Source organism: Streptomyces sp. iso_384 (assembly GCF_056172905.1).
The window spans coordinates 5,785,993-5,843,663 of the sequence record NZ_JBWBTT010000001.1 but is presented as its reverse complement, the minus strand read 5'-3'; the positions used below and the strand labels follow the sequence as shown (position 1 = coordinate 5,843,663).

49 protein-coding genes (2 of these 49 only partly in view) are annotated in these 57,671 nt (G+C 71.7%); 34 read left to right on the top strand and 15 right to left on the bottom strand.

Annotated elements, in window-relative coordinates; all coding sequences use genetic code 11:
• Positions 1-696: the 3' portion of an ABC transporter ATP-binding protein gene (locus AC0VY3_RS26075; protein ID WP_103507110.1), read on the top strand. Its footprint begins 336 nt before the window's first position; the window shows 696 of its 1,032 coding nt (coding positions 337-1,032); the start codon falls outside the window, past its left edge; its stop codon occupies positions 694-696.
• A 108-nt stretch (positions 697-804) separates the two neighbouring features.
• Positions 805-1,260 carry an SRPBCC family protein gene (locus tag AC0VY3_RS26070; protein ID WP_103507109.1) on the top strand — a complete coding sequence of 152 codons (456 nt, stop codon included), beginning with the start codon at positions 805-807 and terminating at the stop codon, positions 1,258-1,260.
• A gap of 9 nt (positions 1,261-1,269) precedes the next feature.
• Here the strand turns inward: AC0VY3_RS26070 and AC0VY3_RS26065 are convergent, their stop codons facing one another.
• The 4 genes from AC0VY3_RS26065 to AC0VY3_RS26050 form a co-directional block, all read right to left on the bottom strand.
• The gene (locus tag AC0VY3_RS26065; RefSeq protein ID WP_103507108.1) at positions 1,270-2,427 is read right to left on the bottom strand and encodes a hypothetical protein; all 1,158 of its coding nucleotides are present in this window, start codon (positions 2,425-2,427) and stop codon (positions 1,270-1,272) included.
• Complete coding sequence (locus AC0VY3_RS26060; protein ID WP_103507107.1) at positions 2,409-3,146, bottom strand: ABC transporter ATP-binding protein; 738 nt, start codon at positions 3,144-3,146, stop codon at positions 2,409-2,411. Before AC0VY3_RS26060 ends, AC0VY3_RS26065 begins: the two co-directional genes overlap by 19 nt.
• Before the next feature lie 215 nt (positions 3,147-3,361).
• Positions 3,362-4,741, bottom strand: coding sequence for an aspartate aminotransferase family protein (locus tag AC0VY3_RS26055; protein ID WP_103507106.1), 1,380 nt, complete (start codon positions 4,739-4,741; stop codon positions 3,362-3,364).
• Positions 4,726-5,217, bottom strand: a complete 492-nt coding sequence (locus tag AC0VY3_RS26050; protein WP_030085164.1) for an Lrp/AsnC family transcriptional regulator — start codon at positions 5,215-5,217, stop codon at positions 4,726-4,728. The genes AC0VY3_RS26055 and AC0VY3_RS26050 overlap by 16 nt, the downstream gene beginning before the upstream one ends.
• 177 nt (positions 5,218-5,394) lie before the next feature.
• Between AC0VY3_RS26050 and AC0VY3_RS26045 the strand changes: the two genes are divergently transcribed.
• The 3 genes from AC0VY3_RS26045 (at position 5,395) to AC0VY3_RS26035 (ending at position 8,761) form a co-directional block, all read left to right on the top strand.
• Positions 5,395-6,834 carry a gamma-aminobutyraldehyde dehydrogenase gene (locus AC0VY3_RS26045; RefSeq protein WP_103507105.1) on the top strand — a complete coding sequence of 480 codons (1,440 nt, stop codon included), beginning with the start codon at positions 5,395-5,397 and terminating at the stop codon, positions 6,832-6,834.
• A gap of 166 nt (positions 6,835-7,000) precedes the next feature.
• Complete coding sequence (locus AC0VY3_RS26040) at positions 7,001-8,164, top strand: polyamine ABC transporter substrate-binding protein (RefSeq protein WP_475550723.1); 1,164 nt, start codon at positions 7,001-7,003, stop codon at positions 8,162-8,164.
• Positions 8,165-8,218: 54 nt separating this feature from the next.
• Entirely contained in the window at positions 8,219-8,761 is a 543-nt protein-coding gene (locus AC0VY3_RS26035; protein ID WP_103507103.1) for a hypothetical protein, read from the top strand.
• A 25-nt stretch (positions 8,762-8,786) separates the two neighbouring features.
• On the opposite strand, the gene AC0VY3_RS26030 is transcribed toward AC0VY3_RS26035, so the two are convergent.
• The 3 genes from AC0VY3_RS26030 to AC0VY3_RS26020 all read right to left on the bottom strand — a co-directional run bounded on the left by AC0VY3_RS26030 (position 8,787) and on the right by AC0VY3_RS26020 (position 11,446).
• A complete protein-coding gene (locus AC0VY3_RS26030) occupies positions 8,787-9,584 on the bottom strand; it encodes an SAM-dependent methyltransferase (protein WP_475550722.1) in 798 nt (265 codons plus the stop codon).
• A gap of 91 nt (positions 9,585-9,675) precedes the next feature.
• Positions 9,676-10,389: a glycerophosphodiester phosphodiesterase gene (locus tag AC0VY3_RS26025; RefSeq protein WP_103507101.1), complete on the bottom strand. Its 714-nt coding sequence runs from the start codon at positions 10,387-10,389 to the stop codon at positions 9,676-9,678.
• 22 nt (positions 10,390-10,411) lie between these two features.
• A complete protein-coding gene (locus AC0VY3_RS26020) occupies positions 10,412-11,446 on the bottom strand; it encodes an adenosine deaminase (RefSeq protein WP_103507100.1) in 1,035 nt (344 codons plus the stop codon).
• A gap of 122 nt (positions 11,447-11,568) precedes the next feature.
• On the opposite strand from AC0VY3_RS26020, the gene AC0VY3_RS26015 reads away from it, so the two are divergent.
• Entirely contained in the window at positions 11,569-12,288 is a 720-nt protein-coding gene (locus AC0VY3_RS26015; protein WP_242736964.1) for a DUF4190 domain-containing protein, read from the top strand.
• Here the strand turns inward: AC0VY3_RS26015 and AC0VY3_RS26010 are convergent.
• Entirely contained in the window at positions 12,285-13,238 is a 954-nt protein-coding gene (locus AC0VY3_RS26010) for an IS481 family transposase (protein ID WP_475549304.1), read from the bottom strand. The genes AC0VY3_RS26015 and AC0VY3_RS26010 overlap by 4 nt on opposite strands.
• Positions 13,239-13,532: 294 nt before the next feature.
• Positions 13,533-14,090: an NADAR family protein gene (locus AC0VY3_RS26005; RefSeq protein ID WP_103512776.1), complete on the bottom strand. Its 558-nt coding sequence runs from the start codon at positions 14,088-14,090 to the stop codon at positions 13,533-13,535.
• A 206-nt stretch (positions 14,091-14,296) separates the two neighbouring features.
• Between AC0VY3_RS26005 and AC0VY3_RS26000 the strand changes: the two genes are divergently transcribed.
• The 8 genes from AC0VY3_RS26000 to AC0VY3_RS25965 all read left to right on the top strand — a co-directional run bounded on the left by AC0VY3_RS26000 (position 14,297) and on the right by AC0VY3_RS25965 (position 24,061).
• A complete protein-coding gene (locus AC0VY3_RS26000; RefSeq protein WP_103512775.1) occupies positions 14,297-15,811 on the top strand; it encodes a gamma-aminobutyraldehyde dehydrogenase in 1,515 nt (504 codons plus the stop codon).
• Positions 15,812-15,884: 73 nt separating this feature from the next.
• Positions 15,885-17,132: an ABC transporter substrate-binding protein gene (locus tag AC0VY3_RS25995; RefSeq protein ID WP_475550721.1), complete on the top strand. Its 1,248-nt coding sequence runs from the start codon at positions 15,885-15,887 to the stop codon at positions 17,130-17,132.
• Positions 17,133-17,202: 70 nt separating this feature from the next.
• Entirely contained in the window at positions 17,203-18,354 is a 1,152-nt protein-coding gene (locus AC0VY3_RS25990) for an ABC transporter ATP-binding protein (RefSeq protein WP_103512773.1), read from the top strand.
• On the top strand, positions 18,351-19,292 hold the full coding sequence (locus AC0VY3_RS25985) for an ABC transporter permease (protein WP_475550720.1): 942 nt from the start codon (positions 18,351-18,353) through the stop codon (positions 19,290-19,292). Before AC0VY3_RS25990 ends, AC0VY3_RS25985 begins: the two co-directional genes overlap by 4 nt.
• Complete coding sequence (locus AC0VY3_RS25980; protein WP_475550719.1) at positions 19,292-20,095, top strand: ABC transporter permease; 804 nt, start codon at positions 19,292-19,294, stop codon at positions 20,093-20,095. Before AC0VY3_RS25985 ends, AC0VY3_RS25980 begins: the two co-directional genes overlap by 1 nt.
• A gap of 23 nt (positions 20,096-20,118) precedes the next feature.
• Entirely contained in the window at positions 20,119-21,534 is a 1,416-nt protein-coding gene (locus AC0VY3_RS25975) for an NAD(P)/FAD-dependent oxidoreductase (RefSeq protein WP_475550718.1), read from the top strand.
• Positions 21,535-21,672: 138 nt separating this feature from the next.
• A complete protein-coding gene (locus tag AC0VY3_RS25970) occupies positions 21,673-22,146 on the top strand; it encodes a bifunctional DNA primase/polymerase (protein WP_103512770.1) in 474 nt (157 codons plus the stop codon).
• Positions 22,147-22,237: 91 nt separating this feature from the next.
• Positions 22,238-24,061, top strand: coding sequence for a chitinase (locus AC0VY3_RS25965; protein ID WP_475550717.1), 1,824 nt, complete (start codon positions 22,238-22,240; stop codon positions 24,059-24,061).
• Here the strand turns inward: AC0VY3_RS25965 and AC0VY3_RS25960 are convergent.
• Together AC0VY3_RS25960 and gabT are read right to left on the bottom strand one after the other, a co-directional pair.
• Positions 24,027-24,860: a phosphatase PAP2 family protein gene (locus AC0VY3_RS25960; RefSeq protein ID WP_475550716.1), complete on the bottom strand. Its 834-nt coding sequence runs from the start codon at positions 24,858-24,860 to the stop codon at positions 24,027-24,029. The two genes, AC0VY3_RS25965 and AC0VY3_RS25960, sit on opposite strands and share 35 nt — an antisense overlap.
• Positions 24,861-25,019: 159 nt before the next feature.
• On the bottom strand, positions 25,020-26,360 hold the full coding sequence (gene gabT / locus AC0VY3_RS25955) for a 4-aminobutyrate--2-oxoglutarate transaminase (RefSeq protein WP_103512767.1): 1,341 nt from the start codon (positions 26,358-26,360) through the stop codon (positions 25,020-25,022).
• A 232-nt stretch (positions 26,361-26,592) separates the two neighbouring features.
• Here gabT and AC0VY3_RS25950 point away from each other — a divergent pair, with 232 nt between their 5' ends.
• From AC0VY3_RS25950 to AC0VY3_RS25940, 3 genes are all read left to right on the top strand, one after another.
• Entirely contained in the window at positions 26,593-28,989 is a 2,397-nt protein-coding gene (locus AC0VY3_RS25950) for an ATP/GTP-binding protein (RefSeq protein WP_103512766.1), read from the top strand.
• Between the two features lie 185 nt (positions 28,990-29,174).
• Positions 29,175-30,749: a PucR family transcriptional regulator gene (locus AC0VY3_RS25945; protein WP_475550715.1), complete on the top strand. Its 1,575-nt coding sequence runs from the start codon at positions 29,175-29,177 to the stop codon at positions 30,747-30,749.
• 422 nt (positions 30,750-31,171) lie between these two features.
• Positions 31,172-32,617 carry an aldehyde dehydrogenase family protein gene (locus tag AC0VY3_RS25940; protein WP_103512764.1) on the top strand — a complete coding sequence of 482 codons (1,446 nt, stop codon included), beginning with the start codon at positions 31,172-31,174 and terminating at the stop codon, positions 32,615-32,617.
• A 164-nt stretch (positions 32,618-32,781) separates the two neighbouring features.
• Here AC0VY3_RS25940 and AC0VY3_RS25935 read toward each other — a convergent pair whose 3' ends face one another.
• On the bottom strand, positions 32,782-33,072 hold the full coding sequence (locus AC0VY3_RS25935) for a hypothetical protein (protein WP_475550714.1): 291 nt from the start codon (positions 33,070-33,072) through the stop codon (positions 32,782-32,784).
• Between the two features lie 198 nt (positions 33,073-33,270).
• Here AC0VY3_RS25935 and AC0VY3_RS25930 point away from each other — a divergent pair, with 198 nt between their 5' ends.
• From AC0VY3_RS25930 to AC0VY3_RS25895, 8 genes are all read left to right on the top strand, one after another.
• Positions 33,271-35,226, top strand: coding sequence for an acyl-CoA dehydrogenase family protein (locus tag AC0VY3_RS25930; protein ID WP_242736992.1), 1,956 nt, complete (start codon positions 33,271-33,273; stop codon positions 35,224-35,226).
• A 96-nt stretch (positions 35,227-35,322) separates the two neighbouring features.
• On the top strand, positions 35,323-36,561 hold the full coding sequence (gene aroA, locus AC0VY3_RS25925) for a 3-phosphoshikimate 1-carboxyvinyltransferase (protein WP_475550713.1): 1,239 nt from the start codon (positions 35,323-35,325) through the stop codon (positions 36,559-36,561).
• Positions 36,562-36,668: 107 nt separating this feature from the next.
• Positions 36,669-37,922 carry a 1-deoxy-D-xylulose-5-phosphate reductoisomerase gene (dxr, locus tag AC0VY3_RS25920; RefSeq protein ID WP_103512777.1) on the top strand — a complete coding sequence of 418 codons (1,254 nt, stop codon included), beginning with the start codon at positions 36,669-36,671 and terminating at the stop codon, positions 37,920-37,922.
• Positions 37,919-39,229, top strand: a complete 1,311-nt coding sequence (locus AC0VY3_RS25915; RefSeq protein WP_475550712.1) for a M50 family metallopeptidase — start codon at positions 37,919-37,921, stop codon at positions 39,227-39,229. The genes dxr and AC0VY3_RS25915 overlap by 4 nt, the downstream gene beginning before the upstream one ends.
• A gap of 172 nt (positions 39,230-39,401) precedes the next feature.
• The gene (gene ispG / locus AC0VY3_RS25910) at positions 39,402-40,559 is read left to right on the top strand and encodes a flavodoxin-dependent (E)-4-hydroxy-3-methylbut-2-enyl-diphosphate synthase (protein WP_030629615.1); all 1,158 of its coding nucleotides are present in this window, start codon (positions 39,402-39,404) and stop codon (positions 40,557-40,559) included.
• A 164-nt stretch (positions 40,560-40,723) separates the two neighbouring features.
• A complete protein-coding gene (locus tag AC0VY3_RS25905) occupies positions 40,724-41,569 on the top strand; it encodes a GNAT family N-acetyltransferase (protein ID WP_181011120.1) in 846 nt (281 codons plus the stop codon).
• A gap of 47 nt (positions 41,570-41,616) precedes the next feature.
• The gene (locus AC0VY3_RS25900) at positions 41,617-42,183 is read left to right on the top strand and encodes a GNAT family N-acetyltransferase (protein WP_475550711.1); all 567 of its coding nucleotides are present in this window, start codon (positions 41,617-41,619) and stop codon (positions 42,181-42,183) included.
• Between the two features lie 69 nt (positions 42,184-42,252).
• On the top strand, positions 42,253-43,956 hold the full coding sequence (locus AC0VY3_RS25895) for a proline--tRNA ligase (protein ID WP_103512757.1): 1,704 nt from the start codon (positions 42,253-42,255) through the stop codon (positions 43,954-43,956).
• Between the two features lie 73 nt (positions 43,957-44,029).
• Here the strand turns inward: AC0VY3_RS25895 and AC0VY3_RS25890 are convergent, their stop codons facing one another.
• Genes AC0VY3_RS25890 through AC0VY3_RS25880 form a run of 3 tightly spaced genes read right to left on the bottom strand, consistent with a single transcriptional unit; the run spans position 44,030 to position 46,036 of the window.
• Entirely contained in the window at positions 44,030-44,944 is a 915-nt protein-coding gene (locus AC0VY3_RS25890) for an aminoglycoside phosphotransferase family protein (protein ID WP_475550710.1), read from the bottom strand.
• 31 nt (positions 44,945-44,975) lie between these two features.
• Positions 44,976-45,500, bottom strand: a complete 525-nt coding sequence (locus tag AC0VY3_RS25885) for a ferritin-like domain-containing protein (protein WP_242737000.1) — start codon at positions 45,498-45,500, stop codon at positions 44,976-44,978.
• On the bottom strand, positions 45,497-46,036 hold the full coding sequence (locus AC0VY3_RS25880; protein ID WP_475550709.1) for a hypothetical protein: 540 nt from the start codon (positions 46,034-46,036) through the stop codon (positions 45,497-45,499). The genes AC0VY3_RS25885 and AC0VY3_RS25880 overlap by 4 nt, the downstream gene beginning before the upstream one ends.
• Before the next feature lie 176 nt (positions 46,037-46,212).
• Between AC0VY3_RS25880 and rimP the strand changes: the two genes are divergently transcribed.
• From rimP to AC0VY3_RS25835, 9 genes are all read left to right on the top strand, one after another.
• Positions 46,213-46,716 (top strand): ribosome maturation factor RimP, encoded by a 504-nt coding sequence (rimP, locus tag AC0VY3_RS25875; RefSeq protein WP_103507495.1) that lies wholly within the window; start codon positions 46,213-46,215, stop codon positions 46,714-46,716.
• A 2-nt stretch (positions 46,717-46,718) separates the two neighbouring features.
• Positions 46,719-47,759, top strand: coding sequence for a transcription termination factor NusA (gene nusA, locus AC0VY3_RS25870; protein WP_030629635.1), 1,041 nt, complete (start codon positions 46,719-46,721; stop codon positions 47,757-47,759).
• Between the two features lie 113 nt (positions 47,760-47,872).
• Positions 47,873-48,151, top strand: a complete 279-nt coding sequence (locus tag AC0VY3_RS25865) for a YlxR family protein (RefSeq protein WP_475550708.1) — start codon at positions 47,873-47,875, stop codon at positions 48,149-48,151.
• Positions 48,152-48,300: 149 nt separating this feature from the next.
• Entirely contained in the window at positions 48,301-51,435 is a 3,135-nt protein-coding gene (infB, locus tag AC0VY3_RS25860) for a translation initiation factor IF-2 (protein WP_475550707.1), read from the top strand.
• A gap of 177 nt (positions 51,436-51,612) precedes the next feature.
• Positions 51,613-51,906, top strand: coding sequence for a DUF503 domain-containing protein (locus tag AC0VY3_RS25855; protein WP_030085244.1), 294 nt, complete (start codon positions 51,613-51,615; stop codon positions 51,904-51,906).
• A gap of 36 nt (positions 51,907-51,942) precedes the next feature.
• Entirely contained in the window at positions 51,943-52,425 is a 483-nt protein-coding gene (gene rbfA, locus AC0VY3_RS25850; RefSeq protein WP_103507995.1) for a 30S ribosome-binding factor RbfA, read from the top strand.
• Positions 52,422-53,321 (top strand): tRNA pseudouridine(55) synthase TruB, encoded by a 900-nt coding sequence (gene truB / locus AC0VY3_RS25845; protein ID WP_103507994.1) that lies wholly within the window; start codon positions 52,422-52,424, stop codon positions 53,319-53,321. The genes rbfA and truB overlap by 4 nt, the downstream gene beginning before the upstream one ends.
• A gap of 224 nt (positions 53,322-53,545) precedes the next feature.
• Positions 53,546-57,091 carry a trypsin-like peptidase domain-containing protein gene (locus tag AC0VY3_RS25840; protein ID WP_475550706.1) on the top strand — a complete coding sequence of 1,182 codons (3,546 nt, stop codon included), beginning with the start codon at positions 53,546-53,548 and terminating at the stop codon, positions 57,089-57,091.
• A gap of 43 nt (positions 57,092-57,134) precedes the next feature.
• A protein-coding gene (locus AC0VY3_RS25835; RefSeq protein ID WP_242737012.1) for a bifunctional riboflavin kinase/FAD synthetase crosses the window boundary here: on the top strand, positions 57,135-57,671 show its 5' portion. It continues 420 nt past the right edge of the window; the window shows 537 of its 957 coding nt (coding positions 1-537); it begins with the start codon at positions 57,135-57,137; its stop codon lies beyond the right edge, outside the window.

Genomic DNA, 57,671 nt, shown 5'->3' with positions numbered 1-57,671 from the left:
CGTGAACTGTTGGAGCTGGTCGGGCTGCCCGGGGCCGAACGCCGTGCGGTCGCCGCCCTCTCCGGCGGCGAACAGCAGCGCGTCGCCCTGGCCCGGGCGCTCGCCCCGCGCCCGAAGCTCCTGATGCTGGACGAGCCGCTCGGCCAGCTCGACCGGAGCCTGCGCGAACGGCTCGTCGTCGAACTGCGCACGCTCTTCCAGGAGTTGGGTACGACCGTGCTGGCCGTGACGCACGACCAGGGCGAGGCGTTCGCGCTCGCCGACCGGGTCGTCGTGATGCGGGACGGCCGGATCGCGCAGGAGGGCAGCCCGCTGGACGTCTGGCAGCGCCCCGCCTCCGCCTTCGTCGCCCGGTTCCTCGGCTTCGACAACGTCACGGCGGCGACGGTCACCGGACAGGCCGCCGCCACCGCCTGGGGCAAGGTCCCGGTGCCGGAAGGCTCCCCGCAGGGCGAGGTCGATCTGCTGGTCCGCCCCGCCGGGGTCCGGATCGGCGCCCCCGAGGACGGCCTGCGCTGCACGGTCGGCGTCCGCACCTTCCGGGGTAACCACGTGACCGTACGGCTGCTGCCTGAGAACGCGCCGGTGCTGGAGGCCGAGTGCGCCCTGCGGGACACCCCGGACGAGGGCGCGGTCGTGGGCGTCCGCTTCGACGCGGCGGAGACGGTGGTGCTGGCGGACCCCGGGCAGTCCTGAGCGCGGCGTGGCAAGCAGGCGGCGCTCCGGGCAAGCTGGAGGCGGACCATCCCGCGGCCGGCCGTCCGGGCGCCGTGGGGACGGCAGGATCGGACAAGGACCGTGATCATGACCGGTGGCACCCGCGAGGGCATCGACCTCACCCGCGTCCTCGACGCCCCGCAGCAGCGGGTCTTCGCCGCCTGGACATCACCCGAGGACTTCGCCGCCTGGTACGGGGGCGAGGCGGACGTGCCGCTGGACCGGGTGGCGATGGACGTACGGCCCGGCGGCTCATGGAGCCTGGTCATCGTGATGCCGGGCGTCGAGATGCCCTTCCACGGGGCCTACCGCGAGGTGAGCGAGCCCGACGGTCTCGTCTTCACGCTGAAGGACGGCTCCGCCCCCGAGGACGCCGAGGGCGAGACCGTGACCGTCACCTTCAGCGATCTCGGGGGCGGCCGGACCGAACTGGCCTTCCAGCAGCGCGGCGGCAACCTCACCCCCGAGCAGTACGCGGCGGCCGAGGACGGCTGGGAGGCGTTCTTCGACGCCCTGGCCGACCGCCTCGCCGCCCACCCCTGACGCGGTCCGCTACGCCAGCGGAAGCGCCGCCAGCTGGGCGATCACCCAGGTCAGCGGGGCGAACAGGGCCAGCAGCGCGCCCGCCCGCAGGGCCGTCGCCCTGCGCAGCGTCGCGGCCGGAGCGCCCATCCTGAGCAGCGCCTCGACGGTGTGGGCGCGGGCGTGCTTGGCCTCCAGCGCCGAGGTCAGCAGCGTCGCCGTCGTACAGCCGAGAACCAGCACCGCGCCGAGTGCGGTGAGCGGGCCGTACGGGCGCTCGTCGCCCCCGTACAGCGCCGAAGCGGCGATCGCCGCGGACAGCACCGCGCAGACGATCCCGAGCGGGCGGCCGATCCGGCGTGCCTCGTCCATCAGGACCCGCCCGGCGAGCAGCCGTACGGCCCCGGGGCGTACCGCCTGAAGCGCCCGCCCGCACAGATACGTCAGGCTCGGGCCCGCCATCGCCAGACCGATCGCCGTGAGCGTCCACCCGATCAGCACCGCCACCGGGGTGGCGTCGAACCGGCCGGGCAGCGGGAACGCACTCCCCGCCGCCTCCCGCGACGCGTACGCCTCCACCGCGAGCCCGGCCGCCGTCAGCGCCACGCCCCAGGGCAGCCCGGCCGGAGCCGGTGCGGGCTCGGGCAGCTCCTCGGATCCGAAGGTGTCCCGCACCGGGTCGGGCCGCGACCGCAGCGCCAGCGCGCTCGCCGTCGACGCGGCCACCGGCACGAGCGCCAGCAGCATCAGGGCGGCGGCCAGCGGCAGCGGCGTGCCCGCGCCGAGGAACTCCGCCGCGCCCCCGTCGAACGGCATCCCGGTCAGATCGCCGCGCAGATGCAGGAAGAAGAGCAGGGCCACCATGGAGCCCAGCGTGGTGGAGACGGCCGTGGAGACCGCTGCCAGCGCGGAGAGCCGGACCGGGCCGAGGCCTACGGACGAGAGACCCGGCCGGGGCCGGGTGCTCGGGTCGGTCCTGGCGACCGCCACGGCGAACTGCACGGTGGCGGCCAGCGGGACGAAGCACCACAGCAGCCGCAGCACCGAACCGGCGGAGGCGGGGTGCGCGGCGGCGTACCCGAGGGCGCACAGGAGGAGGAATCCGACGCCCGCCGACGCGGTGGCCACCAGTAGCCGCCGGACCAGGACGAGGGGATGGGAACCGCGGGCTAGACGGAGAGCGAGCACGCCGCGCGGCCCTCCGCTTCCGGTTCCGCGGGCAGGCCGACGGTGGCGACGCGGCGGCCGTCCAGCAGTGCCACGGCCCGGTCGGCGAGCGCGGCGACCTCGGCGTCGTGCGTGGCCAGCACCACGGTGATGCCGTGCGAGCGGGCCGCCGTGGTCAGGGTGCGCAGCACCTGGGTGCGGTCCGCGCGGTGCAGGGTCGCGGTCGGCTCGTCCGCGAAGATCACGGTCGGCTGTGCGGCCAGCGCGCGAGCCACCGAGATCCGCTGGCGCTGCGCCTGGAGCAGGGCGTGCGGCCGCTTCTTGGCGAAGGCGGCGATGTCCAGGCGCTCCAGCCACTCCGTGGCGGCCTTGCGGGCGGCCCGGTGCGAGACGCCGCGGAGCAGCAGGGGCAGCGCGGTGTTCTCCCAGACGGTCAGCTCCGGGACCAGCTCGGGATCGGAGGCGATCCAGCCGAAGCGCTCCCGGCGCAGCTGTTCGCGGACCCGGGGGGCCATGGTGTGGACGGGGACGCTGTTGAACCAGACCTCGCCCTGCTGGGGCACCAGCCGGCCCGAGAGACAGTGCAGCAGGGTGGTCTTCCCGCTGCCGCGCGGGCCGGTCACGGCGAGGATCTCGGCGTCCCGGACGCCGATGGAGACACCGCCGAGACCGGGCGATCCGTTGTGGGAGTGGTGCAGGGAGCGCGCCCAGATCACGTCGTTGTCCGGCGGGGCCACCATGGCGTACACCTCGGTTCAGGTCAGATTTCCCTTCCCCCGTACGGGGGAACGAAGACGCGGCCGATCGGTCACTGGGCACCGTAGATAGTCGGACCGGTGTGAGCGCACAGCACGCGGCCCGGATACCCCCCTTCTCACTCGAAGGGGGGTATCCGGGCCGGTGAACCGTATGAAATGACCGCCGGGCGGCGATCAGCCGGGGGACCTGGCGACGGTCAGAGCTTCGACCAGGCCTCCGTGAGGACGGTCCGCAGGATGCCCTCGATCTCGTCGAACGTCGACTGGTCGGAGATCAGCGGCGGGGCGAGCTGGACGACCGGGTCGCCGCGGTCGTCGGCCCGGCAGTACAGGCCGTTCTCGTACAGCGCCTTGGAGAGGAAGCCGTACAGGACGCGCTCGGTCTCCTCGTCGGTGAACGTCTCCTTGGTGGCCTTGTCCTTCACCAGCTCGATGCCGTAGAAGTACCCGTTGCCGCGGACGTCGCCGACGATCGGCAGGTCGTGCAGCTTCTGCAGCGTGGTGAGGAAGGCGTTCTCGTTGTCGAGGACGTGCTGGGTGAGGTTCTCGCGCTCGAAGATGTCGAGGTTGGCGAGGCCCACCGCGGCGGAGACCGGGTGGCCGCCGAAGGTGTAGCCGTGCAGGAAGGTGTTGCCGCCCTGGTAGAACGGCTCGGCGATCTTGTCCGAGACGATGCAGGCGCCGATCGGGGAGTAGCCCGAGGTCATGCCCTTCGCGCAGGTGATCATGTCCGGCACGTAGCCGAACTTGTCGCAGGCGAAGATCGTGCCGAGCCGGCCGAAGGCGCAGATGACCTCGTCGGAGACGAGCAGCACGTCGTACTTGTCGCAGATCTCGCGGACCCGCTGGAAGTAGCCGGGCGGCGGCGGGAAGCAGCCGCCCGCGTTCTGCACGGGCTCCAGGAAGACGGCCGCGACGGTCTCGGGGCCCTCGAAGAGGATCTCCTGCTCGATCTGGTCGGCGGCCCAGCGGCCGAAGGCCTCCGGGTCGTCGCCGAAGAGCGGGGCGCGGTAGATGTTGGTGTTCGGCACCTTGTGCGCGCCGGGGACCAGCGGCTCGAAGGGGGCCTTCAGAGCCGGGAGGCCGGTGATGGACAGCGCGCCCTGCGGGGTGCCGTGGTAGGCGACGGCACGCGAGATGACCTTGTACTTGGTCGGCTGGCCCTTGAGCTTGAAGTACTGCTTGGCCAGCTTCCAGGCGGTCTCGACGGCCTCGCCGCCACCGGTGGTGAAGAAGACCTTGTTGAGGTCGCCCGGGGCGTAGTCGGCGAGCCGCTCGGCCAGCTCGACGGCCTTCGGGTGGGCGTAGGACCACACCGGGAAGAAGGCGAGCTCCTGGGCCTGCTTGTACGCCGTCTCGGCGAGCTCGTGACGACCGTGACCGGCGTTGACCACGAACAGGCCGGAGAGACCGTCCAGGTAGCGCTTGCCCTTGTCGTCGAAGATGTACGTTCCCTCGCCACGCACGATGGTGGGAACGGGCGCGTTCTCGTAGTCCGACATGCGGGTGAAGTGCATCCACAGGTGGTCGTACGCGGTTCGGCTGAGGTCCTTGCTCACGGCTATCGGGTTCCCCACATATAGGTCTGCTTCTTGAGCTTGAGGTAGACGAAGCTCTCGGTGGAGCGCACGCCGGGAAGGGTCCGGATGCGTTTGTTGATCGTCTCCAGCAGGTGGTCGTCGTCCTCGCAGACGATCTCCACCATCAGGTCGAAGGAGCCCGCGGTCATGACCACGTACTCGCACTCGGCCATGGCCGACAGGGCTTCGGCCACCGGGTCGAGGTCGCCCTCGACATTGATGCCGACCATCGCCTGCCGCCGGAAGCCCACGGTGAGCGGGTCCGTGACGGCGACGATCTGCATCACGCCCTGGTCGAGCAGCTTCTGGACGCGCTGGCGCACCGCCGCTTCGGAGAGGCCGACGGCCTTGCCGATCGCGGCGTACGGACGCCGTCCGTCCTCCTGGAGCTGCTCGATGATTGCGAGGGAGACGGCATCGACCGCTGCCGGTGATCCGTTCCCTGTCCTGGAGTCTGCGCTGCGACTGGCCACGGACCCACCATGCACCGCTCCTCGTCTGTCTCGCAACCCCAGATCGATGAAATTCGTTGAGCAGATGCTTGAAACCGACTGAATCCGAAGTTGGGGGCGGGTGGGTATGTCGAAAGCGTCGCCGAACCGATTAGGGTGGATGTCTCACCCATCGGACAGCCGACAGGAGGGGTGGTTGTGACCACCGAGGTGCGCCGTCTGCGCAACTACATCAACGGAGAGTTCCGGGACGCCGCGGACGGGCGGACCATCGATGTGGTCAGCCCGGTGACGGAAGAGGTCTACGCAACCTCGCCGCTCTCCGGCCAGGCCGACGTCGATGCCGCCATGGAGGCCGCAGCGGCGGCCTTCCCCGCCTGGCGCGACACCACGCCCGCCGAGCGCCAGAAGGCCCTGCTGAAGATCGCGGACGCCTTCGAGGAGCGGGCCGAGGACCTGATCGCCGCCGAGTCGGAGAACACCGGCAAGCCGCTGGGCCTCACCCGCAGTGAAGAGATCCCGCCGATGGTGGACCAGATCCGCTTCTTCGCGGGGGCCGCCCGGCTGCTGGAGGGCCGCTCGGCCGGCGAGTACATGGAGGGCCTGACCTCCATCATCCGCCGCGAGCCGGTCGGCGTCTGCGCCCAGGTCGCGCCGTGGAACTACCCGATGATGATGGCCGTATGGAAGTTCGCCCCGGCGCTCGCCGCGGGCAACACGGTCGTCATCAAGCCGTCCGACACCACCCCGGCGTCGACGGTCCTCATGGCCGAGATCATCGGGCAGATCCTGCCCAAGGGCGTCTTCAACGTCCTGTGCGGCGACCGGGACACCGGCCGCGCCATGGTCGAGCACCCGATCCCGGCGATGGCCTCCATCACCGGTTCGGTACGGGCCGGCATGCAGGTCGCCGAGTCCGCCGCCAAGGACGTCAAGCGCGTCCACCTGGAGCTCGGCGGCAAGGCGCCCGTCGTGGTCTTCGAGGACGCCGACATCGCCAAGACGGTCTCGGGCGTCTCCGAGGCGGGCTTCTTCAACGCGGGCCAGGACTGTACGGCCGCCACCCGCGTCCTGGTCCACGAGTCCATCCACGACGAGTTCGTCACCGCGCTCGCCAAGGCCGCCGCCGACACCAGGACCGGGCAGCCGGACGACGAGGACGTGGCGTACGGCCCGCTCAACAACGCCAACCAGCTGAAGCAGGTCAGCGGCTTCATCGAGCGCCTCCCCGCCCACGCCAAGGTCGAGGCGGGCGGCCACCGGGTCGGCGACAAGGGCTACTTCTACGCCCCGACCGTCGTCTCCGGCCTCAAGCAGGACGACGAGATCATCCAGAACGAGGTCTTCGGCCCCGTCATCACCGTCCAGTCCTTCACCGACGAGGACCAGGCCGTCGCGTACGCCAACGGCGTCGAGTACGCCCTCGCCTCCTCGGTCTGGACGCAGAACCACTCCCGCGCCATGCGGATGTCCAAGAACCTCGACTTCGGCTGCGTGTGGATCAACACCCACATCCCGCTGGTCGCCGAGATGCCGCACGGCGGGTTCAAGAAGTCCGGCTACGGCAAGGACCTCTCCGCGTACGGCTTCGAGGACTACACCCGCATCAAGCACGTCATGACGTCCATCGAGGACTGACTCTCGGATCGTCGTCGCGCCGTACGGCCCCGGGCGCCGGCCCGGGGCCGTACGCGTGCCTGGACAAGGTGTGCGGGGCGGGCCCGTCCCGCTGGACGCTTGGTCCATTGTCCGCGCGAGCGCCGACCGGCATTCTGCGCGGGTGCGAGCGATCAGGAAGAACCCCATGTCCCGCCGTTCCCTGCTGCGTGCCCTCGGGGCGGGAGCGGCCGGCGCAACCCTGGCCGGCTGCGGGGTGCCCGCCGCCTTCGTCGAGCCGGGGGACCGCGCCGGACACGACAGCTCGGCCACCGACCACACGCTGCACTTCGCCAACTGGCCGCTCTACATCGACACCGACGACGACAACGAGTCGAAGCGGCCCACCCTCGACGCCTTCTCGAAGCGGACCGGGATCTCCGTGACGTACACCGAGGAGATCAACGACAACGACGAGTTCTTCGGGAAGATCAGCCCCGCCCTGATGAACCACCAGCAGACCGGCCGGGACCTGATCGTCATCAGCGACTGGATGGCCGCCCGCTTCGTCCGGCTCGGCTGGGTCCAGGAGATGGACCGGGCGAAGCAGCCCAACGTCGCCAAGTACCTCGACCCCCAACTGCGCACCCCCGCCTTCGACGAGGGGCGCCGCCACAGCGTCCCCTGGCAGTCCGGCATCACCGGCATCGCGTACAACCGCAAGAAGCTCGGCCGCGAGATCCGGTCCACGGGCGACCTCTGGGCGGACGATCTGCGCGGCCGGGTCACCCTGCTCTCCGGGCTCGACGAGTCGTTCGCGCTGCTGATGCAGGGCAACGGCGTCGACATCACCCGCTGGACGGCCGACGACTTCCACGAGATCTGCGAGCAGACCCGGAAGCGCGTCCGCTCCCAGCACATCCGCCGCTTCACCGGCAACGACTACATCAAGGATCTCGCCACCGGTGATGTGCTCGCCTGCCAGGCCTACTCCGGCGATGTCATCCAGCTCCAGGCCGACAACCCCGACATCGAGTTCGTCGTCCCCGAGGAGGGCGCCGAACTCTGGGCCGAGTCCCTGATGATCCCCAACCTCGCCCGCCACAAGCGCAACGCGGAGAAGTTGGTGGACCACTACTACGACCCCGAGGTCGCCGCCGAACTCGCCGCCTGGGTCAACTACGTCTGCCCCGTGCCCGCCGCCCGTGACGTCCTCGCCTCCTCCAAGGACGAGGAGACGGCCGCGCTCGCCGAGGATCCGCTGATCTTTCCCGACGACGCGATGCGCGAACGGCTCGCCATCGCCCGCGACATCACCTCCGAGGAGCGGATGGACTTCGCCAAGAAGTGGAACGGCATCGTCGGCTTGTGAAGCGGTAACAGGGGTGTCGTAAAGGGGCGGTAAACACGGGCGTACGCTGCGGATATGAGCGAGCGACAGGCCCTCACACGGGGGATACGCAGGTGGCTGGTCTTCTTCATCGTCTGTCTGGTGCTGAGCGGGCTCACGGCCTTCCCGCTCGTCACCGAACTCCGCTGGACGGAGGACCTGCTCGGCGCCTCCGCCTCCCCGGTCCCCGAGCACTTCCCGGGCCTGATGGAGTGGATCACCCGGGTCCGCGAAGGGCTCGACACCATCGAACGCGACACGCCCTTCATGCTGTACGGCACCGACTGGCTGGCCTTCGCCCACCTGGTCATCGCGGTCGCCTTCTACGGCCCCTACCGTGACCCGGTCCGCAACATCTGGGTCATCGAGTTCGGCATGATCGCCTGCGCCGGGATCATCCCGCTCGCCCTGATCTGCGGCCCGATCCGCTCCATCCCGTTCTGGTGGAGCGTGATCGACATGTCCTTCGGGGTCTTCGGCGTCATCCCGCTGCTGATCGTCCGCCGCATGATCAAGCGGCTGGAGGTACTGGAGCGGGCGGCCGCCGCGAACCCGGCGCCGGTCGCGGCGAGCGCCTGAGCCCCGCGCGGTGACCGCCTGAGCCTCAGGGCTTCCGGGCCACCGCACCGAACTGCGCGACCTCCGGCTCCCGCGGGTTCGTCCGCCAGCGGGAACAGGAGACGATGCCCGGCTCCAGGATCTCCAGACCGTCCAGGAACGAGGCGAACTCCTCGCGGCTGCGGGCGGTGATGGGCGGGGTCGCGTTCTCGTTCCAGAAGCGCATCGCCGCCTCGTTGCCCTCGCCGCCCAGCTCCAGCGTCGGGTGGGTCAGCACCAGGTGGCTGCCCGACGGGACGGCCGCCATCAGGGTCCGCACGACGGACCGCGCCTCGTCCGTGTCCAGCACGAAGTTCAGGATGCCGAGCATCATCACCGCGACCGGCCGGCCCAGGTCCAGGGTGGGCTCGGCGGCCCGCAGGATCTGCTCCGGGCGGCGCGCGTCCGCGTCGATGTACTCGGTCGCGCCCTCCAGCGAACTGGTCAGCAGCGCGCGGGCGTGGGCCAGCACGATCGGGTCGTTGTCGACGTACACGATGCGCGTGTGCGGCGCGGTGTGCTGGGCGATCTCATGGGTGTTGTTCCCGGTCGGCAGCCCGGTGCCGATGTCCAGGAACTGGTCGATGCCCGCGTCGCCCGCCAGATGCCGCACCACCCGGCCGAGGAACGCCCGGTCCGCGCGGGCCACTTCACCGATGCTCGGGTACATCCCGGTGACCCGGTCTCCCACCGCCCGGTCCACCGGGTAGTTGTCCTTGCCACCCAGCCAGTAGTTCCACACCCGCGCGTTGTGCGCGACGTCGGAACGTATCCGGGCGGTGGCTGTCCGCGGGTGGGGCTCCATGACGTGTGGCTCCTCGGTGACGGAGGGGCCCGCGTGTCGCGTGGGGCGGTGCGGCGGCGGGCGGTGCGGACTCTCCATCATGCCGGACCGATCAAGAACCCCCGTGCCCGGGCGAGTTGGCGAGGAGTCGGTGGAGCGTGTCGATCCGGTTGGTGGTGATCGAGTCGACGCCACGCTCGATCAGCCGGCGCATCGTGCGCTTCGTGTCGGCCGTCCACGCGGAGACGAGCAGTCCGTCCCGGTGCGCCCGGTCCGTCAGTTCCCGGCTCACCAGGCCGAAGCGGTAGTTCAGCCACCGCGGTTTCACCGCGGCCAGCAGCTCCGGACGCGGCGGCGCCAGCGTGGTCCAGGTCAGGGCGATCTCGGCGGACGGGTCGGCGGCGCGTACCCGCAGCATCGCGTCCGCGCTCGCGCAGTAGTACGCCCGCTCGCCCGCCCCGCACTCCCGGACCGTCCCCACGATCTTCTTCACCGAGGCGTCCGTGGAGCCGGGAAGGTCCACCATCACCCGGTGCGCCCCGACGGCGAGCAGCGCCTCGCGGAGCGTGGGCACCCCGCCGCCGGTCAGCTCCTTCAGCTCCGCGTGGTCGATCCTCTCCAGCCGTCGGTCGTGGCCCCACAGCCGCTCCAGCGTCGCGTCGTGCAGCAGCACGGGCACCCCGTCGCGGGTCACCCGTACGTCGATCTCGACCGCGTCCGCCCCCCGTTCGAGGGCGGAGCGGATCGAGGGCAGGGTGTTCTCGCGGGCGAGATACGGATCGCCGCGATGTCCCACGGCGGTAACGCTGGTGACGGAGTTGGCCATGGGGCCATTGTCGACGACCGGGTCAGCGGCCGGGGGCCCGGAGCCAGTTCGCCGTGTACGTGTCGATCTCCTCGGCCAGCTTCCGCTTGCCCGCCTGGTCGAGGAACGAGGCCTCCACGGCGTTCTTCGCGAGGTCCGCGATGCCGCGCTCGTCCAGCTCCAGCAGCCGGGCGGCCACCGCGTACTCGTTGTTGAGGTCGGTGCCGAACATCGGCGGGTCGTCGCTGTTGACGGTCACCAGCACCCCGGCCTGGACCATCTCCCGGATCGGGTGCTGCTCGATGTCGGCGACCGCGCGGGTGGCGATGTTCGACGTCGGGCAGACCTCCAGGGCGATACGGTGCTCGGCCAGGTGCTCCAGCAGCTTCGGGTCCTGCACGGAGCTGGTGCCGTGCCCGATGCGCTCGGCGCGCAGCGCGGTCAGCGCGTCCCAGATCGTCTGCGGCCCGGTGGTCTCCCCGGCGTGCGGCACCGAGTGCAGGCCCTCGGCGATGGCCCGGTCGAAGTAGGGCTTGAACTGCGGGCGGTCCACCCCGATCTCGGGCCCGCCGAGGCCGAAGGAGACGAGCCCTTCGGGCCGGTGTTCCACCGCGAGCCGGACGGTCTCCTCGGCCGACCGGAGCCCGGCCTCACCCGGAATGTCGAAGCACCAGCGCAGGACGACGCCCAGCTCGGCCTCGGCCGCCTTGCGGGCGTCCTCTATGGCCTCCATGAACCCGACCTCGGGAATGCCCCGGCGGGTCGAGCTGTACGGGGTCACCGTCAGCTCCGCGTACCGGATGTTCTGCCGGGCCATGTCCCGCGCCACCTCGAAGGTGAGCAGCCGGACGTCCTCGGGGGTGCGGACCACATCCACCACCGACAGATAGACGTCGATGAAGTGCGCGAAGTCGGTGAAGGTGAAGTAGTCGGCCAGCGCCTCCGGGTCCGTGGGGACCCCGGAGTCCGGGTGGCGGGCGGCCAGCTCCGCGACGATCCGGGGCGAGGCCGACCCGACATGGTGGACATGGAGCTCGGCCTTGGGCAGCCCGGCGATGAAGGGATGCGGATCGGTCATCGGAAATCTCCCGGTTCGGCGTGACGTCGGGCCGGGCGTACCGGCCGCACCGATCATCGTAGGCGGGGTCCGAGGCCGTCGGGCCTGGCCGTAGCATGACGGGACCACGATGGGGGAGGCCCATGTCAGACAACACAGAGCAGCCCGGGGGCGGGGCCGCGCCGCGCGATCCGTGGGCACCGCCGGACAGCGGCCGGGTGGAGCTGAACAAGCCGGGTGCGCAGACGCCGCCGCCCGCCGCGCACACGCCGCCCGCGGTCCACGACCAGCCGACCGTGACGTCGATGCCGGCCGCGGGGGACGGCACCGGGCCGATACCCCAGCCGCAGCCCGGCTTCGGGCCCGCGCCCTCGGACGTACCGCCGCCGCCGATCGGCCCGAACGGCCCCGGCCACCCGGCCCCGCCGCCCGCCGCCGGCCACTACGGCTACCCGGCCCCGCCCGCGCAGCCGTACGGCGGCTACCCGGGCTACGGCGCCTACGGCATGGGTCCGGCCGCCTGGGGCCCGGCGCCCAACAACGGTCTGGGCACCGCCGCGATGGTGATCGGCATCATCTCGGTGGTCGGCTTCTGCATGTACGGCGTCAACATCATCCTCGGCATCCTCGCGCTGATCTTCGGCATCATCGGCCTCGGCCGTGCCAAGCGCGGCGAGGCCACCAACCGGGGCATGGCGCTCGCCGGGGTCATTCTCGGCTCCGTCGGCATCGTCGTCGGCGCCGCGATCCTCGGCCTGATCATCTGGGCCGCAACGAACACGGACAGCGACGGCGACAGCGAATACGGCGACACCTACGACGACCCGTTCGCCACGTCACTTGTCGTGGAGGACCGCCGCTAGGTGTATTGCCCGGTGAGGTTAGGGACGCGGCTGGCGGGTGGTTTGCCTGCGAGTGCGGTGTGTCCGCGGTGGTGATTGTAGGTGTGGAGCCACTGGGGGAACGCGTCGCGTCGTTCCTGTTCTGAGCGGTAGGGGCGGGCGTAGGCCCATTCGTCGAGCAGGGTGCGGTTGAGGCGTTCGACTTTGCCGTTGGTCTGGGGCCGGTAGGGCCGGGTTCGCTTGTGGGTGATCCCGGCCGCTGCCAGTGTGTCGCGCCAGGTGTGGGACTTGTAGCAGGAGCCGTTGTCGGTCAGGACGCGTTCGACGGTGATCCCGACGCTGGTGAAGTAGGCGTGTGCCCGGGTCCAGAAGCCGGTGGCGGTTTCCTTCTTCTCGTCGGCGTGGATCTCGCTGTAGGCGAGGCGGGAGTGGTCGTCGACGGCGGTGTGGATGTAGCTGTAGCCGGCGTTCTTGCGGGTCTTTCGGCCGGCTTGGCGGCCGAGGACCTTGTGGCCGCCGCCGTCGGGGATGTTGCCGAGTTTCTTGATGTCGACGTGGACGAGTTCGCCGGGGCGTTCGCGTTCGTAGCGGCGGATGGTGCGGCCGGTCGCGCGGTCCAGGTGTGTGAGGCGGGCCAGGCCGTAGCGGGTCAGGACCCGGTGGACGGTCGAGGGCACCAGGTCGAGCAGGTGGGCGATGCGGGCCGGTCCCCACCGTCGCAGGATGCGGACCTTGATGATCCGGCGTTCGGTGCGGGTCGGGGTGCGGCGGGGGCTGTGGTGCGGGCGGGAGGAGAGGTCGGTCATCCCGGCCTCGCCGAACATGCGGTAGCGGGCGGCCCACCGCTGGGCGGTGGTGGGTGAGACCTGAAAGCGTTCGGCGGCCCGGCGCAGGGGCCAGCCGTCCTCGACCACGCAGCGGGCCAGCCGCAGGCGTCCGGTCTCGGTCAGCGGTGCATTACGGTGGGGCATGAGGGCCTTCTGATCGTTCGGTGGAGATGTCGCAATCCACACCGAACCCGGAAGGCCCTCACCCGTTCAAGCAGCCTCAGCCGAGACCTGCATCACCCGTCCACAACCTCCCGGGGCAATACAGCTAGGGCGTGTCCGGCGGATCAGGACCGGATGGGCCCTATGGCCAGGCGTCGCCCGGCAGGCGGCAGTTCGACGCCAGGTCCTGGCAGTCCCCGCGCCGAACGCTACGACGACCGGCCGGGCAGGGAGCGATCCCTGCCCGGCCGGTCGCCGTAGAAGTGCGACCCCGGCTCACCCCGTCGCGCCCGCCCGCAGCCTCTCCCGGGCCTCCATCAGTGCGAAGCCCAGCAGATTCAGCCCCCGCCACTGCTGCGGCCGCTCCACCCGCTCGTCGTCCGCCGCGAGCCCGACGCCCCAGATCCGGTCCAGCGGCGACGCCTCCACCAGCACCCGGTCACCGGTGGACAGGAGATAGCCGCCCAGCTCCGGGTCCCGCCCGAACTTGTGCACGCTGCCCGCCACGACGAGGGCGAACCGCTCCCGTATCCACACGTCCTCGTCGAAGCCGCGCACCAGCCGCCCCGCCTTCTTCGCCGCCGCCGGGCTCTTCGCCGAGACCGCCGCCCGCTCCGCCTCCGGATCGCCGAAGAGCCGCGCCTTGCCCGCCATCATCCAGTGCTCGGCGCTGGCGTACGTCACGTGGTCCACCGTGAACGGCGACGGCCACCACTGGCTCAGACAGCTCGCGCCGATCCGTCCGTCCGGACGCGGCCGGTGTCCCCAGAACGGCAGAAACTTCACCCGCCTGCCCCGCGCCACGTCCGCCAGAAGCTCATCGATCGGTCCCATGCATGTGAGTGTGGCATCCGCCACTGACACTCCGTACGGGGATTTCCGCACCGACACGACACATGGTCGACAGATTCCGTCGCGTAACCAAAAGGCAACAACGGAATCACTTGTTGGGCTTGAACCCCTCTGTCAGGATCGGCACTCAATTCACGAAGAAGCTACGCCGACCCCGCCCAGCGGGTACAGCGGCGGAGGAGAGCGTCATGAGCAACGGCTTCCAGGTTCAGGACCGCTTCGCGGAAGGTGCGCAGTACATCGGCGGCAAGCTGCTCCCCGGCACATCCGGCCGCCACCACGAGGTGGTGAACCCCGCGACCGGCGAGAGCGTGCTCCGCTACGAGCTGGCGGGCCCCGACGACGTGGACGCGGCCGTCGCCGCCGCCCGCGCCGCCTTCCCCGGCTGGTCCGGTGCGACGCCCGGCGAACGCTCCGACGCGATGCACCGCTTCGCCGCCGTCCTCGCCGAGCAGGCCGACGACTTCGCGTACGCCGAATCCCTCCAGTGCGGCAAGCCGATCAAGCTCTCCACCGAGTTCGACGTTCCCGGAACCGTCGACAACACCGCCTTCTTCGCGGGCGCGGCCCGCCACCTGGAGGGCAAGGCCGCCGCCGAGTACGACGGCGACCACACCTCCTACGTACGCCGCGAGGCGATCGGCGTCGTCGGCTCCATCGCCCCCTGGAACTACCCGCTCCAGATGGCCGCCTGGAAGGTCCTCCCGGCCGTCGCCGCGGGCAACACCATCGTCCTCAAGCCCGCCGAGCTGACCCCGCTCACCTCGCTGATGTTCGCCCAGGCCGCCACCGAGGCGGGCATTCCCGACGGCGTGATCAACATCGTCACCGGCGCGGGCAAGGACGCCGGCGAGCACCTCGTCGGCCACCCCGACGTCGTGATGACCTCCTTCACCGGCTCCACCGCCGTCGGCAAGCGTGTCGCCGAGATCGCCACCGCCACCGTCAAGCGCCTCCACCTGGAGCTCGGCGGCAAGGCCCCCTTCGTGGTCTTCGACGACGCCGACCTGGAGGCCGCCGTCCACGGCGCGGTCGCCGGCTCCCTCATCAACACCGGCCAGGACTGCACCGCCGCCACCCGCGCCTACGTCCAGCGCCCCCTCTACGAAGCCTTCGTCCGGGACGTCGCCGCGCTCATGGAGACCGTCCGGCTCGGCGACCCCTTCGACGCGTCCACCGACCTCGGCCCGCTCATCAGCCATGCCCAGCGCGACCGCGTCGCCGCCTTCGTCGAGCGGGCCCGCGGCTACGCCCGCGTCGTCACCGGCGGCGAGGCCCCCGGCGGCGACCTCGCCGACGGCGCGTACTACCGGCCGACCCTCGTCGCGGACGCGGCCCAGGACAGCGAGATCGTCCAGTCGGAGATCTTCGGCCCGGTCCTGGTCGTCCTGCCCTTCGACACCGACGACGAGGGCATCGCGCTGGCCAACGACACCCCGTACGGACTGGCCGCCTCCGCCTGGACCCGCGACCTGTACCGCGCGAACCGCGCCACCCGCGAGATCCAGGCGGGCTGTGTGTGGGTGAACGACCACATCCCGATCCTCTCCGAGATGCCGCACGGCGGCTACAAGGCCAGCGGCTTCGGCAAGGACATGTCGGCGTACTCCTTCGAGGAGTACACGCAGGTCAAGCACGTCATGTACGACAACACCGCGGTCGCCCGCAAGGACTGGCACCGCACGATCTTCGGGGACCGATAGCAGCTGCCGCACGAGCGGGGCCCGTCCACGACGGCGGGCCCCGGCGGCCTCCCACCCGAAAGGGCAAACGAGTATGGAGAGTTACGAGCCCGAGCGCCTCACGCCGGTCCAGCTGGCGGCCATGAGGCGATCCCTGACCAGCGGCAGGGGCGCCCTCACCCGCCGCTCCCTGCTGCGCGCCTCCGGCATGGGCGCGCTCGCCGTCGGCGGCATAGCCACCCTCGGCGCGTGCGGCATCCCGCCCGCCGGGCGCGCCGAGGGAGCAGTGGCCGCCGACGACCACTCGGCCGAGGAGAAGGTGCTGAACTTCTCCAACTGGACCGAGTACATGGACGTCAGCGAGGACGAGAAGAGCCGCCCCACCCTGGAGGCGTTCACCGAACGCACCGGGATCAGGGTCAAGTACACCGAGGACATCAACGACAACGTCGAGTTCTTCGGCAAGATCAAGCCCCAGCTGGCGGCGGGGCAGGACACCGGGCGCGACCTCATCTGCGTCACCGACTGGCTCGCCGCCCGCATCATCCGGCTCGGCTGGGCGCAGAAGCTCGACCCGTCGAACCTTCCGCACGCCTTCGCCAATGTCTCCGCCCAGTTCCGCAGCCCCGACTGGGACCCCGGCCGCGCCTACTCCTATCCGTGGACCGGCATCCCGACCGTCATCGCGTACAACAAGAAGGCGACCGGCGGCCGCAAGGTCGACTCCGTCACCCAGCTGCTCGACGACCCGAAGCTCAAGGGCCGGGTCTCCTTCCTCTCCGAGATGCGCGACTCCGTCGGCATGACCCTGCTCGACCAGGGCAAGGACCCGGGGAAGTTCACCGACGCCGACTTCGACGGGGCGATCGGCCGCCTCCAGAAGGCCGTCGACAAGAAGCAGATCCGCCGCTTCACCGGTAACGACTACACCGCCGACCTCAGCAAGGGCGACATCGCCGCCTGCGTCGCCTGGGCCGGGGACATCATCCAGCTCCAGGCCGACAACCCGGACATCGAGTACGCCATCCCGGCCGCCGGATACATCACCTCCAGCGACAGCCTCCTGGTCCCCGCCCAGGCCCGGCACAAGACCAACGCCGAGAAGCTCATCGACTACTACTACGAGCCACCGGTCGCCGCCCAGCTCGCCGCGTACATCAACTACGTCTGCCCGGTCGACGGCGTACGCGAGGAACTCGCCAAGATCGACGAGTCGATGGCCTCCAACACGCTGATCCTTCCCGACAAGGAGATGGCGGCGAAGTCCCGCTCCTTCCGCTCCCTGAGCACCGAGGAAGAGACCGCGTACGAAGAGAAGTTCGCCAAACTCATCGGCGCCTGACCCGGCACGCTCCCGCGCCTGGTCACCCCTTTCTCGAACTCCTTCCCCGAACACACTGGGACTGCGACCCATGACACAGCAGCAGACCGCGGGCGGCGATGTCCGCCTCGCCGGAATCAGCAAGACCTACGGCACCTTCACCGCCGTACACCCGCTCGACCTGACCGTGCCGCAGGGCTCCTTCTTCGCCCTGCTCGGCGCGTCGGGCTGCGGCAAGACCACCACCCTGCGGATGATCGCGGGTCTGGAGGAGGCCACCACCGGCACGGTCTTCCTCGGGAACAAGGACATCACCGACCTGCCCCCGTACAAGCGGCCGGTCAACACCGTCTTCCAGAGCTATGCGCTCTTCCCGCACCTGGACATCACCGAGAACATCGCCTTCGGACTCCGGCGGCGCGGCATCAAGTCGGTGAAGAAGCAGGTCGACGACATGCTGGAACTGGTCCAGCTCGGCGACTTCGCCCGCCGCAAACCGCATCAGCTCTCCGGCGGCCAGCAACAGCGCGTCGCCGTCGCCCGCGCCCTCATCAACCACCCGCAGGTCCTGCTGCTCGACGAACCGCTCGGCGCCCTCGACCTCAAGCTCCGCCGCCAGATGCAGCTGGAGCTCAAGCGGATCCAGACCGAGGTCGGCATCACCTTCGTGCACGTCACCCACGACCAGGAGGAGGCCATGACCATGGCCGACACCGTCGCGGTGATGAACGGCGGCCGCGTCGAGCAGCTCGGCGCGCCCGCCGACCTCTACGAGAACCCGCGCACCACCTTCGTCGCCAACTTCCTCGGCACCTCCAACCTCATCGAGGGCGAAGTCGTGTCCACGGGCGGCGATCCGGTGGTGGCCGCGGGCGGCGAAAAGCTCACCCTGCCCCGCGAGCGGTGTTCGGCCCCCACCAACAGCGGCGGACGGCTGCTCCTCGGCATCCGGCCCGAGAAGATATCGCTCGCCCACGCGGACGACGCGGACGGCATAGCCGCCGGCCGCAACCGCGTCACCGGCCGCATCACCGACTCCAGCTTCATCGGCGTCTCCACCCAGTACGTGGTCGAGAGCCCGGCCGGAACGGCCCTCCAGGTGTACGAGCAGAACGTTGACAGGCGTGTGGGACTCCAAGTCGGCGCCGAGGTGGTCCTGCACTGGAACCCGGCCCACACCTTCGGACTCGACGCCGCCCAGGACATCGACGCGGGCGCGACGAGCGTGGAGGACGCGGAGTGAGCCTCACCGAGGCGCCGCCCGCGCCGTCCCCCAACCCCGAGGAGCCCCGGGAGCTCAAGCTCCGCAAGCCCTCCACCCGCAAACGGCTCGTCCCGTACTGGCTGCTGCTGCCCGGCATCCTCTGGCTGCTCGTCTTCTTCGCCCTGCCGCTCGTCTACCAGGCCTCCACCTCCGTACAGACCGGCTCGCTGGAGCAGGGCTTCGAGGTCACCTGGCACTTCCAGACGTACGTGGACGCACTGCGCGAGTACTACCCGCAGTTCATCCGGTCCCTGCTCTACGCGGGCACCGCCACGATCCTGTGTCTGCTGCTGGGCTACCCGCTCGCCTACCTCATCGCGTTCAAGGCGGGCCGCTGGCGCAACCTGGTGCTCGTGCTGGTCATCGCCCCGTTCTTCACCAGCTTCCTCATCCGTACGCTGGCGTGGAAGACGATCCTCGCCGACGGCGGCGCGGTCGTGGACGTGCTCAACACCCTGCACGTCCTGGACGTCACCAGCTGGCTCGGCTGGACCGAGTCCAACCGGGTGCTCGCCACCCCGATGGCCGTCGTCTGCGGCCTCACGTACAACTTCCTGCCGTTCATGATCCTGCCGCTCTACACCTCGCTGGAGCGGATCGACGGCCGGCTGCACGAGGCGGCGGGCGACCTCTACGCCACCCCCGCCAGCACCTTCCGCAAGGTGACGTTCCCGCTCTCCATGCCCGGCGTCGTCTCCGGCACGCTGCTGACCTTCATCCCGGCCAGCGGCGACTACGTGAACGCGGAACTGCTGGGCTCCACCGACACCAAGATGGTCGGCAGCGTCATCCAGAGCCAGTTCCTGCGGGTCCTGGACTATCCGACGGCCGCCGCGCTCTCGTTCATCCTCATGGCGATCGTCCTGCTGATGGTCACCTTCTACATCCGCCGCTCCGGGACGGAGGACCTGGTCTGATGCCCGTACTGCGCTGGATACGCCGGAACCTGGTCGTCATCGCGGGTCTGCTGACCCTCGCGTACATGATCCTGCCGAACATCGTCGTGATGGTGTTCTCGTTCAACAAGCCCAACGGCCGCTTCAACTACGAGTGGCAGCGGTTCTCGCTGGACGCCTGGAAGGATCCGTGCGGCGTCGCCGACCTCTGCGGTTCGCTCTCCCTCTCGCTGCAGATCGCCTTCTGGGCGACGCTCGGGGCCACCGCGCTCGGCACGGCGGTCGCCTTCGCACTGGTCCGCTACCGCTTCCGGGCGCGCGGCGCGATCAGCTCGCTGATCTTCCTCCCGATGGCGATGCCCGAGGTCGTCATGGCCGCGTCGCTGCTCACGCTCTTCCTCAACATGGGCGCCCAGCTCGGCTTCTGGACCGTGCTGATCGCGCACATCATGTTCTGCCTCAGCTTCGTGGTGACGGCCGTCAAGGCGCGCGTCATGTCGATGGACCCGAGACTGGAGGAAGCCGCCCGCGACCTGTACGCCGGTCCCGTGCAGACCTTCGTACGGGTCACCCTTCCGATCGCCGCACCGGGAATCGCGGCGGGGGCACTGCTCGCCTTCGCGCTCTCGTTCGACGATTTCATCATCACGAATTTCAACGCGGGCTCCACCGTCACGTTCCCCATGTTCGTCTGGGGTTCGGCACAGCGCGGCACGCCCGTGCAGATCAATGTCATCGGCACCGCCATGTTCGTCATTGCGGTACTGATGGTTCTCGTCGGCCAGCTCATCGCGAACCGGCGAAAGAGCACCGCTCGAACCTGAAAGTCCTGAAGGAGTTGGAAACCATGGCCCCAGCTGCCATGCGTACTGCCGCACAATCGATCGCCGGCGCCAAGCCGGTCTCCTACTGGCTCGACGACCCGGCCAAACCCGACGGGCTTCCCGCCCTCACCGGCGACGAGCACACCGACCTCCTGGTCATCGGCGGCGGCTACAGCGGCCTGTGGACCGCGCTCATCGCCAAGGAGCGCGACCCGGACCGGGATGTCGTCCTCATCGAGGGGCACGAGGTGGGCTGGGCCGCCTCGGGCCGCAACGGCGGCTTCTGCGCCGCCTCCCTCACCCATGGCCTGGCCAACGGTGTGGAGCGCTGGCCCGACGAGATCGCGAAGCTGGAGGAGCTGGGGGAGCGGAACCTCGACGCCATCGAGGCCGCCGTCGCCCGCTACGGCATCGACTGCGAGTTCGAGCGGACCGGCGAGATCGATGTCGCCACCGAGCCCCATCAGCTCGAAGAGCTGCGGGAATGGCACGAGGAGATCGTGAAGCTCGGCATCACGGGCGTGGATTTCCTGGACCGCGACGCCCTGCGCGTCGAGGTCGACTCGCCCACCTTCCTCGGCGGCCTCTGGGACCGGCGCGGCGTCGCGATGCTGCACCCGGCGAAGCTCGCCTGGGGCCTGAAGCGGGCCTGCCTGGAGCTCGGCGTACGGATCCACGAGCACACCCGCGGCCTCGACCTCGTCCGCTCCGGTACGGGGATGGCGGTCCGCACCCCGTACGGCCGGATCTTCGCCCGTCGCGTCGCGCTCGGCACCAACATCTTCCCGTCGCTGGTCAAGCGGGTCCGGCCGTACACCGTGCCGGTCTACGACTACGCGCTGATGACCGAGCCGCTCAGCCCCGAGCAGCTGGAATCCATCGGCTGGAAGGGCCGCCAGGGGCTCGGCGACAGCGCCAACCAATTCCATTACTTCCGGCTTTCCGCGGACAACCGGATCCTGTGGGGCGGATACGACGCGATCTATCCGTACGGGGGCCGGCTCAGGGTCGATCTCGATCAGCGCCCGGAGACGTTCCTGAAACTGGCGGAGCAGTTCTTCACCTGTTTCCCGCAGCTTTCCGGGCTGAATTTCTCGCACGCCTGGGGCGGTGCGATCGACACCTGTTCCCGCTTCACCGCTTTCTTCGGAACGGCGCACCAGGGGCGGGTCGCGTACGCCGCCGGATTCACCGGACTCGGCGTCGGATCCACCCGCTTCGGCGCCGATGTGATGCTCGACCTCCTCTCCGGCGAGGAGACCGAGCGGACCCGGCTGGAGATGGTCCGCTCCAAGCCGATGCCCTTCCCGCCGGAGCCCTTCGCCTGGGCCGGTATCGAGATCACCAAACGGTCCCTGGCCCGCGCCGACAGCAACGGCGGGCGCCGCAACCTGTGGCTGAAGACCATGGACAGACTGGGCCTCGGTTTCGACAGCTGACCCAGGCCATCACGGCTGTGACCCAGTTCACTACCAACTAGTAGCCTCAACCCGCGTCATAGTCGGCGCCGACCGCTCTCTCGCCTGTGTACGCACCGCAGAACCCCTGCCGGTGCTCACGTCGACGGGAGGCTGGTCATGACTGGCTCGGAAACGAAGGCCGCGGTCGAGTGGCTCACAGCGGTGGCACCGGACCCGGCCGCCTGCCGGTGGGAGTGGGAGCGCAATCCCCAGGGGATCGCGCTCCTTCCCGCCGGCAAGCGCTGGGACGTCCTGATCCTTCCGGGCGATCTCGGCTATCCGACGCTCGACGTCCTCACCCGGCTGATCGCCCGACCGGGCCCCGTCCTCGCCGACTTCGGCGAGTCCCGCATGGGCTTCTTCGTCCCGCCGGGCACCGTCTCCCGCTGGATCGGCACCGGGATCAGGGGCTGCGGCCAGGGCACCTGGATCGTCGTCCCGTATCCGGGGCGGGCCACCGGGAAAGTGCGCTGGCTGCTTCCGCCGGACGGCTCGGGGACCCTCACCGACGCCGGAATCCTCGAACTCGCGATGCACGAGGCGGCGGGCGCGGCCGCCCGGGACGCCCGGCAGGAGCGGCCGGAGAGCTGAGTCGGCCGCCAGAGGTCTTGACAACCTGATTGGTCTGGACCATGTTGTGCGCACGCCACACCCCCCATTTCCCCCCTGCGCGGAGGCTGTTGTGGAACGCACCGGACCAACCGTCAGATCTTCCGGACTTCTGGCCGTCTGTTCGGCCACCCTGCTGGCAGTCGCCACTCTGGTGGCCTCCGCCCCTACGGTGAGCGCCGCCGACGCGGATCTGGTGCGCAACGGCGGCTTCGAGGCGGGCCTGGACGGCTGGAACTGCGCCAACCAGAGCGGGGCGGCCGTCACCGCGCCCAAGCGCAGCGGTGACCACGCGCTCAAGGCGACCCCGGCCGGCAGCGACCACGCCAAGTGCTCCCAGACCATCGCGGTCAAGCCCAACTCCTCGTACACACTGGGCGCCTGGGTGCAGGGCAGTCACGTCTTCCTCGGCGCGTCCGGAACCGGCACCACCGACGTCTCCACCTGGACCCAGTCCCCCGACGCGTGGAAGCAGCTCACCACCACCTTCACCACCGGACCCACCACCACCTCCGTGAGCGTCTACACCCACGGCTGGTACGGCACCCCGGACCACTACGTCGACGACCTCACCCTCATCGGCCCCGGCGGCGAGCCCGTCGTGATCCCGGCCGTCCCCGCCGGCCTCAAGACCACCGCGCTCACCTCGTCGTCCGTGGCGCTCTCCTGGAACGCCGTATCGGGTGCGAGCGGCTACAACGTCTACCGCGGCGGTACGAAGGTGGCCACGGCCACCGGCCCCTCCGCCACCGTGACGGGCCTGACGCCCTCCACCGCGTACAGCTTCCAGGTCTCCGCCACCAACGCGGCCGGTGAGTCCGCGAAGTCGGCGGCCATCACCGCGACCACGACGGAGGGCGGCGGAGGCGGCGACACCAAGCTCCCGGCCCGCGCGCTCGTCGGCTATCTGCACTCCAGCTTCGCCAACGGCTCCGGCTACACGCGGATGGCGGACGTGCCCGACTCCTGGGACGTCATCAACCTCGCCTTCGGCGAGCCCACCTCCGTCACCTCCGGCGACATCCGCTTCGCGCTCTGCCCGGTCGCCGAGTGCCCGAACGTCGAGTCCGAGGCGGAGTTCAAGGCCGCGATCAAGGCCAAGCAGGCGGCGGGCAAGAAGGTGCTGATCTCCATCGGCGGCCAGAACGGACAGGTGCAGCTCGGCACCGCCGCCGCCCGGGACGCCTTCGTCACCTCGGTCTCCAAGATCATCGACACCTACGGTCTGGACGGCCTCGACATCGACTTCGAGGGCCACTCGCTCTCCCTGAACACGGGAGACACCGACTTCCGCAGCCCCACCTCACCGGTGATCGTCAACCTGATCTCCGCGGTGAAGTCGCTCAAGGCGAAGTACGGCTCCGACTTCGTCCTCACGATGGCGCCGGAGACCTTCTTCGTGCAGCTCGGCTACCAGTTCTACGGCTCCGGCCCCTGGGGAGGCCAGGACCCGCGCGCCGGCGCCTATCTGCCGGTCATCCACGCACTGCGCGACGATCTGACCCTGCTGCACGTCCAGGACTACAACTCGGGCCCGATCATGGGCCTGGACAACCAGTACCACTCGATGGGCGGCGCCGACTTCCACATCGCGATGACCGACATGCTCCTCGCGGGCTTCCCGGTGGCGGGCGACACCAGCCGGGTCTTCCCGGGCCTGCGCCCCGACCAGGTCGCCATCGGTCTCCCGGCCTCCACCCAGGCGGGCAACGGCCACACCTCACCGGCCGAGGTCAACAAGGCGCTCGACTGCCTGATCAAGAAGACCTCCTGCGGCTCGTACCAGACCCACGGCACCTGGTCCGACCTGCGCGGCCTGATGACCTGGTCGATCAACTGGGACCGCTTCAACGACTGGGAGTTCAGCCGGAACTTCGACGGCTACTTCGGCAACTGACCCACCACAGGGGCGCCAGCACCAACGGCCCCAGGCACCAACTGGCCAGCACGTCCAGCGGCCAGTGGTAGCCGTGCAGCACCAGACCGATGCCCGTCGCCGTGGTCAACAGGATCGCGGCGACGGGCATCATCCACGTCCGGGGCCAGGACGCCGCCCGCAGCCACGCCGGGCGCGGCAGTGCCAGCAGCACCAGGGCCGAGGCCCCGTACGCCACGGCGGCCGTCGCCGTATGGCCGGACGGGTAGTAGTTGACCGCCTCGGTCAGCGGGCCCTGCCGGGCGGTGGCCACCTTCAGCGGGATCACCAGCGCGGGCACCGCCGCCATGGTGAGGGCCGCGTACACGGCGAGCCGCAGCGCACGACGCCACAGCGCGTACGCGATCACGACGGTCAGCACGGGAAGCGCCACCGCCATCCCGCCGAGATCGGAGAGAACCTGCGTCAGCGCGGCCGGGCCCTGCCCGAAAAGCTTCGGGCCCACACGCTCGTCCAGCCGCAGCAGCGGACCGTCGACGGCGACCTGCCAGGTGATCAGCGCGAAGAGGACCGCGAGCGGACCGAGGAGGCCGGAAACGAGGGGGGCCGGCCACCCGGGAACAGGGGGGGGTGTTCCGGGATGGCCGGCGAGATCGGTTCGCCGCGCGCCCCGGGGGGTGTGGGGCGGGCGGCCGTCCGATCGGTGAGGAGTCCCGGAGCCGGAGGCTCCGGTGTGCGCGAACACACGCCCCGGACGGCGCTGGGGAAGCCCCGGTCCGGAGTCGACCGCGGTTTCCCGGGGCCGAGGTGTTTCTCTCATCTGCATAAACCGTACGGCAGCGGAAGAGCGGCTGATAGTCGCCACCGCCTCCCGCCATCGCCCCCGCACACGTTCTTCACAGGCCCTCACCCGGATGCCGGACGGAAGCGGCGAAAGGCCGCTCCGCCCGCATTCCGGTTCGCTGAGATCTTCGACGGATCAGAGCCGGCCGAAAGCCTGCTCGATCAGGTCGAGGCCCTCGTTCAGCAGGTCCTCGCCGATCACCAGCGGCGGCAGGAAACGCAGGACGTTGCCGTACGTGCCACAGGTGAGGACGAGCAGCCCCTCGGCGTGGCAGGCCTTCGCGAGCGCGCCCGCCGCCTCCGGGTTCGGGTCCTTCGTGCCGGACTTCACCAGCTCGATCGCGATCATCGCGCCGCGGCCGCGGATGTCGCCGATGATGTCGCCGTTCGGGAGCTTCGCCCGCATCTCGGCGAGGCGGCCCTTCATGACCTCCTCGATCCGCTTGGCCTTCCCGTTCAGGTCCAGCTCGCGCATCGTCTCGATGGCCCCGAGCGCACCGGCGCAGGCCACCGGGTTTCCGCCGTACGTACCGCCCAGGCCGCCCGCGTGCGCGGCGTCCATGATCTCGGCGCGGCCGGTCACGGCGGACAGCGGCAGACCGCCCGCGATGCCCTTGGCGGTGGTGATCAGGTCCGGGACGATGCCCTCGTCCTCGCAGGCGAACCACTGGCCGGTGCGGCAGAAGCCGGACTGGATCTCGTCCGCGACGAACACGATGCCGTTGTCCTTGGCGAACTGCGCGATCGCCGGGAGGAAGCCCTTGGCGGGCTCGATGAAGCCGCCCTCGCCGAGCACCGGCTCGATGATGATCGCGGCGACGTTGTCCGCGCCGATCTGCTTGGTGATCGCGTCGATGGCCTGCGCGGACGCCTCGGCCCCGGCGTTCTCGGCACCGGTCGGCCAGCGGTAGCCGTAGGCGACCGGGACACGGTAGACCTCGGGCGCGAACGGGCCGAAGCCCTGCTTGTACGGCATGTTCTTCGCCGTCATGCCCATGGTGAGGTTGGTGCGGCCGTGGTAGCCGTGGTCGAAGACGACGACGGCGGTGCGCTTGGTGTAGGCGCGGGCGATCTTCACCGCGTTCTCGACGGCCTCGGCGCCCGAGTTGAACAGCGCGGACTTCTTCGCGTGGTCACCCGGCGTCAGCTCGGCGAGCTGCTCGCAGACCTCGACGTACCCCTCGTACGGCGTGACCATGAAACAGGTGTGGGTGAAGTCCGCGAGCTGCGCGGAGGCCCGGCGTACGACGGCCTCGGCGGACGCGCCGACGGAGGTCACGGCGATCCCGGACCCGAAGTCGATCAGCCGGTTGCCGTCCACGTCCTCGATGATCCCGCCGCCCGCACGGGCGGTGAACACCGGCAGGGTGGAGCCCACACCTGCGGCGACGGCGGCGACACGGCGAGCCTGCAGCAGAGCCGACTTCGGGCCGGGGATGGCAGTGACGACGCGGCGCTCCTGCGGGATTGCGGTCATGAGGGGCTCCTGGGGGATGTTTCGGACGCTCTTGTCCTCGCAGGCTAGGGGTGGGGGAGGGGTGCGGGCATGCTCCGATCGGGAGTGGTGGGGGCGTGTCCTTGTCCTTGGCGGACAGATGGCGGGATGAGGCGGTCCGGGTACCGGGAATGACCATGAAGCGCTGAATGCGGGTACTAGATTGAGCGACTGCACCGAGATACCGCCTTGGCACGTCAGGGGAGCAGTGGCAATGGGCACCGAGGGCACGTACGACCCGCAGCGTGAGCAGGGCGGGCAGGGTGCGGAGGATGCCGGCGCGCGATGGCTCGGCCGTTCCCCCGACAGCGATGCCGCCGTCCGGGTGCCCCGTCCCACCCCGCCTCCGCCTCCCATGCCTCCGCTCCCGCCCCGGTCGCCCGCCGCGGTCTTCGACGTGCGGCACTGGATGCGGGCCCATCGGGCGGACGCGGAGCCGGGCCTCTGGCGGTACGAGTACCGGCCGAAGCCGGCCGGAGGCCCCGGCGAGGTGCCCACCCGCGCTCTGGTCGTGGGCGCGCTCATCTCGATCGCCTGCGGGGTCTTCGCGTGGGCCGTCTGGAGCACCGACTACATCGCGGTGCAGCGCCTGCCCCTGAAACTGTTCACCCCTTCCGACTGGTGGCGCGGTGAACCCGGACAGTCCGCGCGCACGGCCAGCGCCGTCTACAACAGCCTCTTCGCCGCCGTCCTGATCTACTTCTGCGGCCGGCTCGGCAACTGGCCGGCGCTGTACCGCAGGCTCGTGCTGGACCGGCCGCAGCCGGGCCGGGCGCTGGCCGGGATGGTGACCGGACTTCTGGCGGTGTGGATCGTCCTCGGGACGAACCTGCTCCCCTTCTTCTACGCGATCGTCCATCTGCTGATCCCGATGTCCGCGCTCCGTGGAGACCCGGAGACCGCCGCCGCGCTGGGGATCGCCGTCAACCTTCTGGTCGCGGGCGTCGTGCTGTGGCCGTTCGCCCGGACGGGCGGGTGGCTGCGGGCCTTCCGGAAGCCCGGCCCCGCCGCCGTGGTCGCCCCTGAAGCGGAACCCGAGACCGGGGAAGACCCCGCCGGGTGGCCGCGGCTGCGGGCGGCGGGGCAGCCCGGAGCCGCCGACCGGCTGGCTGCCGAGGTCGCGGGCAAACGGTTGAGCGACGTCGACTGCGCGAGGATCGACCATGCGTGGTCGCGGGTGGAGGCGGGCGCGCTTTCCCCCGGGGTTTTCGTCGACGGAGTGATGAAGCAGGGGGCGGCGGCCTGCCTGCATCCTTCCGGCGACCGCGACCTCCCGGTCCGCGCAGCCACCCACGATCTGCTGACCGCTCAGGTGAAGGTGGGCGTCTACGCGGAACACCCGCGCAACCCTTCCGCCCGGCGAGGTGCGGGAGCGGCTCTCGACCCTTCCGTCCTCGGCACCTCGCTCCTGGCCGTCGGCCCCCACGGCGCCGACCGGACCCGACGCCTGGTGCGGCCGGTGGTGGAGTCCCTGTCCCTCCAGGCGCTGTCCGGGCGGGCGGCCGTGGTCGTCGTCTCGGCCGAGGGCGCGGAGCTGGGACCCGAGGATTCCTACGACGTCGTGGTGAAGATCGGCGATGCCGACTCGGTGTACGACCTCGATCTGTACGGCGGGATCACCGACCCGGACGAAGCCGCGATGCTCCTGTCGGAGGCCTTCACCGGTGATCTGCCGGACGTGGACAGCCGCCGGGCCGCCATCACACTGGGCCAGCTGATCGGACCCTTCAACGCCGCCCACGGCCGCTTTCCGTCGCTGCCGGAGCTCCGGGAGATCCTCGACGGCGGCCGTCGGGCGCTGGACCTGCTCCGCGGTGAGCTCCATGCGGAGGAGCACCGTTCCTATCTGCGGGAAGTCGACGCGCGCGAGCGTCAGCTGGGTACCTCCGCGGACCTCAGCGGGGTGCTCGCCGACCGGATCGCCTTTCTCGACCGGCCCGCCTTCAGCGCGTTCTTCGACACCCGGGGCCGGTCACGGCCCTTCTCGCTGCGCGCCCTGGAGCACCCGGTCCGCGTCCGGATCGTGCTGCCGGAGCGAAGCCACCCCGAGGCTTCGCGCATTCTCACCCGGCTGATCTTCGCGCAGTTCGTCTCCAGCGTCGGTGCGCGTCGCGACGCGTCGCTCTTCGCGGCGCTCGTGCTCGACGACGCCGCGAGCGCGATGACCACCGATGCGGTCCGGGCGGTGCAGCGCTTGCGGCAGCTGAACGCCGGAGCCGTCCTGGCCGTGCGATCCCTGGACGATGTGGGCCCGCATCTGCACGCCGCGCTGCTCGGGGCGGTCGGCTGTCTGATGACGTTCCCCGGCATCACGACCTGGGAAGGCAAGCGCTTCGCCGAAGCCTGGGGCAAGGAATGGGTCGAGACCCGCGAGGTCGCCCAGCACACCGTCTTCGCCGACCAGCCGTTCACCCGCGCCCTGCACGCCCTGCGCAAGCTCGTCACCGGCAAGGCCGTGACCACGGACGCGGTGACCGTACGGCAGGTCGAGCGGGAGCGCTGGTCGGCCTCGGAGCTGGCGTACTCCGTGCCGGCCGGGCACGCGGTCCTCTCCCTCACGACCGTCCAGGGCGAACACGCACCCCCCCTCCTCGTCCACCTCGACGGCTGAGACGGCTACCCGGAAGTAACGCGACGGCCGACGGAGAGCGGTTACCGGTACCCTGCCAGCCTGGCAGAATCGGAGGCAGCCGTTCATACGGGACGGCGCAATGTGGACCGTCGTCGCGGCCGGGGATCCGGTCGTCCGTACGGCGGCACCCGCGACCTCGTCCCCGACCTGAGGGTTCCCCGCCCATGCCCCCCACGCTCGCCTCGCTCGTCCAGCACTCGGCGCTCAAGCTCACCGTGCGGGCGGGCACGGACCGGCTCGACACGCCTGTGCGCTGGGCCCACGCCAGCGAGCTCGCCGACCCCGTCCCGTACATGGACGGCGGCGAACTCCTCCTGGTGACCGCCACCAACCTCGACGCCGAGAACGCCGAGACCATGCGGCGATACGTGCGGCGGCTGGCCGGGGCCGGGGTCGCCGGGGTCGGATTCGGGGTCGGGGTGAACTACGAGGACATCCCGCAAGCGCTCGTCGAAGCCGCCGAGGAGGCGGGCCTGCCGCTCCTCGAAGTGCCCCGCCGCACCCCGTTCCTCGCCATCAGCAAGGCCGTCTCCGCCGCCATCGCCGCCGACCAGTACCGCGCGGTCACGGCCGGCTTCGAGGCCCAGCGCGAACTGACCAGGGCCGCGCTCGCCGGGGACGGGCCCGCCGATCTCCTCGCCCGGCTCGCCGCCCACATCGACGGCTGGGCCGCCCTGTACGACACCTCCGGCGCGGTCCTCGCCGCCGCCCCCGACTGGGCCGCCCGCCGCGCCGCCCGCCTCACCCCCGACGTCGAACGCCTCCGGGACCGCCCCGCCCCCGCCAGCATCGTCGTCGCCGACAGCGAGGACCGGGTCGAGCTGCAGTCGCTGGGCACCGGCCGTCGGGCCCGCGGTGCGCTCGCCGTCGGCACCGGAGCCGCACTCGGCACCGCCGAGCGGTATGCCGTGCACTCCGCCGTCGCCCTGCTCACCCTCACCACCGCCCGCTCCCGCTCCCTCCAGGGCGCCGAACAGCGCCTGGGCGCCGCCGTCCTGCGGATGCTCCTCGCCGGACAGCCCGACCACGCGCGGGCCGTCGCCGGAGACCTCTACGGCGACCTGCTCGACGCCCCGTTCCGGCTGCTCATCGCCGAGGCCGCCGCGCCCGCCGGGCCCGAACTCCTCACCGAGACGATGGAGGCCGCCGCCGCCCGCACCGGCGAGGCGCTCCTCCTGGTCCCCGAGGGCGAGCGCGTCGTCGTGCTCGCCGCGGACGGCGGATCCGCCGTCGCCGCCTGCGCCTCCTACGCCGAGGCCCAGGACGACCGCGCCCCGCGCGAGGGCGGCGCCGAGGACAGCGACGTCGTGGTGGGGCTCTCCGCCCCCTCCGGTCCGATCGCCGTCTCCGCCGCGTACAAGCAGGCGGAACAGGCCCTCTCCGTCGCCCGCCGCCGGGGCAGGGCGCTGGTCGAGCACGAGGAGCTGGCCGCCGGATCCGTCCTGCCGCTCCTCGCCGACGACGCGGTACGGGCCTTCGCCGACGGCATGCTCCGTGCGCTGTACGAGCACGACGCCAAGGGCCGCGGCGACCTCGTGGCCTCCCTGCGCGCCTGGCTCTCCCGCCACGGCCAGTGGGACGCCGCCGCCGCCGACCTGGGCGTGCACCGGCACACCCTGCGTTACCGGATGCGCCGGGTGGAGGAGATCCTCGGCCGCTCGCTGGACGACCCGGACGTCCGCATGGAGCTGTGGCTCGCCCTCAAGACGACGGCGGCGACCGCGACCGCCGAGGGCTGAGCGACCGGCCCGAACCGTATTGCAACGATCGGTACAAAACCCTGGAGTGCAGCCGGCCGGCGACGGCGTTGCCGATGACAGTGGCGGCGCCGTACGCCAGGCGGCCTCGGCCTCGACCGCTTCGGCCTGCGGGCCCGCTCTGGCTCGGCGCGGGCCTCGCGGTGACCGGCCTGCTCACCCTCGTACCGGATCTGCTGCGGCGTACGGAGAGGCCGGGCGCGGCCGGACCGGGCGACCGCTCCGCCAATTCGGAGCACCCGGCACCCGTTCCGCTCCACGCCGGACAAACGCCTTGAGCGCGTGTCCGCCCTACCGTGGGACCACAGAGGGGAGCCTTCCCGGGCGCCACGACGTACGTGATCACGTCATCACCACCTCCTTACGACCTCCGAACTCACGACCTCCGAAGGGCCGGAACCTCCATGACTTCGCCCCACGCTTTCTGGGTGGCCGGCCGCCGGGCCACCGGTGCCGACAGCTTCGACGTCACCAACCCGTACGACGGACGCCTCGTCGGCACCGTCAGCGTGCCGACCGACGTCCAGGTCGAGGAGGCCGTCGCCGCCGCCCACGCCGTACGCGACGAGTTCGCCGCCACCCCGGCGCATGTCCGGGCCGCGGCCCTCGACCACGTCGTGCGGCGGCTGACGGAGCGCACCGAGGAGATCGCCCAGCTGATCTCGGCGGAGAACGGCAAGCCGATCAAGTGGGCGCGCGGCGAGGTCGGCCGGGCCGTGTCCGTGTTCCGGTTCGCCGCCGAGGAGGCCCGCCGCTTCAACGGCGGCGAGGCCCAGCGGCTCGACACCGACCTCGGCGGCACCGGCCGCCTCGGGCTGACGCGGCGCTTCCCGCGCGGGGCCGTCCTCGGTATCGCGCCCTTCAACTTCCCGCTGAACCTCAGCGCCCACAAGGTCGCCCCGGCCATTGCCGTCGGCGCCCCGATCATCCTGAAGCCGGCCCCCGCCACCCCGATCTCCTCCCTGATCCTGGGCGAGCTGCTCGCCGAGACCGACCTCCCGGCCGGATCCTGGTCCGTCCTGACGGTCCCCAACGACAAGATGCCCGCGCTGGTCCAGGACGAGCGGCTGCCGGTCATCTCCTTCACCGGCTCGGGCCCGGTCGGCTACTCGATCATGGAGTCGGTGCCCCGCAAGCACTGCACCCTGGAGCTCGGCGGCAACGGCGCGGCGGTCGTCCTCGGCGACTACGCCTCGGACGAGGACCTGGACTGGGCGGCGACCCGGATCGCGACCTTCTCCAACTACCAGGGCGGCCAGTCCTGCATCTCGGTGCAGCGCGTCATCGCCGACGCCTCGGTCTACGACCGGCTCGTCCCGAAGATCGTCGCCGCCGTCGAGGCCCTGGTCACCGGCGACCCGGCCGACGCCACCACCGACGTCGGCCCGCTCGTCAGCGAGGACGCCGCCAAGCGCGTCGAGTCCTGGGTCGACGAGGCCGTCCAGGGCGGCGCGGAACTCCTCACCGGCGGCAAGCGCGACGGCGCCACCTACGCCCCGACGGTCCTGGCCTCGCTCCCCGACGACGTGAAGCTCTCCTGCGAAGAGGTCTTCGGCCCGGTCATGTCGCTCCAGAAGGTCGACGGCGAGGCCGAGGCGTTCGCCGCCGTCAACTCCTCCAAGTACGGCCTCCAGGCAGGCGTCTTCACCCACGACCTCCAGACCGCCTTCCGTGCCCACCGCGCCCTGGAGGTCGGCGGCGTGATCATCGGCGACGTCCCCTCGTACCGCGCCGACCAGATGCCGTACGGCGGCGCCAAGCAGTCCGGCGTCGGCCGCGAGGGCGTCCGCTACGCCATGGACGACTACACCTACGAGCGCGTCCTGGTCCTCACGGGCCTCGCCCTGTAATACCCCGGACGACCCCCGCCCGCGCCCCCGCCCGGACAGCGGGTGCGGGCGGGGGCGCGCAAAGGAACGGCCTGAGCCCACTGTGCGGGGGCTCAGGCCGTTCCTGTCTCTTCCGGGGTCCGGCTCCCCGGCGCGGGACGTGGCACGCCCGCCGCGATCGGCCGTCAGCCGAGCACCAGGAACACGGTGCTCACCGTCAGCACGAGGAGGCCGAGGGCGGACACGAGTCCTCCCCAGATCCGCACGAGCTGCCGCCGCCGGAGGGCATCGCGGTGGAAGTCCAGCTGCGGATGTTCGATTCCCCACCGGGCGTAGCGCCGCAGAAGCCTCGGCTCCGCGTAGGCCGGGTTCAGCAGAACCTCCACGACCCACCGGGCCGCCCCGCGGTGGTCGGTCGCCAGCGCGAGGCCGGCCAGGAACACGGCGCCGCCCAGCAGCGGTGGTATCAGAGACATGCGGGAGCCTCCAGGGGCAGGAGAAGTGCCGCACCACAGTACGGACGACGGACTTCGCCCGGGCGGCCCACCTCGTGCGCGGGGGCTGGTGCGGGTGCCGAACCACGGGTACACGGGTTACATACGGACCACAAGCAGACCCGGAAGCAGCCCGACAGCAGCAGCTCGGCAGCGACGAGCGGCGAGGTGAGGTCCCTCATGTCCGCACCACACAACACCCCCCAGGTCCCCAAGGCCCCCAAGGTCACCGAACGCGAAGCGCGGCAGGTCGCCGAGGCCGCGCGGGAGCAGGACTGGCGCAAGCCCAGCTTCGCCAAGGAGCTGTTCCTCGGGCGCTTCCGGCTCGACCTGATCCACCCGCACCCCCTGCCGCCGCCCGACGACATCCGGCGCGGCGAGGAGTTCCTGGCGCGGCTGCGGGCGTTCTGCGAGGCGCACATCGACAGTGCGCGGATCGAGCGCGAGGCGAGGATCCCCGACGAGGTGATCAGCGGGCTCAAGGAGCTCGGCGCGCTCGGGATGAAGATCGAGACCAAGTACGGCGGGCTCGGACTCACCCAGGTGTACTACAACAAGGCGCTCGCCCTCGTCGGCTCCGCCAGCCCCGCGATTGGTGCGCTGCTCTCCGCGCATCAGTCGATCGGCGTACCGCAGCCCCTGAAGATCTTCGGCACCCAGGAACAGAAGGACGTCTTCCTGCCCCGGCTGGCCACCACGGACATCTCCGCCTTCCTGCTGACCGAGCCGGACGTCGGCTCCGACCCGGCCCGCCTCGCCACCTCCGCGGTGCCCGACGGGCCGGACTACGTCCTGGACGGGGTGAAGCTCTGGACCACCAACGGGGTCGTCGCCGATCTGCTCGTGGTCATGGCCCGGGTGCCCGCCTCCGAGGGGCACCCCGGCGGCATCACCGCGTTCGTCGTCGAGGCCGACGCACCGGGCGTCACCGTGGAGCACCGCAACGCCTTCATGGGGCTGCGCGGCATCGAGAACGGCGTCACCCGCTTCCACCGGGTCCGGGTCCCCGGCGCCTGCCGGATCGGGCCCGAGGGGGCCGGGCTGAAGATCGCCCTGACCACCCTCAACACCGGCCGGCTCTCGCTGCCCGCGATGTGCGTGGGCGTGGGCAAGTGGTCGCTGAAGATCGCCCGCGAATGGTCCGCCGTACGCGAGCAGTGGGGGCGGCCCGTCGCCAAGCACGAGGCGGTCGGCGCGAAGATCTCGTTCATCGCGGCCACCACCTTCGCCCTGGAGGCCGTCGTCGACCTCTCCTCGCAGATGGCCGACGAGGACCGCAACGACATCCGCATCGAGGCCGCCCTCGCCAAGCTGTACGGCTCCGAGATGGGCTGGCTGATCGCGGACGAACTGGTCCAGATCCGCGGCGGGCGGGGCTTCGAGACCGCCGCGTCGCTGGCCGCCCGCGGCGAGCGGGCCGTCCCGGCCGAGCAGATGCTCCGCGACATGCGCATCAACCGGATCTTCGAGGGCTCCACCGAGATCATGCATCTGCTGATCGCCCGCGAGGCCGTCGACGCCCACCTCAAGGTCGCGGGCGACATCATCGACCCCGACAAGCCGCTCTCCGCCAAGGCGAAGGCGGGCGCCAACGCCGCCGGGTTCTATGCCCGCTGGCTGCCCCAGCTGGTGACGGGCGCCGGACAACTCCCGCGTACGTATGGTGAGTTCAGTCCTTCCGGGCATCGCGACCTCTCGGGTCACCTCCGGTACGTCGAGCGGTGCTCGCGCAGGCTCGCCCGGTCGACCTTCTACGCCATGTCCCGCTGGCAGGGGCGGATGGAGACCAAGCAGGGCTTCCTCGGCCGGATCGTCGACATCGGCGCGGAGCTCTTCGCGATGAGCGCCGCCTGCGTCCGCGCCGAGCACCTGCGCAGTGCGGGGGAGCACGGGCGGGAGGCGTACCAGCTCGCTGACGCCTTCTGCCGGCAGGCCCGCATCCGGGTCGAGGAGCTGTTCACCCGGCTGTGGTCCAACACCGACGACCTCGACCGGCGCGTCGTCGACGGCGTCCTGTCGGGGACGTACACCTGGCTGGAGGAAGGCGTCGTCGACCCCAGCGGCGAAGGCCCCTGGATCGCGGACGCCACCCCCGGCCCCTCCGTCCAGGAGAACCAGCACCGACCGGTGCGCTAGACGCGGCCCCGTACGGGATACGTCGGGTGCGTCCGCCGCGTCCACGCACCGGACGTACCCCGTACACCCCGCCCGCCGCAGGGCAGGATGAGCGCCGTGACCGTCATCGACATCCCCGGCTCCAAGTCCGTCACCGCCCGCGCTCTCTTCCTGGCCGCCGCGGCCGACGGCACCACCACCCTGCTGCGACCGCTGCGTTCGGACGACACCGAGGGCTTCGCCGAAGGGCTGAAGAACCTCGGTTACGCGGTCGAGCAGGAGGCCGACCGCTGGCGCGTCGAGGGCCGCCCGGGCGGCCCCGCGGCCACCGACGCCGACGTCTACTGCCGCGACGGCGCGACCACCGCCCGCTTCCTGCCCACCCTCGTCGCGGCCGCCGCCTCCGGCACGTACCGCTTCGACGCCTCCGCCCAGATGCGCCGCCGCCCGCTCGCCCCGCTCACCCGGGCCCTCACCGCCCTCGGCGTCGACCTGCGCCACGGGGAAGCGGAAGGGCACCACCCGCTGACCGTCCGGGCCGCCGGGATCGTGGGCGGCGAACTCACCCTGGACGCGGGGGAGTCCTCCCAGTACCTCACCGCGCTGCTGATGCTCGGGCCGCTCACCGCGAAGGGCCTGCGCATCGAGGTCACCGAGCTGGTCTCCGCGCCGTACGTCGAGATCACCCTCGCGATGATGCGCGACTTCGGCGTGGAGGTGGAGCGGGAGGGGAACACCTTCACCGTCCCTCCCGGCGGTTACCGGGCCACCGCCTACGCCGTCGAGCCCGACGCCTCCACCGCGAGCTACTTCTTCGCCGCCGCCGCCCTCACCGGCCGTGAGGTCACCGTCCCCGGCCTCGGCACCGGCGCGCTCCAGGGCGATCTCCGCTTCGTCGACGTCCTGCGGGGCATGGGCGCCGAGGTCAGCGTCGGCGCCGACGCCACCACCGTCCGCTCCACCGGCCGGCTGCGCGGGATCACCGTCAACATGCGCGACATCTCCGACACCATGCCGACCCTCGCCGCGATCGCGCCGTACGCCGACGGTCCCGTCACGATCGAGGACGTCGCCAACACTCGGGTCAAGGAGTGCGACCGGCTGGAGGCGTGCGCCGAGAACCTGCGCGCCATGGGCATCACCGTGCACACCGGGCCCGACCGGATCGAGATCCACCCCGGCACGCCGAAGCCCACCGAGATCGCCACCCACGGCGACCACCGCATCGTGATGTCCTTCGCCGTCGCCGGACTGCGCACCCCGGGCCTGACGTACGACGACCCCGGCTGCGTACGCAAGACCTTCCCGCGCTTCCACGAGGTGTTCCAGGACTTCGCCGGGTGCCCGCAGGCCTGACGCCCGGCCCCGATCCGGTGGACGCCCGGCCCCGATCCCGTGACCGGAGCGCGGCCCACCGGGACGCGCTGTCCCCGCACACAGCCGGAGCGGCAACAATGGGGGGCATGAGCGACAGCCCTGCCCCCCTCGCCGATCCGCATCTCGTCTTCGATGCCGCGGACGGCCGCCGGGATCTCGTGATCCTCGGCTCCACCGGGTCGATCGGCACCCAGGCCATCGACCTGGTCCTGCGCAACCCCGACCGCTTCCGGGTCACGGCGCTCTCGGCCGCAGGCGGCCGGGTCGCCCTGCTGGCCGAGCAGGCCCGCCGGCTGCGGGTGAACACGGTCGCCGTCGCCGCCGAGGACGCGGTCCCCGCCCTGCGCGAGGCGCTGCGGGACCGGTACGGGGCCGGCGAACCGCTCCCCGAGATCCTGGCCGGACCCGACGCGGCCACCACCCTCGCCGGAAGCGCCTGCCACACCGTGCTCAACGGCATCACCGGCTCCATCGGGCTCGCCCCCACCCTGGCCGCGCTGAAGGCGGGCCGCACGCTCGCCCTCGCCAACAAGGAGTCGCTGATCGTCGGCGGCCCGCTGGTGAAGGCGCTCGCCGCTCCCGGCCAGATCATCCCGGTCGACTCAGAGCACGCCGCGCTCTTCCAGGCGCTGGCCGCCGGCACCCGCGCCGATGTCCGCAAGCTCGTCGTCACCGCCTCCGGCGGACCCTTCCGGGGCCGTACGCGCGCGGAACTGGCCGACGTCACCCGGGAGCAGGCGCTCGCCCACCCGACCTGGGCGATGGGCCCGGTCATCACCATCAACTCCGCGACCCTGGTCAACAAGGGCCTCGAGGTCATCGAGGCACACCTCCTCTACGACGTCCCGTTCGACCGGATCGAGGTCGTGGTGCACCCGCAGTCCTACGTGCACTCCATGGTCGAGTTCAGCGACGGCTCCACGCTCGCCCAGGCCACCCCGCCGGACATGGGCGGCCCCATCGCCATCGGCCTCGGCTGGCCCGAGCGCGTCCCGGACGCCGCCCCGGCCTTCGACTGGACGAAGGCCTCCAGCTGGGAGTTCTTCCCGCTGGACACCGAGGCCTTCCCGTCGGTCGGTCTCGCCCGGCACGTCGGCACGCTCGGCGGCACCGCACCCGCCGTGTTCAACGCGGCGAACGAGGAATGCGTCGACGCCTTCCTCGCCGGACAGCTGCCCTTCAACGGAATCATGGATACGGTCACCGCTGTGGTGTCCGAACACGGCACCCCCGCCCCGGGAACCTCGCTCAGCGTCGCGGACGTCCTCGAAGCGGAAACCTGGGCCCGCGCACGGGCCCGGGAACTGACGGCGAAAGCGACAGCGGAGGCGCGCGCATGAGTCTGACCTCGGTCCTGCTGACGGTCCTGGGGATCGCCGTCTTCGTCGTGGGGCTGCTCTTCTCCATCGCCTGGCACGAGCTGGGCCACCTCTCCACGGCCAAGATGTTCGGCATCCGGGTGCCGCAGTACATGGTCGGCTTCGGCCCGACGCTCTGGTCGAAGAAGAAGGGCGACACGGAGTACGGCATCAAGGCCATCCCGGCCGGCGGCTACATCCGCATGATCGGGATGTTCCCGCCGGGCCCCGACGGCCGTCTCGAAGCCCGCTCCACCTCCCCGTGGCGCGGCATGATCGAGGACGCCCGCTCCGCCGCCTTCGAGGAGCTGGAGCCGGGCGACGAGAAGCGGCTCTTCTACACGCGCAAGCCGTGGAAGCGCGTCATCGTGATGTTCGCCGGCCCCTTCATGAACCTCATCCTCGCGGTCGCCATCTTCATGGGCGTCGCGATGACCTTCGGCTTCCAGACCCAGACCACCGAGGTCGGCGGCGTCCAGCAGTGCGTGATCGCGCAGAGCGAGAAGCGCCAGACCTGCAAGGCCGACGACGCCGCATCGCCCGCCAAGGCCGCCGGGCTCCAGGAGGGCGACAAGATCGTCGCCTTCGCGGGGACGGAGGTCGACGACTGGGCGACGCTGTCGGACCGCATCCGCGAGACGGTCGGCCCCGCCGCCATCGTCGTCGAACGCGACGGCAAGGAAGTGACGCTCAACGCGGTCCTGCGCGAGAACAAGGTCGCCAAGAAGGACAGCCGGGGCGAGGTCATCCCGAACGAGTACGTCACGGCGGGCTACCTCGGCTTCGCCGCGCAGACCGAGATCGTGCCGCTCGGCTTCGGCGACTCCGTCGTCCGCATGGGCGACATGATCGAGAACGGCGTCGACTCGATCATCGCCCTGCCCTCCAAGATCCCGGCCCTGTGGGACGCCGCCTTCAGCGACGGCGAACGCGCCGACGACTCGCCGGTCGGCGTGGTGGGCGCGGCCCGGATCGGCGGCGAGGTGATGAACCTCGACATCCCGGCGCAGAACCAGGTCGCGATGATGCTGTTCCTGCTCGCGGGCTTCAACCTCTCGCTGTTCCTGTTCAACATGCTCCCGCTGCTCCCGCTCGACGGCGGGCACATCGCGGGCGCGCTCTGGGAGTCCCTGCGGCGCAATCTGGCCAAGGTCTTCCGGCGCCCCGACCCGGGCCCGTTCGACGTGGCCCGGCTGATGCCGGTCGCCTATGTGGTCGCCGGACTCTTCATCTGCTTCACGCTGCTGGTCCTGGTGGCCGACATCGTGAACCCCGTCAAGATCACCTGATCGTCCCTTCCGCCCCACGGGTTGCGGCCGGGCACACGCGTTGTGTCCGGCCGCTCACCAATGGGTGGACATGTCGACACGGTGCGGCCGTCCCGGCTCCGGTGCCGTAACCTCGAAGGCTGGAGCCCGCCGATCTCGGGACCTTGATCCACACCTTGGGGATGCACAGCGCATGACTGCGATTTCTCTCGGAATGCCGGCCGTTCCGACCAAGCTCGCCGACCGAAGGGTCAGCCGACAGATCCAGGTCGGCACGGTCGCGGTCGGCGGCGACGCACCCGTATCCGTGCAGTCGATGACGACGACACGTACGTCGGACATCGGCGCGACGCTCCAGCAGATCGCCGAGCTGACGGCGTCCGGCTGCCAGATCGTCCGGGTCGCGTGCCCGACCCAGGACGACGCCGACGCCCTCGCCACGATCGCCCGGAAGTCGCAGATCCCGGTGATCGCCGACATCCACTTCCAGCCGAAGTACGTCTTCGCCGCGATCGACGCGGGCTGCGCGGCGGTCCGGGTGAACCCGGGCAACATCAAGCAGTTCGACGACAAGGTCAAGGAGATCGCGAAGGCGGCCTCCGAGACCCGCACCCCTATCCGGATCGGCGTCAACGCCGGCTCCCTGGACGCGCGGCTCCTGAAGAAGTACGGCAAGGCCACCCCCGAGGCCCTCGTCGAATCGGCCCTCTGGGAGGCGTCGCTCTTCGAGGAGCACGGCTTCGGCGACATCAAGATCTCGGTCAAGCACAACGACCCGGTCGTCATGGTCAACGCCTACCGCCAGCTCGCCGCCCAGAGCGACTACCCGCTGCACCTCGGCGTCACCGAGGCCGGGCCGGCGTTCCAGGGCACCATCAAGTCGGCCGTCGCCTTCGGCGCCCTGCTCTCCGAGGGAATCGGCGACACCATCCGCGTCTCGCTCTCGGCCCCGCCGGCCGAGGAGGTCAAGGTCGGACTCCAGATCCTGGAGGCGCTGAACCTCAAGCAGCGCCGCCTGGAGATCGTCTCCTGCCCGTCCTGCGGCCGCGCCCAGGTCGACGTCTACAAGCTCGCCGACCAGGTCAGCGCCGGTCTGGAGGGCATGGAGGTCCCGCTCCGCGTCGCCGTCATGGGCTGTGTCGTCAACGGCCCCGGCGAGGCCCGCGAGGCCGACCTCGGCGTCGCCTCCGGCAACGGCAAGGGCCAGATCTTCGTGAAGGGCGAGGTCATCAAGACCGTCCCCGAGTCGAAGATCGTCGAGACCCTCATCGAAGAGGCCATGAAGATCGCCGAGCAGATGGAGAAGGACGGCATCGCGTCCGGCGAACCCCAGGTCTCCATCGGCGCCTGACCAGCCCCTTTCCACGCCTTCACCGCCCCGCCCGGCCCCGTGCCCGGCGGGGCGGCGGCGTACCGGGGCCCGTCCCGGAAAGCGGGCTCCCGGACTCGAGCAGCGTTCGAGGGCCGTGTCGGTTACAGTGCGGAAATCAGCAGACCGCATGGTGAGGCCCCCTCGTGTTGACGCAGACCACCACCCGGGTCCTCGAACCCAGCGACCTCGGCGCCGCGCTCGCCATTCTGGAGAGCGAGCCCGTGGCCAACGCCTTTGTGACGTCCCGCGTGCAGGTCGCGGGACTCGATCCATGGCGCCTCGGCGGCGAGATGTGGGGCTGGTACGCCGACGGCAGGCTCCGCTCCCTGTGCTACTCCGGCGCCAACCTCGTCCCCATCTGCGCCGGACCCGAGGCCGTCCGTGCCTTCGCCGACCGGGCCCGCCGGGCCGGCCGCCGCTGCTCCTCCATCGTCGGCCCCGCCGAACCCACCACCCAGCTCTGGCGACTCCTCGAACCCAGCTGGGGCCCCGCCCGCGAGGTCCGCGGCAACCAGCCCCTCATGGTCACCGAAAGCCTCTCCGCCGACGTCACGCCCGACCCGCTGGTCCGCCGCATCCGCAAGGACGAGACCGAGATCCTGATGCCGGCCTGCGTGGCGATGTTCACCGAGGAGGTCGGCATCTCCCCGCTCGCCGGCGACGGCGGCCTCCTCTACCAGGCCCGGGTCGCCGAACTCATCGGCACCGGCCGCTCCTTCGCCCGCATCGACGACGGCAAGGTCGTCTTCAAGGCGGAGATCGGCGCGGCCACCTCCCGGGCCTGCCAGATCCAGGGCGTCTGGGTCGCCCCCGAACACCGCGGCAAGGGCCTCTCCGAAACGGGCATGGCCGCCGTCCTGCGCTACGCCCTGGCGGATGTCGCCCCCGTCGTCAGCCTGTACGTGAACGACTACAACACCCCCGCCCGCAAGGCCTACCGGCGCGTCGGCTTCCGCGAGGTCGGCGCGTTCATGAGCGTCCTGTTCTGAACCGCCGCGCTCACCCGGGCGCCCGCCCCGGCCAGTAGGGTTCCGGCATGGCAGCTCCCGCAGAAGGCCCCGAAGCACCCGACGTCGAGATCGGCCCCGTCGACCTGGCCGCCCGCGTCGACGAAGCCCTGCACGTCCAGGCGGCCGCCTTCGGGCTGAGCCAGGACGAGATCGACGTACGCCGCCACATCGTCCTCAGGCACCTGGAACACCCGCACGCCCGCGCCCTCGGCGCCCTCGACCCCGACGGGCGGCTCGTCGGCTTCGTCTACGGGCTGCCCAACGACCGCGCCCAATGGTGGTCCACCGTCGTCGAGCCCTATCTGCGGGCCACCGGCTCCGACGGCTGGCTCGACGACTCCTTCGTCATCACCGAGCTCCACGTCCACCCCGACCACCAGCAGCGCGGCATCGGCCGCACCCTGATCACCGCCATCACCGACTCCGTCGGCCACCCCCGGTCGATCCTCTCGGCGATCGACAAGGACAGCCCGGCCCGCACGCTGTACCGCTCGCTGGGCTACCGCGACCTGGCCCGCCAGGTCGTCTTCCCGAGCGCGCCGCAGCCGTACGCGGTCATGGGAGCGCCCCTGCCGCTGCTGCGCCCGAGCTGAATGGATTACCGCCCGCCCGCGCCGCCCGGTTAACCTCGGGCTCACCACTTTCGCGAGCAGGAGTTCACCATGGCCCAGGTCCAGCGCATGTCCCGATTGATGATCAAGACACTGCGCGACGACCCGGCGGACGCCGAGACGCTCAGCCACAAGCTGCTGGTCCGCGCCGGGTACGTGCGCCGCAACGCGGCCGGCATCTGGTCCTGGCTGCCGCTCGGCAAGAAGGTCCTGGACAACATCTCAGGCGTCGTCCGCGAGGAGATGGACGCCATCGGCGCCCAGGAGGTCCTGCTGCCCGCCCTGCTGCCCAAGGAGCCCTACGAGGCGTCCGGCCGCTGGGAGGAGTACGGCGACCTGCTCTTCCGCCTCAAGGACCGCAAGGGCGGCGACTACCTCCTCGGCCCGACCCACGAGGAGATCTTCACCCAGACCGTCAAGGACCAGTGCACGTCCTACAAGGACCTGCCGGTGATGCTCTACCAGATCCAGACCAAGTACCGCGACGAGGCCCGCCCCCGCTCCGGCGTGCTCCGCGGCCGCGAGTTCCAGATGAAGGACTCGTACAGCTTCGACACCACCGACGAGGGCCTCGCGCACTCCTACGCCCTGCACCGCGCCGCGTACATCAAGATCTTCGAGCGCCTGGGCCTGGACCACCGCATCGTCTCCGCCGTCTCCGGGGCGATGGGCGGCTCGGCCTCCGAGGAGTTCCTGGCGCCCGCCGCCGCCGGTGAGGACACCTTCGCGGACTGCCCGAACTGCGACTACGCCGCCAACACCGAGGCCGTGACCTTCGCGCTCGCCCCGGTCGACGGCTCGGCGCACGGCGCGGTCGAGGAGCTGGACACCCCCGACACCCCGACCATCGAGACGCTCGCCGCGCACCTCGGCGTCCCCGCCTCCGCCACCCTGAAGAACCTGCTGGTCAAGGTGGACGGCGAGATCGTCGCCGTCGGCGTCCCCGGCCACCGCGAGGTCGACCTCGGCAAGCTCGGCGAGCACCTCGCCCCCGCCGTCGTCGAGCTGGTCACCGCCGAGGACTTCGTCGGCCGTGACGACCTCGTACGCGGCTACGTCGGCCCCCAGGGCCTGGAGAAGGTCCGCTACCTCGCCGACCCTCGCGTCGCCCCCGGCACCTCCTGGGTCACCGGCGCCAACCAGGAGGGCAAGCACGCGAGGAACGTCGTCGCGGGCCGCGACTTCGAGGTCGACCAGTACCTCGACGTCGTCGTGGTCGAGGAGGGCGACCCCTGCCCCAAGTGCGGCACCGGCCTCACCCTGGACCGCGCCATCGAGATCGGCCACATCTTCCAGCTCGGCCGCAAGTACGCCGACACCTTCCAGCTCGACGTGCTCGGCCAGCAGGGCAAGCCCGTCCGCGTCACGATGGGCTCGTACGGCATCGGCGTCTCCCGCGCCGTGGCCGCCCTCACCGAGCAGACCGCCGACGACAAGGGCCTGTGCTGGCCCCGTGAGATCGCCCCGGCCGACGTCCACGTCGTCGCCGCCGGCAAGGCCCTCCAGACGGAGCTGGCCCTCGACGTCGCGGAGAAGCTCAACGCGGCCGGCCTGCGGGTCCTGGTCGACGACCGCCCCGGCGTCTCGCCCGGCGTGAAGTTCACCGACTCCGAGCTCATCGGCGTGCCCAAGATCCTCGTCGCGGGCCGCCGCTCCGCCGACGGCGTCCTGGAGCTGAAGGACCGCCGCACCGGCGAGCGCGAGGAGCTGACCGTCGACGAGGCGATCGCCCGTCTGACGGCCGACCTGGCCTGACCGGTACCTCGTATACGAGGAGGGCCCCCGCGCAACGCAGCGCGGGGGCCCTCCTCGTACGTACGCCGGACCGCTACAGCCAGCCCGCGAACTCCAGATTGACCTCGCCCATCTGCCGCCGCCCCTCGGCCAGCGCGCGGGTGCCCGACTCCACCGCCCGGAACAGCGTCCAGCCGTGCAGCCGCGTCTGCTCCACCTCCAGCGACTCCGCCAGCTTCTTGACCCGCCGCCGGGCCGTCGCCGGTCCGCCCGGGGAGGCGATCAGATCCTCCACCCGGTCCCGCACCAGCCGCGCCAGGTCGTAGGCGCGCTCGCCCACCAACGGCTCCGGACCCACCGTCAGCCACGGCGCCCGCTCCCCGGACAGCACCTTGCTCTGCCGGAAGTTGCCGTGCAGCAACAGCAGTTCGGGCGAGCCCTCGACCAGCTCCGCCCGCGCCGCGAGTGCCGCGTCCACCAGCGGGGCCAGCTCCGCATCGGCCTCGGCCGCCGCCCGCATCCCGGCGCACTGCCGCCCGGTCCGCCCGGCCACGCTCTCGAAGGCATGCCCGGCGGGCGGCTCCACCCACAGCCGGCGCAGCGTACCCGCCGCCTCCAGCAGGGCCTTCGCCTCCGGCAGCGAGCGCAGCGACACCTCGTGGTGCAGCCGCTCCAGCAGCAGCGCGCCGGACGCGCCGAGCTCCGGGGCGGGCAGCGGCTGCACCGCGCCCCAGCCGTTCCAGTGCTCCAGCGCGGCCCGCTCCAGCTCAGGACCGGCGACCGGCGGGGCGATCTTCAGCGCGGCCGGGGTCCCGTCGGCCCGCCGCACCAGAACCACCAGGGAACTGCGCCCGCCGGGGGCGGCCACCCGCTCCGCGGTGAGGTCGTCCCCGGCGGTGAGCGCCTGTTCGGTCAGCGCGGGGAGCCCGGCCAGCCAGTCGGCCGCCGCACCGTCCCCGTACATCTCACCGAGCGCGCGCACCAGGCGCGGCGGCGGTTCGAAACCCATACGTCGTGTGTTCCCTTTCCGGTCCTTCGTCTCAGCGCGCGCCGTCCGCGCCGGCGGCCTCCACCGGGCCCGTCGCGGCCGGATCCGCACCGGCGGCCCGCTCCGCGAGCCCCGGAAAGGCTACGTTGCCGCCCCGCCAGCGGGCCGACCGCACCGCGGCCTCCCGCAGCGCGCCCGCGGCGTCCTTGCGCCGGGCGCCCTCGGTGGCGCGTACGAGATCGGCGTACGCGCCCGCGATCCGGTCCTCCAGCACCGCGGCCAGCCGCTCCGCCGACGGCGCGTCCGCGACGGCGAACGGCAGAGCGTACGCGGCGTCCGAGGCCACCGGCCGCCCGCCCAGGTCCCGGGCGGTGCGTGTCAGCGCGTCCCGTCGGGCCCGGTGCCCGTCGTACGCGGCACGGGCCTCGGCGCCCCGCTTCCCGTCGAGCCGGCCGCCCAGCGCCCCGTAGCCGTACACCGCGGCGTGCTCGGCGGCCAGGGCAGCCTGGACGGCGGTCAGCTCGGGGGAGTCGGAGTCGGCGTCGTCATCGGATCGCCGTACGGAACGGGTGCTCATGCGGCTGTCTCCTCGGCCAGTTCGGTCAGCAGATACGCGTGCGCCGCGGCGGCGGCCGCCACCGAGGCCAGCAGCCGGGCCAGCTCCGGCTCCGCGGTCAGCAGGGCCTCGGTGTACGCGTCCGCCCGGCGGCGTTCGGCGGCCGCCAGCTCCTTCACCGCCGCCTTCGGCTCGGTGGACACCGGCCCGGGTGCCGCGGGAGCAGCGTCGGTCTTCGGGCGGCTCTTCTCGCGCGGCGGCGCCAGCGCCTTCTCGTGCTCCCGCACGGCCGCCCGCAGGGGCGCCAGGCCCGCGGCGGTCGCCGGATGGGCCCCGGCCACCAGGTCGTACTGGGCGAGCAGGAGGGCGCCGTCGCGCACCGCCTTCTCGCGGAGCGTCCTCTCGGCCTTCGCGGCGGTCGCCCGTGCGCCGGAGTGCGCCGGTCTCCCGCTCTCCTTCGCCCCGTCGCCGCCCCCGCAGCCGGTCAGCACCGCACCCAGGGCGAGGGCTCCCGTCGCGGTGAGCGCCCCCCTGCGCGTCGTCCCCGTGCGCCGCACGTTTCTCCTTCGGGCCTGGACCGGTCCTGACAGGATCTGTCCTCATGTGATCACCGCAGGCGAGCGTACCCGCGGCCGAGCGGCAGGCGGACGGCAACACCCCTGGCGACCGGATACCCTTTGACCTGACGCACGACGATCCCCACAACAGCACACGCGGCCGAGGAGTCACCCGGATGAGCACCACCCAGAGCGAGAGGCTGCGCGGGCTGCTGGAACCGCTCGTCAGCGCGCAGCAGCTGGACCTCGAGGAGATCGAGGTGTCCCGGGCCGGCCGCCGAGGAGTGCTGCGGATCATCGTGGACTCCGAGGAGGGCGTGGAGCTGGACGCCTGCGCGGAGCTGAGCCGCGCGATCTCCGCGAAGCTGGACGAGACCGACGCGATGGGCGACGACGAGTACGTCCTCGAAGTCAGCTCCCCCGGCGCGGACCGCCCGCTGACCGAGCACCGCCACTACGTACGCGCCATCGGCCGGCTGGCCAGGTTCCACCTGGCCGGCGACGGATCCGGTGAGCTGGTCGCCCGCATCCTCGCCGTCGACGAGGACGGGCTCGACCTCGAAGTGCCCGGCGTCAAGGGCCGCAAGCCCACCGCCCGCCGCCTGGCTTTCGACGAGATCGCCAAGGCGCGCGTGGAGATCGAATTCAACCGCAAGGACAAGAAGGAAGAGGAGGCGTAGCCGTGGACATCGATGTGAAGCTTCTGAAGGGCTTGGCGCAGGACAAGGAGATCCCCTTCGACGTGCTCGTCGGGGCGATCGAGTCGGCCCTCCTCATCGCGTACCACCGCACCGACGGCAGCCACCGCCGGGCGCGCGTGAAGCTCGACGAGAACGGCCACGTCACCGTGTGGGCCAAGGAGGACCCGGCCGACCTCGAAGAGGGCCAGGAGCCCAAGGAGTTCGACGACACCCCGTCCGGATTCGGCCGGATCGCCGCGACCACCGCCAAGCAGGTCATCCTGCAGCGGCTGCGCGATGCCGAGGACGACCGCACCTTCGGGGAGTACGCGGGGCACGAGGGCGATGTCGTCACGGGCGTCGTCCAGCAGGGCAAGGACCCCAAGAACGTCCTGGTCGACATCGGCAAGATGGAAGCCATGCTGCCCGTCCAGGAGCAGGTCCCGGGCGAGGAGTACACCCATGGTCTGCGCCTTCGTACGTATGTCGTACGGGTCGCCAAGGGCGTGCGCGGTCCGTCGGTGACGCTGTCGCGCACCCACCCCAACCTGGTGAAGAAGCTCTTCGCGCTGGAGGTCCCGGAGATCGCGGACGGCTCGGTGGTCATCGAGGCCATCGCCCGCGAGGCCGGCCACCGCACCAAGATCGCCGTACGCTCCACCCGCGCCGGCCTGAACCCCAAGGGCGCCTGCATCGGCCCGATGGGGAGCCGGGTGCGCAACGTCATGGCCGAGCTGCACGGCGAGAAGATCGACATCGTGGACTGGTCCGACGACCCGGCCGAGATGGTCGCCAACGCCCTGTCGCCCGCCCGGGTGAGCGAGGTCGAGGTCGTCGACCTCGGCGCCCGTTCCGCCCGGGTCACCGTGCCGGACTACCAGCTGTCGCTGGCGATCGGCAAGGAGGGCCAGAACGCCCGGCTCGCCGCCCGCCTCACCGGCTGGCGCATCGACATCCGTCCCGACACCGAGACGGACGAGGAGCGCGAGAACGCCGACCGCGAGCGGGCCGAGCGGGCCCGCGAGCGCTCGGAAAGGCGTTGACCCGGAGCGGGTCCAGGGAATAGATCTTGGCCGTACGTCGCTGAGATCACGACAACATCCGTTCGATTTTTGCCCCCAAGGGGTGACGTCGGTACGGGGAGGTAGACTTAAACGTGTCTGGCCGGACGCAAGCCCGCGCTTGCCCCGAGCGAACCTGTGTGGGATGCCGGGAGCGAGCGGCCCAGAGCGAGCTGCTGCGCATCGTGGTGGACGAGGGCGCCTGCGCCCCTGATCCACGCGGTACGCTGCCCGGCCGGGGTGCTTACGTGCACCCTGTCTCTGTCTGTCTCGACCTGGCGGTTCGCCGCCGGGCGTTCCCCCGGGCCTTCAAGGCCAAGGGGCCGTTCGACACCGCGGCACTCACGCGGTTCGTCGAGCGGGTGACACCGTAAGAAAAGTGAACGGCACGGGACCCCGTGCGGTCAGGTACCTCGCGAGTTGGAAGTAGGTCGAGATTGCGATGAGCACTCGATGAGTACGCGATGAGTACGCCCATGAAGTAGCGACGGTCCGGCGGTAACCCGGACCTAAAAGGAGCGAAGTGGCTAAGGTCCGGGTATACGAACTCGCCAAGGAGTTCGGCGTCGAGAGCAAGGTCGTCATGGCCAAGCTCCAAGAACTCGGTGAATTCGTCCGTTCGGCGTCCTCGACGATCGAGGCGCCGGTTGTACGTAAGTTGACCGACGCACTGCAGGGGCCCGGCGGCAACGCCGGCAAGTCCGCTGCCAAGCCTGGTGCGCCCCGCAAGGCGGCGCCCGCGAAGCCCGCAGCGCCCTCCCCGGCCGCTGCGGCACGTCCCGCTGCCCCCAAGCCCGGCGCACCGGCTCCCAAGCCGGCCGCCGCCGAGGCCCCGAGCAGCACCCCGGCGGCGCCCTCCGCGCCGTCGGCGGGCCCCCGTCCGGGCCCGAAGCCCGCGCCGAAGGCGGCCCCGGTGACCCCGGTCCCGGCCGCCGAGTTCTCGGCTCCGGCTCCGGCCCAGCCGGCTGCCCCCCAGCAGCCCCAGGCCCCGCGTCCCGCGGGTGCCACCCCGGGTCCCCGTCCCGCCCCCGCCCGTCCGGCTCCGGCCGGCGGCCAGCGTGACGGCGGTCAGCGCGACGGCGGCCAGCGTGACGGCGGCCGTGGCGGCGAGCGTGGCGGCGACCGCCCCGCACGTCCCGCGGGCCAGGGCGCACCGCGCCCCGGCGGCGCCCGTCCGGCCGGTCCCCGTCCGGGCAACAACCCCTTCACCTCCGGCGGTTCCACCGGCATGGCGCGCCCCTCGGCGCCCCGTCCCGGCGGTGCCCCGCGCCCCGGTGGCGGCTCGGAGCGCCCCGGCGCCCCGCGCCCCCAGGGCAGCGGCCCCGGCGGCGCCCCGCGTCCGCAGGGTGGTCAGGGTCAGGGCGGTGCCCGTCCCACTCCGGGCGGCATGCCCCGCCCGCAGGCTCCGCGTCCCGGCGGCGGTCCCGCCGGTAACCGCCCGAACCCGGGCATGATGCCGCAGCGTCCCGCCGCGGGCCCGCGTCCCGGTGGTGGCCCCGGCGGTGGCCGTGGTCCCGGCGGTGGCGGTCGTCCCGGCGGTGCCGGTGGTGGCGGTCGTCCCGGTGGCGGCGGCTTCGCCGGTCGTCCCGGTGGCGGTGGCGGCGGCGGCTTCGCCGGTCGTCCGGCCGGTCCCGGTGGCGGCGGCGGTGCCGGTCGTCCCGGTGGCGGCGGCGGCTTCGGCGGTCGTCCCGGCTTCGGTGGCCGTCCCGGCGGCCCCGGTGGCCGTGGTGGCACGCAGGGTGCGTTCGGCCGTCCCGGCGGTCCGGCGCGTCGTGGCCGTAAGTCGAAGCGGCAGAGGCGCCAGGAGTACGAGGCCATGCAGGCCCCGTCGGTCGGCGGCGTCATGCTGCCTCGCGGCAACGGACAGGCCGTCCGGCTGTCGCGCGGCGCCTCGCTCACCGACTTCGCGGAGAAGATCAACGCCAACCCGGCGTCGCTCGTCGCCGTGATGATGAACCTCGGCGAGATGGTCACCGCCACGCAGTCCGTTTCCGACGAGACGCTCCGGCTTCTCGCCGAGGAGATGAACTACGTCCTGGAGATCGTCAGCCCCGAGGAGGAGGACCGCGAGCTGCTCGAGTCCTTCGACATCGAGTTCGGCGAGGACGAGGGCGGCGAAGAGGCTCTGGTCTCGCGTCCGCCGGTCGTGACCGTCATGGGTCACGTCGACCACGGTAAGACCCGACTGCTGGACGCGATCCGCAAGACGAACGTCGTTGCGGGCGAGGCCGGCGGCATCACCCAGCACATCGGTGCCTACCAGGTCTCCTCCGAGGTCAACGGCGAGGACCGCAAGATCACCTTCATCGACACCCCGGGTCACGAGGCGTTCACCGCCATGCGTGCCCGTGGTGCGAAGTCGACCGACATCGCGATCCTCGTGGTGGCGGCCAACGACGGTGTGATGCCCCAGACGATCGAGGCGCTGAACCACGCCAAGGCGGCCGAGGTGCCGATCGTGGTCGCGGTCAACAAGATCGACGTCGAGGGCGCCGACCCGACCAAGGTGCGCGGTCAGCTCACCGAGTTCGGTCTGGTGGCCGAGGAGTACGGCGGCGACACGATGTTCGTCGACATCTCCGCCAAGCAGGGCCTCAACATCGAGGCTCTTCTGGAGGCCGTCGTCCTCACCGCCGACGCCTCGCTCGACCTGCGGGCCAACCCGGAGCAGGACGCGCAGGGTATTGCGATCGAGTCCCACCTCGACCGCGGTCGCGGTGCCGTCTCGACCGTCCTGGTCCAGCGCGGAACGCTGCGCATCGGTGACACGGTGGTCGTGGGCGACGCGTACGGCCGTGTCCGGGCGATGCTCGACGACAGCGGTCAGAACGTCCAGGAAGCGGGTCCCTCGACCCCCGTCCTGGTGCTCGGTCTCACCAACGTCCCGGGCGCCGGCGACAATCTCCTGGTCGTCGACGAGGACCGTACGGCCCGTCAGATCGCCGAGAAGCGTGCCGCCCGTGAGCGCAACGCCAACTTCGCCCGCAAGGGCGTCCGGTTCTCCCTGGAGAACCTGGACGAGGCGCTCAAGGCCGGTCTGGTCCAGGAGCTCAACCTCATCATCAAGGGCGACGCGTCCGGTTCGGTGGAGGCTCTCGAGTCCTCGCTGCTCCAGCTCGACGTCGGTGAAGAGGTCGACATCCGGATCCTGCACCGTGGTGTGGGTGCGGTCACCGAGTCGGACATCAACCTGGCGACGGGTTCCGACGCCATCGTGATCGGCTTCAACGTGCGCGCCGCAGGGCGTGCCGAGCAGATGGCCGAGCGCGAAGGCGTGGACGTCCGGTACTACTCGGTCATCTACCAGGCGATCGAAGAGATCGAAGCGGCCCTCAAGGGCCTGCTCAAGCCGGAGTACGAAGAGGTCGAGCTCGGCACGGCGGAGATCCGCGAGATCTTCCGCTCGTCCAAGCTGGGCAACATCGCCGGTGTGCTGGTCCGCTCCGGCGAGGTCAAGCGCAACACCAAGGCGCGCCTGCTGCGCGATGGCAAGGTCATCGCGGAGAGCCTCAACATCTCCGGTCTGCGCCGCTTCAAGGACGACGTCACCGAGATCCGCGAAGGCTTCGAGGGCGGTATCAACCTCGGAAACTTCAACGACATCAAGATCGACGACGTCATCGCGACGTACGAGATGCGCGAGAAGCCGCGAGGCTGATCCGCAAGGATTGGGCCGGGTCCCGGGGGTTCGCCCCCGGAACCCGGCCAACACGGTCGGAGCCGGTCGACGGGGCGTATTTCCGTCGATCGGCTCCGGCCGTTCCGGTACGGTTCTGGTGTCCCCGGCAAGCTCTGGCGGGGCGCGAACCCGAACCGGCGGGACATCCGGACACGCATGTATGTGGGGACCCTGTCCTTCGATCTGCTCCTCGGCGACGTACGGTCGTTGAAGGAGAAGCGTTCCGTCGTCCGCCCGATCGTGGCCGAGCTCCAGCGCAAGTACGCGGTGAGCGTGGCCGAGACCGGCGGACAGAATCTCCACCGCAGGGCCGAGATCGGCCTTGCCGTGGTCTCCGGGGACACCGGACACCTCACGGACGTACTGGACCGCTGCGAGCGGCTGGTCGCGGGACGCCCGGAGGTGGAGCTGCTGTCGGTGAGACGGCGGCTGCACAGTGACGAAGACTGACAGTCGAGCGAAATCAGAAGGAAGAGTGACGGACCGGTGACCGACAACGCGCGGGCCCGCAAGCTGGCCGATCGCATCCAGGTCGTGGTCGCGGAGACCCTGGACCGGCGAATCAAGGATCCGCGGCTGGGCTTCGTGACGATCACGGACGCCCGGGTCACCGGCGACCTGCGGGAGGCCACGGTCTTCTACACGGTCTACGGCGACGACGAGGAGCGCGCGGCCTCCGCCGCCGCGCTGGAGAGCGCCAAGGGCGTCCTCCGTACCGAGGTCGGACGGCAGACCGGGGTCCGGTTCACGCCGAGCCTGGCCTTCGTCCCGGACGCCCTCCCGGACAACGCCCGCACCATCGAGGACCTCCTCGACAAGGCGCGGGCCAAGGACGCGGAGGTGCGCCAGGTGTCCACGGGCGCGAGCTACGCCGGCGACGCCGACCCGTACCGCAAGCCCGAGGACGAGGACGACGAGGCGGACACCCCCGGCTCGACCGACAAGAACGAGGGCCCCGCCTCCGCATGACCGAGCAGACCACCACGCCGGACGGCCTTGTCATCGTCGACAAGCCGTCCGGCTTCACTTCGCACGACGTCGTCGCCAAGATGCGCGGCATCGCCCGCACCAGGCGCGTCGGCCACGCCGGCACCCTGGACCCGATGGCGACCGGAGTGCTCGTGCTCGGCGTCCAGCGGGCCACCAAGCTGCTCGGCCACCTCGCGCTGACCGAGAAGGAGTATCTCGGCACGATCCGGCTCGGCCAGGACACCGTCACCGACGACGCCGAGGGCGAGATCACCTCGTCCACCGACGCCTCCGGTGTGACGCGTGAAGGCATCGACGCGGGCGTGGCCGCCCTGACCGGTGCGATCATGCAGGTGCCGTCCAAGGTCAGCGCCATCAAGATCGACGGCAAGCGGTCCTACGCGCGGGTGCGCGGCGGCGAGGAGTTCGAGATCCCGGCCCGCCCGGTGACCGTCTCCTCCTTCCGGGTCTACGACGTCCGCGAGGCCGTCGCCGAGGACGGCACCCCCGTTCTCGACCTGGTCGTCTCCGTCGTCTGCTCCTCCGGGACGTACATCCGGGCGCTGGCCCGCGACCTCGGCGCCGGCCTCGGCGTCGGCGGCCATCTGACCGCGCTGCGCCGCACCCGGGTCGGCCCGTACGGACTGGACGCGGCCCGGACGCTCGATCAGCACCAGGAGGCGCTGACCGTGATGCCGGTCGCCGATGCGGCCGCCTCCGCGTTCCCCCGCTGGGACGTGGACGAGAAGCGCGCCAAGCTGCTCCTCAACGGCGTACGGCTGGACATGCCCGCGCATCCGCAGGGGCCGGTCGCGGTCTTCGGGCCCGACGGCACGTTCCTCGTGCTCGTCGAGGAGGAGAAGGGCAAGGCCAAGAGCCTCGCCGTCTTCGCCTGACCCGGGGCGTGTCCGGCGGACGCGCCGACCGATCGTTGTGGAGCGGGCACCACCCCCCAACCGGCGCCCGCTCCACGTTTCCCCTCCCCGGCACCATCCCTGCTCCTCGGGGGACACGCCTATTCACCCCAACGGACGGGCGCTCGGAGTGAATACCGGGGGCGTGGGGGGCGCTTTCCGCGTCCGTGCGCTCCGGGAGATCACCGGCGGCCTACCGTCGGACCATGGGCAGTGGGGACCGGTCGAAGCTGGTAAGAATCTGTGATCAGGCCGGCCGGCCGCGAGGGACGGGATTCGTCGCGGACGACCGCGGCACGGTCGTCACCGCCCATCAGGCCGTCACCTCCCCGGGCCCGCTCCTCCTCCACGGCACCGACGGCCGCACCTGCTCCGTCGCCCCCGACGACATCACCGCGCTGCCCGCCCTGGGCCTGGCCCTCCTGCGCACCGGCGGCCCCGACACCCTCGACGCCGAACCGCTGCCCATCGCCGGACGCGACCGCGCCGAGCCGGGCGGCTACGTGGACATCGCCGCCCACGGACGGCGCGAGGCCCGGGTGCTCGGCACCATCCCCGCCGTCTGCACCGCACCGGACGGCACCGCCCACCCGGTCCCCGCCGCCCTGGAGCTGGCCCTCGGCACCGACGGGCGCGACGCCCTGCGCTCGGGCGGGGCGGCCATCGGCGGACCGGTCACCGACCCGGCCACCGGCGCGGTCCTCGGCATCCTCTGCACCGCCCTCACCGCCCCGCACGAGGCGGCCGGCCTCGCCCTGCCGATCGTCCGGGGCGTGGACGACACCCTGGACGCCCTGCTGCGCCGCAACGCCACCGCCGCCCCCGCCTACGGCCCCGACCTGAACCTCGCCGGGGCGCTCCAGCTCACCGCCACCTCCGTCGGCTCGGCGGACGGTCCGGGGGCCCGTACCGCACCGGTCGAGCGCGACGAGGTCCACGCCGAGCTCGCCGCCTTCGCCGCCGGTACGGGGCCGGTCCTCGGCCTCGTCGGAGCGCCCGGCACCGGCCGCACCACCGAGCTGGCCGCCCTCGCCGCCCGCCGCGCCGACGGCGGCGCGCCCGCGCCCACCCTCTGGCTGCGCGGCGCGGACCTGCTGGCCGACGACACCTCCGTCGCCGACGCCGCGAGCCGTACGCTCATCCGCTCCGCCCGGATCGTCTCCGCCGCGGGCGCCCGGGGCGACATGGGCACCGCCACCCCGGAGCGCGTCGCCCGGCTCGCCGCCGAGGCCGGGCACCCGCTCCTGGTGGTCCTCGACGGGCCCGAGGAGATGCCGCCGCTGCTGGCCCACCGGCTCGCCGACTGGACGGCCGGCACCGCGCGCTGGCTGCGCGAGCACGGCGTCCGGCTCGTCGTCGCCTGCCGCCCCGAGCACTGGGAGACCGCGGGCGGCCTCTGGCCCCCGGACGCCCTGCACCGCCCGCGGCACCCCGCCCGCCGGCTGCCGCCCGCCCTGCGCCTGGGCGACCTCACCCCCGAGCAGGCCGAGCGGGCCAAGGAGGCGTACGGCATCCCGCCCACCGCCCTCGCCCCCGGCCACGACCGGCACCCGCTGACCCTGCGGCTCCTCGCCGAGGTCCGCGCCGCCCTGCCGCCCGGGGTGCCGGGCCGCCCCGACACCGAGGACGTCTTCGGCGCCCACCTCGACCTGCTGTGCGTGCGCGCCGCCGTCCGGATCGCGGCCGCCGCCGACGAACAGCCACGCGGCGCGGCCGTGCGCCGGCTGGCCGCCCGGGTCGCGGGCCAGGTCCACGAGGCGGCCCGCCGCTGTCTGGGACCCGGCCAGGGCGAGCTGGACCGGGCGGCGTTCGAGGAGATCTTCCCCTGGCGCACCGGCTGGGCCTCCGCCGTGCTCACCGAGGGCGTCCTCGTCCCCGCCGGAGCGGGCTACCGCTTCGCCCACGAGGAGCTCGGCGACTGGGTGCAGGGCGCCCACCTCGACCTGGACGCCGCCCTGCGCTCCCTGGTGCACCGCTGGCACCGGGGGAGTACGGGCCCCGTCCCGCACCCGCACCGCGGCGGCGAGCCCCGCAGCCTGCCCGTGCCCCGGCACCGCATCGGGCCGGTGATCCAGGCGATGGTGCTCCTCGGCCGCCGCCAGGGCACCGCCGCGCTCGCGCACCGGATGGCCGACCTGATCGAGGCGCTGGACCGGCTGTGGACCGACGAGGGCCCGCGCGACGAGGACGCCGCCTGGTGGGCGGCCCACCTGCTGAACGGCAGCCTGCTGCGGGTGCCCGACGCCCGCCCGTACCTCGGCGTCCTGCGGGTCCTCGCCGGGCGCATCACCCGCCGCTCCGCCGCCCCCGACGGACCCGGCGACCTCGGGGCGTACGGGGAGTTCGGGCCCTGGTTCTGGCGGCGGCTGCGACTGCCCGAGGAGGACCGGATCGACCTGCTCCGCCGTCTGGTGCCCGCCGACGGGCTGCCCCGCACCGACGGCGACGAACGCTATCTGGACGCGGTCGCCCGCCGCCTCGCCCTGGACGCGCCGACCGTGCAGCCGCTGCTGTGCCGCTGGTTCACCGACGAACGCCCGCTGCTCGTGGGCCCCGACGCGCCGGGCGTCCCCCTGCGCCCCACCGTCGCCACCGCCGCGCAGGCCCTGCTCTACGCCCGCCGCGACCTCGCCCTCGACGATCTGACCGACGCGCTGATCGCCACCCCGCACCAGCGGGCCGGGGAACTGCTGCTGGCCCTCGCGGAGGACGAGCCGACCGTGCTCTGCCGGGCCGTCGAGCGCTGGGCCCGCGACGAGGACCGCCCGGCCCGCCGCTCCGCCGCCGCCCGCTACGCCGGGCTCCTCCAGCAGCGGGTCACCGCCGAGGGCGACCGGGCCCTGCTGCGCTCCGCCGCCCTCGTGCTGCTGGACCGGGCCGAGGACGCCGAGCTGCACGCCGCCGCCCTCACTCTCCTCGTCCGCGACCCGGTGGCCAGGAGGAGCCACCTCCCGGCGGCCCTGCGCGCGTTCGCCGCCGGAGACTCCCGGCTCTCCGTCGAACTGCTCGCCGAGGTGTTCCCGGCCCACCCGGAGCCGGTCCTCGCCGCCCTCCGCGCCCGCCTCGCCCGACCCGGCGACGGCGGGGGAGCGGTGCTGCGGGCGCTGGCCGGCCTCGACACGCCCGCGCTCGCGCTGCACGTCGCCGGGCTCGTACGGGAGTACATCGACGCCCACCCCGAGGACGGCACGCACGCCGCCGAGTACGTCGACCTCCGCCTGGAGCACGGTCCCGCCGCCCGGGCGCTCCTGCTGCCCCTGGTCACCGGGCTGCTGCGGGACCGCCCCGCCCCGCCGCCGGTGCGGGCCGCGCTCGCCCGGGTCCTCGCCGGGGCCGGGAGCCCCGCGTCCGGGCCGCTGCGGGCCGAGCTGCTGGAGGTGCTGCTGGAATTCGAGCAGGTCACCGGCCGCGACCCGGATGTGCTGGAGGCCCTGCTCCGGGCCGCCGCCGAGGGTTCGGGGCGCCGCTCGGAGATCCGTACCCGCGCCCTCGTCCACCGCACCGGAATGCTGCTGGTCCGCACCCCCGAGGGCGCCGCCCGCTTCGACCGGGGCCTGGTCGAACTCGCCCGCGAGGTGCCCGGATTCGCCGCCCTCGTCACCCGCTGGCTGGCCGACGCCCCGCAGGAGTGGGCGGCGGTCGTGGGCCCGAGCGCCCGGCGCACCGTCGAGGCGTTGGAGACATCACGTCCGCCGATGTCGATGCCGATGCAGGCGGCGGGGCGTGAGCATGGCAGTCTTAGACCTGCGTAATCGACATACACACGTACACAGGTTCGGGCGAGGAGCGGTCACAGTGCAGCGCTGGCGTGGCTTGGAGGACATCCCCCAGGACTGGGGGCGCAGCGTCGTCACCATCGGCTCCTACGACGGCGTGCACCGCGGACACCAGCTGATCATCGGCCGGGCCGTCGAACACGCCCGTGAGCTGGGCGTTCCGTCCGTCGTCGTCACCTTCGACCCGCACCCCAGCGAGGTCGTCCGCCCCGGCAGCCACCCGCCGCTGCTGGCCCCGCACCACCGCCGCGCGGAGCTGATGGCGGAGCTGGGCGTGGACGCCCTGCTGATCCTGCCGTTCACCACCGAGTTCTCGAAGCTGTCGCCCGCCGACTTCATCGCGAAGGTCCTCGTCGACCGGCTGCACGCCCAGGCCGTCATCGAGGGCCCCAACTTCCGCTTCGGCCACAAGGCCGCGGGGAACGTCGCGCTGCTGACCGAGCTGGGTACCACCTACGACTACACCGTCGAGGTCATCGACCTGTACGTCACCGGCGAGGCGGGCGGCGGGCAGCCGTTCTCCTCCACCCTCACCCGCCGGCTGATCGCCGAGGGC

Coding starts and splice junctions, on each gene's coding strand:
- AC0VY3_RS25895 (WP_103512757.1), top strand. CDS start 42,253: ATGGCCCAGGTCCAGCGCATGTCCCGATTGATGATCAAGACACTGCGC.
- ispG (WP_030629615.1), top strand. CDS start 39,402: ATGACTGCGATTTCTCTCGGAATGCCGGCCGTTCCGACCAAGCTCGCC.
- AC0VY3_RS26025 (WP_103507101.1), bottom strand. CDS start 10,389: ATGGCCAACTCCGTCACCAGCGTTACCGCCGTGGGACATCGCGGCGAT.
- gabT (WP_103512767.1), bottom strand. CDS start 26,360: ATGACCGCAATCCCGCAGGAGCGCCGCGTCGTCACTGCCATCCCCGGC.
- AC0VY3_RS26060 (WP_103507107.1), bottom strand. CDS start 3,146: ATGGTGGCCCCGCCGGACAACGACGTGATCTGGGCGCGCTCCCTGCAC.
- AC0VY3_RS25855 (WP_030085244.1), top strand. CDS start 51,613: ATGTATGTGGGGACCCTGTCCTTCGATCTGCTCCTCGGCGACGTACGG.
- AC0VY3_RS25935 (WP_475550714.1), bottom strand. CDS start 33,072: ATGTCTCTGATACCACCGCTGCTGGGCGGCGCCGTGTTCCTGGCCGGC.
- AC0VY3_RS25930 (WP_242736992.1), top strand. CDS start 33,271: ATGTCCGCACCACACAACACCCCCCAGGTCCCCAAGGCCCCCAAGGTC.
- truB (WP_103507994.1), top strand. CDS start 52,422: ATGACCGAGCAGACCACCACGCCGGACGGCCTTGTCATCGTCGACAAG.
- AC0VY3_RS25945 (WP_475550715.1), top strand. CDS start 29,175: ATGCCCCCCACGCTCGCCTCGCTCGTCCAGCACTCGGCGCTCAAGCTC.
- rimP (WP_103507495.1), top strand. CDS start 46,213: ATGAGCACCACCCAGAGCGAGAGGCTGCGCGGGCTGCTGGAACCGCTC.
- AC0VY3_RS25995 (WP_475550721.1), top strand. CDS start 15,885: ATGGAGAGTTACGAGCCCGAGCGCCTCACGCCGGTCCAGCTGGCGGCC.
- AC0VY3_RS26005 (WP_103512776.1), bottom strand. CDS start 14,090: ATGGGACCGATCGATGAGCTTCTGGCGGACGTGGCGCGGGGCAGGCGG.
- dxr (WP_103512777.1), top strand. CDS start 36,669: ATGAGCGACAGCCCTGCCCCCCTCGCCGATCCGCATCTCGTCTTCGAT.
- AC0VY3_RS25970 (WP_103512770.1), top strand. CDS start 21,673: ATGACTGGCTCGGAAACGAAGGCCGCGGTCGAGTGGCTCACAGCGGTG.
- AC0VY3_RS25915 (WP_475550712.1), top strand. CDS start 37,919: ATGAGTCTGACCTCGGTCCTGCTGACGGTCCTGGGGATCGCCGTCTTC.
- AC0VY3_RS26020 (WP_103507100.1), bottom strand. CDS start 11,446: ATGACCGATCCGCATCCCTTCATCGCCGGGCTGCCCAAGGCCGAGCTC.
- AC0VY3_RS26035 (WP_103507103.1), top strand. CDS start 8,219: ATGAGCGAGCGACAGGCCCTCACACGGGGGATACGCAGGTGGCTGGTC.
- AC0VY3_RS25940 (WP_103512764.1), top strand. CDS start 31,172: ATGACTTCGCCCCACGCTTTCTGGGTGGCCGGCCGCCGGGCCACCGGT.
- AC0VY3_RS25980 (WP_475550719.1), top strand. CDS start 19,292: ATGCCCGTACTGCGCTGGATACGCCGGAACCTGGTCGTCATCGCGGGT.
- AC0VY3_RS26030 (WP_475550722.1), bottom strand. CDS start 9,584: ATGGAGCCCCACCCGCGGACAGCCACCGCCCGGATACGTTCCGACGTC.
- AC0VY3_RS26000 (WP_103512775.1), top strand. CDS start 14,297: ATGAGCAACGGCTTCCAGGTTCAGGACCGCTTCGCGGAAGGTGCGCAG.
- AC0VY3_RS25885 (WP_242737000.1), bottom strand. CDS start 45,500: ATGAGCACCCGTTCCGTACGGCGATCCGATGACGACGCCGACTCCGAC.
- AC0VY3_RS26040 (WP_475550723.1), top strand. CDS start 7,001: ATGTCCCGCCGTTCCCTGCTGCGTGCCCTCGGGGCGGGAGCGGCCGGC.
- AC0VY3_RS25960 (WP_475550716.1), bottom strand. CDS start 24,860: ATGAGAGAAACACCTCGGCCCCGGGAAACCGCGGTCGACTCCGGACCG.
- AC0VY3_RS25990 (WP_103512773.1), top strand. CDS start 17,203: ATGACACAGCAGCAGACCGCGGGCGGCGATGTCCGCCTCGCCGGAATC.
- AC0VY3_RS25975 (WP_475550718.1), top strand. CDS start 20,119: ATGGCCCCAGCTGCCATGCGTACTGCCGCACAATCGATCGCCGGCGCC.
- AC0VY3_RS25890 (WP_475550710.1), bottom strand. CDS start 44,944: ATGGGTTTCGAACCGCCGCCGCGCCTGGTGCGCGCGCTCGGTGAGATG.
- AC0VY3_RS25900 (WP_475550711.1), top strand. CDS start 41,617: ATGGCAGCTCCCGCAGAAGGCCCCGAAGCACCCGACGTCGAGATCGGC.
- AC0VY3_RS25840 (WP_475550706.1), top strand. CDS start 53,546: ATGGGCAGTGGGGACCGGTCGAAGCTGGTAAGAATCTGTGATCAGGCC.
- AC0VY3_RS26010 (WP_475549304.1), bottom strand. CDS start 13,238: ATGCCCCACCGTAATGCACCGCTGACCGAGACCGGACGCCTGCGGCTG.
- AC0VY3_RS26015 (WP_242736964.1), top strand. CDS start 11,569: ATGTCAGACAACACAGAGCAGCCCGGGGGCGGGGCCGCGCCGCGCGAT.
- AC0VY3_RS25950 (WP_103512766.1), top strand. CDS start 26,593: ATGGGCACCGAGGGCACGTACGACCCGCAGCGTGAGCAGGGCGGGCAG.
- AC0VY3_RS26070 (WP_103507109.1), top strand. CDS start 805: ATGACCGGTGGCACCCGCGAGGGCATCGACCTCACCCGCGTCCTCGAC.